The following is a 57,671-nucleotide window of genomic DNA, read 5'->3' on the forward strand; positions in this document are numbered from 1 at the left end:
CGTAGTAGATGAAGCGGCCCTTCAAGTCCACCGGCAGCGGCTCGCCCTTGGCGATCATGTCGACCATGCGCTTGTGAGCCGCATCGCGGCCGGTCAGCAGCTTGCCGTTGAGCAGCAGGGTGTCGCCGGGCTGCCAGGACTGCACGTCTTCCGGGGTCACGCTATCCAGGTCGACGCGCTTGACGTCGTCGCCCATCTCGCGAGTGATCTCCGGCCAGTCCTCCAGCTTGGGCGCCGGCAGTGCAGCGGGGCCGCTGCCGTCCAGGGTGAAGTGGGCATGGCGGGTGGCCGCACAGTTGGGGATGATCGCCACCGGCTTGTTGGCGGCATGGGTCGGATAGTCCTTGACCTTGATGTCGAGTACCGTGGTCAACCCACCCAACCCCTGAGCGCCGATGCCGCTCTTGTTGACCTTGTCGTAGAGCTCCAGGCGCAGCTCCTCGGCTCGATTGGACGGCCCGCGAGCCTGAAGCTCCTGGATGTCGATGGGATCGAGAAGCGACTCCTTGGCCAGCTCCATGGCCTTCTCGGCGGTACCGCCGATGCCGATGCCCAACATCCCGGGCGGACACCAGCCGGCACCCATCTTGGGCAGCTGTTCCATGACCCAGTCGACCACGCTGTCGGAGGGGTTGAGCATGGCGAACTTGGACTTCGCCTCGCTGCCGCCCCCCTTGGCGGCGACGTGCACTTCGACGCTGTCACCGGGCACCAGCTTGTGGTGAATCACCGCCGGGGTGTTGTCCCGGGTGTTCTGCCGCTTGCCGTCCGGGTCGGCCAGCACCGAGGCCCGCAACACATTGTCGGGCAGCTTGTAGGCACGCCTGACCCCTTCGTTGATCATGTCGTCGAGGCTCATGTCCCCTTCGAAGCGTACGTTCATGCCGACGTGAACGAAGACGGTGACGATACCGGTGTCCTGGCAGATCGGCCGATGGCCGGTGGCGCACATGCGCGAGTTGATCAGGATCTGGGCGATGGCGTCCCTGGCCGCCGGGTTCTCTTCACGGTCATAGGCCGCCGCCATGGCGTCGATGAAATCCTTGGGATGGTAGTAGGAGATGTATTGCAGGGCATCGGCGACGCTGTCGATCAGGTCGCCCTGGCGGATCACGGTCATGGGCAAGGAACTCCTTGGCGTTGTCGGCATGCCCGCTCTCGAAGCGGCATCGTGGCCAGCGCGGCGGGCTCGAACGGGTGCGGATTATACCTTACCCGCGCCTTACCAGCAGCGCCCTTCCACCAATGAAGGGAAGCACGACTTAGGGTGATGAAAGATAACGGTATAAAAAAGGCCCGACCCGACAGGCCGATGCAGGGTATCGTGCGACGGATCCTGGGGCATTCGGGAACGCTCAGACGGCCCCCAGGGTGAGCTGGCGCTCCTTGAGCTCATGCAGTCGATCACGCAGTCGTGCTGCCTCTTCGAACTCCAGGTTCTGGGCGGCCTCGTGCATGGCGTCCTCGATCCGGGTGAGCTCGCGGACGAGCTCCGTCGGCGAGAGATCGCTGGGGTCATACACTGCCGCCCCCTCGGCCACTTTTCGCTCGCTCTTGCGCCCCTTGCCCTTGCGCCCCGGTGCCTGGCCGGCTTCCATGATGTCGGCCACCGAACGCGTCACGGTGGTCGGCGTGATGCCATGCTCCTCGTTGTGGGCCATCTGCTTGGTCCGGCGCCGTTCGGTCTCGTCCATGGCGCGGCGCATGGAATCGGTGGTGCGGTCGCCGTAGAGAATCGCCTTGCCATGAGCGTTGCGCGCAGCGCGGCCGATGGTCTGGATCAGCGAGCGCTCGTTGCGCAGGAAACCCTCCTTGTCGGCATCCAGGATCGCCACCAGCGAGACCTCGGGAATGTCGAGCCCCTCGCGCAGCAGGTTGATGCCCACCAGAACGTCGAACTGACCGAGACGCAGGTCGCGAATGATCTCGACCCGCTCGACGGTGTCGATGTCGGAGTGCAGATAGCGCACCCGCACGTCATGTTCGTCGAGATACTCGGTGAGATCCTCGGCCATGCGCTTGGTGAGTGTGGTCACCAGCACTCGCTCGCCCACTTCGGCACGCAGACGAATCTCGGAAAGCAGGTCATCGACCTGAGTCGACGCCGGCCGCACCTCCAGCGCCGGGTCGAGCAGGCCGGTGGGGCGCACCACCTGCTCAACCCGCTGCCCTTCGTGCTCTGCCTCGTAAGGGCCAGGGGTGGCCGAAACGAAGATCGTCTGCGGGCAGATGCGCTCCCACTCCTCGAAGGTCATGGGGCGATTGTCCAACGCCGAGGGCAAGCGGAAACCGTACTCGACGAGCGTTTCCTTGCGCGAGCGGTCGCCCTTGTACATACCGCCCACCTGGGGAACGCTGACGTGGGATTCGTCGATGAACAGCAGCGCATCGTCGGGCAGGTAGTCGAAGAAGGTGGGCGGCGGCTCGCCAGGATTGCGCCCCGAGAGGTAGCGCGAGTAATTCTCGATGCCGTTGCAGTAGCCCAGTTCCAGCATCATTTCGATGTCGTAGAGGGTGCGCTGCTCCAGACGCTGCGCCTCCACCAGCCGCTCGTGCTTTCTGAGCCATTCCAGGCGCTCGGTGAGCTCCCCCTTGATCGCATCGATCGCTCCCAGAATGGTCTCTCGCGGCGTGACGTAGTGCGACTTGGGGTAGATGGTCATGCGCGGTACCTGGCCGCGCACCTCACCGGTGAGCGGGTCGAAGAGGCGAATCGAATCGATTTCGTCATCGAACAGCTCGACGCGGATCGCCTCGTCCTCGGCGTCGGCGGGAAAGATGTCGATAACATCGCCACGCACCCGATAAGTGCCGCGCTTGAAGTCCATGTCGTTGCGCGTGTACTGCAGTTCCGCCAGGCGGCGCAGAAAGGTGCGCTGGTCGATCAGTTCGCCGCGGGTGAAATGCAGGCGCATCTTCAGATACTGGTCGGGATCGCCAAGACCGTAGATCGCCGACACGGAAACCACGATCAGCGCATCGCGGCGCTCGAGCAGCGCCTTGGTCGCGGAGAGGCGCATCTGCTCGATGTGGTCGTTGATCGAAGCATCCTTCTCGATGAAGGTGTCCGACGAAGGCACGTACGCCTCGGGCTGGTAATAGTCGTAATAGGAGACGAAGTACTCTATGGCGTTGTCGGGAAAGAAGGCCTTGAACTCGCCATAAAGCTGTGCGGCCAACGTCTTGTTGGGGGCCATGACGATGGTCGGGCGCTGCAACCGCTCCACCACGTTGGCCATGGTGAACGTCTTGCCGGAGCCGGTGACGCCGAGCAGAGTCTGGTGAGCCAGCCCCGCCTCGAGACCCATCACCAGCCCATCGATGGCCGCGGGCTGGTCTCCGGCCGGCTGAAATTTCGACTCGAGGCGAAAGGACTTGCTCATGGTGTTTCAGGCCTCGGCGGCAGTGCGAGTGGTAACCTCGACGGTGGCGCTGGTCATCAGTTGGTGGATCGGGCACTTGTGGCTGATCTCTTCCAGCCGATCCCGCTGCTCCGGGTCATCGATGCCGTGGAACGACATCACCACTTCGAGTCGATAGAGTCCCTTGCGTTCCTCGCTGTCGTCACGGTTGACTGTGACGCTGACGCCTTCCAGGGGCCATTGCTTGCGCCGGGCATACATCTGTGCGGTGATCGCCTTGCAGGCACCCAGCGACAGGTCGAAGTAATCGTGGGGATCCGGTGCCGACCCTTCCCCGCCATAGGCTTGGGGAACGTCGACGTAGAGCTCATCGAAGCCGTCGAGTTCGACGCGCTGACGAAAGATGTGGTTGCGCTCGCTGGTGACTGCAATGCTCTTTTTCATGCTGGCCTCGGCTGACTCATTCGATCTCGATCGGCAACTTCAGGGCACGCAGCGCCTGTATCAAGGTCTGGCGCGTCACTCGCCCCTCGACCTCGGCACCATGCCGTCCCACCTCGACGCTGTCGACGCCGTCGAGCATCATCAGTGTCGTGGTGATGCGGTTGACCTGGTCGGCGTTCTCCACACCCTTGAAGTGAAGCGACTGATTCGACATGGACGCACTCCGCAATGCCCTGCATAACGAAAGCGCAGTCTAGCATGGCCTTTTTCGTCACACAGCCGGTTGCATTCGTCGCCATCCGCCCGCATACCTAAAGAAATGATAACGCGTCTCGTAACTGGCATTTTCCGAGTCGATGACGGGAGCCCTCGGCATGAGTGATTGGATAGAGAATCTGAACGGGCGTCATGACGGTGAGGACCGAGTGACATTCGACCACCCCGACCCGGCCCGGCAGGCACTGGACGCCAGCGTGGTGACACCCCTCGCCCATCTGGGCGTGCTCGACGTGCACGGCGCCGATGCCGAACGGTTCCTGCAAGGCCAGGCCAGCGCCCAGCTCAGCCTGGCCGATGGCTACTATGCACCGCTCACCGGCTTCTGCACGCCCAAGGGGCGCATGCTGGCCAATGCCCAGTTGCTGCGCATCGCCGAGGGACACTATCGGCTGCTGCTGCACCATGGCCTGGTCGCTCCCCTTGCCAAGCACCTCGACAAATTCGCCGCCTTCTACAAGGCCGAACTCGAACCTCGCCACGACCTGGCGTTGATCGGCCTGATCGGCGTGGAAGCACGAGCACTGGCCGAGGTGCACTTCGATGTCGTCCCGCCGTCGCTATGGCACCAGGCCGGCAACGAACAACTGCAGGTGGTGACGCACCCTGGGCCCCGGCCTCGCATTCTGGCTTGCCTGCCCGAGGAACGGGCCATCGAGAGCATACGGCAGTTGACGCCCCACGCCACTCTGGTAGGCAACGCCGCCTGGTGTCTGCACGACATCCAGTCCGGGCTCTATTGGCTGACGCCGCACCATCAGGACGCCCTGCTGCCGCAGATGATCAACTGGGAAGCGCTGGGCGGCATCAGCTTCAAGAAGGGCTGCTATACCGGCCAGGAAGTCGTGGCGCGCGCCCACTTCCGTGGCCAGGTGAAGAAGCGGCTGTACCGCGCCCAGCTGGAGGGCGATCGCCTGCCCGAACCCGGCGCGGCGGTGAGAGATGCCAACGACAAGGCCCAGGGCGAGGTGCTGGCCGCCGAACTCGACGCCTATGGACAAGCGGAGATTCTCGCCGTGCTCAGCACCAAGGAAGAGATCGGCCCGCTCAGCGTCGACGGCCAGGCACTCAAGCTGCTGAAGCTGCCCTACCCCGTCGAGCGGTTGGATCCAGAGACCTTGGCAGAGCAGCTCTGATGGCAGCGGCTGACGCGAGAAGGTGGTTCACGTCAGCCTGAACGAACGCCGTGCCGTAGCGGTACTCTCCTCAGCCACCTGCGCTTCGCCCTGCCCGCGCAGCGCTGCGACCGCCCGGCACACCTCGGTGAGACGGGCCGGCTCGTTGCGCTCACCCCGGTGGCCGGCGAGCGGCATGTCGGGGCTGTCGGTCTCGAGCACGTAGCCATCGTCAGGCAGGCTCGCCACGGCGCGGTGCAGGCGCTTGGCTCGTGCATGGGTCAGTGCGCCGCCCAACCCCAGCACGAAACCCAGGTCGAGGAACTGGCGCGCCTGCTCGGGAGATCCTGCGAAAGCGTGGATCAACCCGCCCGCCGGCAAGTCGAGCTGGCGTAGCCGCTTGGCCACCTGGTCGTTGGCCCGCACGCAGTGGATCACCACGGGCAGCTCGCGCGCCTTGGCCAGGCGAAGCTGAGCATCGAAGATATCCCATTGGGTCTCCCAGTTGTCCGCGAAGCGCGCATCGATGCCGCACTCGCCGACTGCAACCACCTCCGCATGCTCATCCAGGGCACGTTCCAGCGCCACTAGATCCCCGTCACGGTGCTCGTCCACGAAATAGGGATGCAATCCCAAACAGACGCTGACATCGCTCCGCTCGCCCAGCGCCAGCACGTTCGCCCAGCGCTTGCACGTCGTGCCCGGCACCACGAAGTGGCCGACGCCCGCCGCCCTGGCCCGCTCGATCACTGCCTCGCGGTCGGCGTCGAAGTCAGGAAAGTCGAGATGGCAGTGGGCGTCGATGAGCATGGGCGGCTTCGGGCTTCGGGCTTCGGGCTTCGGGCTTCGGGCTTCGGGCTTCGGGCTTCGGGCTTCGGGCTTCGGGCTTCGGGCTTCGGGCTTCGGCAGTAGGATGCACCGTCGGTGACATCTTGCGACTTCCAGCTCGTCGCCCTCGGCTCACGGCTCGTGGCTCCGGGCGAATCCCGGTTGGTCAGTGTTCACGGGTCGGCTGGAAGCGGATCTCCGGCCAGCGCTCCTGGGTCATCTGCAGGTTGACCCGTGTCGGGGCGATGTAGGTCAGGTAGCCGCCGCCATCGATGGCCAGGTTGGTGCTCGCCTTGCGCTTGAACTCCTCGAGCTTCTTGACGTCGTCGCAGTAGACCCAGCGCGCGGTATGCACGTTCACGCCCTCGTAGAGGCAGTCGACCTTGTACTCCTCCTTGAGGCGGTGGGCGACCACGTCGAACTGCAGCGTACCCACGGCGCCGAGGATCAGGTCGTTGTTGTCCAGCGGCATGAACACCTGGGTGGCGCCCTCCTCGGAGAGCTGCTGCAGGCCTTTCTGCAGGGCCTTCATCTTCATCGGATCCTTGAGGCGCACGCGCTTGAAAAGCTCCGGCGCGAAGTGCGGAATGCCGGTGAAGCGCATGTTCTCGCCCTGGGTGAAGGTGTCGCCGATCTGGATGGTGCCGTGATTGTGCAGGCCGATGATATCGCCGGGCCAGGCTTCCTCCACGTGGGAGCGGTCGGAAGCCATGAAGGTCAAGGCATCGGCGATCTTGACGTCCTTGCCGATGCGCACGTGGCGCATCTTCATGTTCTTTTCGTACTTGCCCGAGCAGACGCGCAGGAAGGCGATGCGGTCGCGATGGTTGGGGTCCATGTTGGCCTGGATCTTGAACACGAAGCCGGTGAAGCGATCGTCTTCGGCCTCGACGGTACGAGCATCCGTTTCGCGGGGCTGCGGTGTCGGTGCATACTCCACGAAGCCGTCGAGCATCTCGCGCACCCCGAAGTTGCCCATGGCGGTGCCGAAATAGACCGGCGTCAGCTCACCGCGACGGTAGGCTTCCAGGTCGAATTCGTGGGAAGCCCCGCGTACCAGCTCCACCTCCATGCGCAGCTCCTCGGCCTGATCCTCACCGAGCACTTCGTCGACTTCTGGGTTGTCGAGTCCCTCGATTCGCTTGTCTTCGGGAATCCGGTTGCCCTGACCCTGGGTATAGATGTGGATCACGTCGTTGTAGAGGTGATAGACGCCCCTGAAACGACGCCCCATGCCGATGGGCCAGGTCATGGGCGCGCACTGGATGTTCAGTACCTCCTCGACCTCGTCCATCACCTCGACGGGGTCGCGCACCTCGCGGTCAAGCTTGTTGACGAAGGTGAGGATCGGCGTAGTGCGCAGACGGCAGACGTCCATCAGCTTGATGGTGCGTGCCTCGACGCCCTTGGCACCGTCGATCACCATCAGTGCCGAATCGACCGCCGTCAGGGTGCGGTAGGTATCCTCGGAGAAATCCTCGTGGCCAGGGGTATCGAGCAGGTTGACGATGCGCCCATTGTAGGGGAACTGCATCACCGAGGTGGTCACCGAGATCCCGCGCTCCTGCTCCATCTTCATCCAGTCGGAAGTGGCATGCCGGTCGTCGCGCTTACTCTTCACCGATCCGGCGAGCTGAATGGCGTTGCCGAACAGCAGCATCTTCTCGGTGATGGTGGTCTTGCCCGCGTCGGGGTGCGAGATGATCGCGAAGGTGCGTCGCAGCCCGACTTCCCGGGCCAGGGTAGAGGAGTCCGCCATGGAGTTGCGTATCGCCGTCTGTGCGGTGCCGACGAGCGCCGGCACCCTGCGTGAATGGAGGAGAAGTGGCGGCATTCTAAGCCTTCGCGAGCCGCAGTTGTAGGGCGGACTGCCTCGGCGACACCCGACGCGCACCGTCAACCCTGGAGGGGTTCGGCTTCCGGCGACGCCTCGGGGGATTCAGGATTACGCTGGGACGGGTCGTCTCGTCCCGGGTACCAGGGCACTCGGCCCTCCAGAACGCCGGTGGCTTCGATGATCTCAGCCACCGTATGTTCCTGGCGGTAGGCCATGATATGGGCGCCGCTGACCCCGGGGATCTCGCGTATCCGATGCAGCAGTTCCATGCACAGACGCTTGCCCTCTTCTTTCTGGTCGCGGGCCCCCTCGAGACGCGCGATCACCGCATCGGGAATGTGCACGCCGGGCACGTGGTCGCGAATCCAGCGCGCGCTGCGCGCCGAGGCCAGAGGCCCGATGCCCGGCAAGACGAAGACCCGTTCCGGCCCTTCGAGCAGGCCCAGGTCGCCCAGCCCGCTCATGAAATCCCTGAGCTGCGGCACGTCGAAGCAATACTGCATCTGGATGAACTGCGCGCCGGCAGCCACCTTCTTGGCCACCCGGTGGGGACGCCACGCCTGCGGCGGCACGAAGGGATTCTCGGCAGCGCCGAGGAAGATGCGCGGCGGTAGCTCGATCCGCCTCCCGCTCTGAAAACGACACTCGTCACGCATGCTGCGGGCGATCTCGAGCAGCGACATCGAATCGAGGTCGAACACCGGCTTGGCCTGGGGGTGGTCGCCGGCCTGAACGCCGTCTCCGGTCAGGCACAGCAGGTTGCAGGCCCCCATGGCCGCCGCACCCAGGATCTCGCCCTGCATGGCGATGCGGTTACGGTCGCGACACGACATCTGCAGGATGGTGGCATAACCCACCCGGGTTAGCAGCGAGCAGACCCCCACGCTGGACATGTGGCAGTGTGCGCCGGAGCCATCGGTGGCATTGATCGCATCCACGTAGCCATCGAAGATCGCCGCCCGCTTGAGCACTTCGGCCGGGTCGGCAGAGTCCGGCGGGTCGATCTCGCTGGTGATGGCGAACTTTCCGGCGCGCAGCACCCGTTCCAGCCGCCCCGGCGATACGTGCCCCGGCAGGATGGGCAGCGAGTAGCCGGGCACGGGCTCATCGTCGAACTTCATGTCTCGGCTCCGCCTTGCGACGACTGACCGGCTTCTTCGGCCCTCTCGCGCACCACTCGCAGCCAGGAGGAGCTGCCCTGCAGACGATGGTCCACCGGCTCCTGAACCACCTGGATGCGGTCGCCGTAGCGCATGCGACGACTGCCCTCCCAAGCGTCGAGCCAAACGCAGCGCATCCCGGGCACGACCTCGCAGCCGCCGTCCTGACGAACCCCGCCGCAGGGGCCATTGCGCAGGTTCTTGGGGCAGTTCATCGGGCATGACATCCCCGTCGACGAGAGCACGCACTGGCCGCACATCCGGCAATCGAACAACACGCTCTTGACGCCCTTCTCCACGGCCGCGACCGGGGCTTCCGCCCTGTCATAACCGATGCGACGCCAGACCGGATGCAGCTTGACCAACAGCGGCTCGAAGGCCTGGTAGAGTCGCTCGAAACCCCGTGCGTGGCGTACCACCCAACGTCTCACCGCATACATCGCGCCTCCTTGCCGGACGCCATTCCGTCCGGTTCGGCCTGGATTTCGCCGGGCTGCGATTGCAGCGTAGTTGGCACCCTTCACCGCCACATGAACGCCAGCGACGCCGACATATCGCAAAGCGCCATCCCCCGATTCGATGGAAGCCGCGCCGCCGTCACGTCGCGCCAGCGACGCCGTACGTCGTCCGCGGACATGTACGACCTCCGTGGGGAATTACCTTGTCCGATAGTCGGCGCATCCACGTTCCGCTATCACGAGCGGTGCATTTCCACCCCGAGCAGCGCGTCTTCCCCCATGGCCGCCCGACCGTTGCTCTTCGCCCAGTCAAGGAGCCGTGCATGTCAAAGCTGATCGATGGAGAGAAATTGGCCGCGCCCCTATGCAACGCGATCGCGGAACGGCTCGCGCCGCTGCGTCAGCGTCAGGGCATCACTCCCGGACTGGCGGTGGTTCTGGTCGGCGGCGATTCGGCCAGCGAATGCTACGTACGCAAGAAGCAAGTCCGGGCCGAAGCCATCGGCATGAACTCCTTCGTTCACCGCCTGGCCGACAGCGTGAACAACCGAGCGCTGCTGACGCTGATCGAACAGCTCAACCACGACCCGCAGGTTCACGGCATCCTGATTCAGCTTCCCCTGCCCCCGCAAATCGATACCGCGCGGGTGATCCAGGCCATCCATCCCGACAAGGACGTCGATGGCTTTCATCCGCTCAATGCGGGACTCATGGCCACCCACGGCAACGCCCTGATCCCCTGCACCCCCTTGGGCTGCCTGATGCTGCTCGAGCATCATCATGGCGATTTGAGCGGTCAACGGGCAGTGGTACTGGGCCGCTCCAATATCGTCGGCAAACCCATGGCTCACCTACTGCTGAGGCAGCACTGCACCGTCACCATTGCCCATTCACGCACGCAGGACCTGGCAGCCCTGTGCCGCCAGGCCGACATTCTGGTTGCCGCCGTGGGGCGGCCTCGCCTGGTTACCGGCGGCTGGATCAAGCCCGGCGCCACGGTGATCGATGTGGGAATCAACCGGGTCGAAAGCGACGAGCGCACGCGCCTGGTCGGCGACGTGGACTTCGCCACGGCCAGCGAAGTGGCCGGCGCCATCACGCCAGTGCCCGGCGGCGTCGGTCCGATGACCATTGCCTGCCTGATGCTCAACACCCTGCGTGCCACCTGCCGTCAGCACGGCATACCGTTACCCGACGACATCGCAACCAGTTAAAGTCAATCGTTATCATTGATATTTATCGTGTAAGCGATATCCTACGCGGCAGGTCCACACAAGCCGCTTAGGAAACCGCAGACGATCATGAAACGAACGACATCCTCCGCCTTGGTATTGCTGGCCAGTGCAGTCAGCTTGAGCAGTCATGCCGATGAGGCCGAAGACACCATGGTCGTGGTCGGCTCACGCACTCCAACCCAGATCGACCAGGTTCCCAGTGCCGCCCAGGTAGTCGAGGGCGAGCAATTGAGGGAGCAAACCAGCACCGGTGCCGACCTAAAGTCTGCCCTGGGCAAACTGGTTCCCGGCCTCGACTTCGGTCCACAGGGTCGTACCAATGCCGGACAAAACATGCGTGGCCGCAACGTCCAGGTTCTCATCGATGGTGTCTCGATGAACAACTCGCGCAGTCTGTCGCGGCAATTCGATTCCATCGACCCTTTCAACATCGAACGCGTCGAGGTGCTTTCCGGGGCCAGCAGCCTCTATGGCGGTGGCGCCACTGGCGGCATCATCAACATCATTACCAAAACGGGAGAGGCAGGCGGCCCGAACTGGGAGAGTGCGGCTGGAGTAACGACCGGTTTCAATAATAGCAACGACTTCGACCATCGAATCGCCCAGTCCGCCAGCGGGGGCAATGAGTTCGTCACAGGGCGCATTGGTGTAGCCTATGAAGATAACGGCCGACACTACGATGCCAAGGGAAACGAAATTTTCCCAGACATTGCCCAATCCGACCTTCAGGGCAACCGCTCCATCGACATCCTGGGCAACTTGACATTCCGTCTCAGCGAAGCGCAGACGCTGGACCTGAAAGCCCAGCTTTATGAATCCGGTTACGAAGACGATAGAGGGGTCTACTTTCCAAACCTCGACTCGAGTGCTCCCAACCTGGAAGATGCAGAAATCCGAAAAGGGTTCTCGGCCGACCGTGAGCCGTTAACCGATCGAAGCATGCTGAACGTGAACTATCATCATGCGAACGTCTTCGGCCAGGATCTCTACCTCCAAGCCTATCATCGCGAAGAGGAGTCGAGTTTTCACCCATTCCCATACCCTGACTCGGATGGAAGCTATTACTTCACCACATCCAAACAAAACACGACCCTCAGCGGACTCAAGATGCTGATATCATCGGAGCTCTCGAGTAGCACCAGCCTGGATTATGGCGTGGACATCGATCGCGAGGAATTCGATGCCACCCAGATGTATTTTGACGACAACGTCACGGATGCGACTGGCGGCCTCGTGCACGAAGAGAGTCGTGTCGAACCACGCTACCCAGGCTTCCAGATCGATGGCTTGTCGGCATTCGTTCAGAGTGAATGGCAGCCCACCGACAACTGGACCTTGGGGGCCGGCATCCGCCGCCAGCACATGGATGTCAAGATCGATGATTTCCAGCCGAGTGGCCAGCCGCTTGCCGAGGGCGGAAAGAGCGATTACGACGTATCTCTCTACAACGCCAGTGCGCTTTATGATTTCGAGAATGGTCACCAGGCCTGGACCAGCTACAGCGAAGGATTCGATCTTCCCGATCCCTCCAAATACTATGGACGCCCTGGACAGAGCGTCAGCGACAACCCACTCGACGGTATAAAGACCCGGCAGATGGAGATGGGGTGGCGCTATCAGGGGAACCAGTGGCAGACCCAGGCTGCCGCCTATTACTCATGGTCCAACTCAACCATCGAGTTGGACAATAACCTCAATACCGTCCAACGCGATGACAAGCGCCGCGATTACGGTCTCGAGGCCTCCGCCACACGGTTCCTGGGAGATCACTGGCAATTTGGCGGTACACTTCACGCTTTGAGGTCGGAGCAGAAAATCGACGGCGAGTGGGAGAAACGCGGCATCACCGTATCGCCCTACCCTTCGCAGCACACCGCCACGCTTCACGCGCAGTGGTCGGACATGACCCGTTCGCTGCGCCTGCAGGCCAACCGCTCCTGGGACTACGAGGACTATCAAGGTGACGAAATCGAGGGCAATACAACCCTGGATCTCATCGGCAGCCAGCGTACCGACTTCGGCAAGATCAGCCTGGGCGTCGAGAACCTGACCGATGAACAGTATTCGACGCCCTGGGGACAGCGGGCCGCTGGCTTTTACTCCCCCTACTACGGCCCCGAGTACCTCTATGACTACCAAGGACGCGGGCGCACTTACACGCTGAGCTGGTCGCTGGAATATTGAAGCAGTCACCCACCGATGCTCGCATGGCCGCCTGCAAAGGCGGCCATGCTGGTTTTCCCAACCTCACGGCGGAGCAACTCCTCCCATCAGGAGGCCATAAAAGGAGTACGTCATGACTGCCATCCGTTCTCCCCGCCCATTCACCGCCGACGACCTCTGCCAGTTCGGTCGGCGTTTCGGCATCCGCTACCGGTTTCCGAACGCCGCCGTTACCCGAAGCATGCAGCCGGAAGCCGTCGTCGCCGGCGACGTCACGGAGTTCGAACTGCGACCGGACATGCGGCTGACGGATTCCTGCCTCGAGGTGCTGCATCGCTACGAATCGGATTCCTTGCGCCCCTCGCCGCTATTCCTGGTCATGGTGCTGGAAGGACAGGTCGGCGTACGCCTTGGCGACCGGCATGCCCTACTCAACCCGGGTTCGGCGATGACGGCACGGCTGGGCGAACATACGCGGCTGCACGCCATCCAGGCACCGGGGCAACGGCTGAGAACGCTCAACCTGTCGCTGGGCCCGGTGGCGCTGAGCTCGCTGGCCAAGGAATTCCCTGCTCTGGCTTCGCTGCTGGGTGGTGAAACGCCGCTGATGCATACCTGGCAACTGCCATCCCATTTGCTCACCGCAGCCCAGTCGAACCTGGAGGTGGAACGCCAGGACCCTCGCCACTCGCTGCTGATCGAAGGCCTGAGCCTTCAGCTCCTGGCTCACGGCCTTCCCGCCGCCTCTCCGGCCGATCGGTCGCTGCGCCCTTGTGAGCGTCAGCGCCTCGAAACCGTGCGCGAAGTTCTCCACGATACCCCCGAGCACCCGCACTCCCTGGCCGAGCTTGCCAAGCTGGCCGCCATGAGCCCCAGCACACTGCGTGACAAATTCCGTCGCGCCTACGGCAGCTCCGTCTTCGGCTACCTGCAGGAGTGCCGCCTGTCCAAGGCGCGCAGTTACCTCGCCGAGGGCTATAGCGTCCAGCAAACGGCACATCTCTGCGGCTACCGTCACGCCACCAACTTCGCGACGGCGTTTCGCCAGCGCTTCGGCCATCCACCGAGTTCCCGTCTCTGAGCGGTATCGTCACTTCCCATAGCCATTTCGGCACTGCGCATACCCAACACGCCTCTCAAAAAGCAATAATTCCTATTACACATACCGCGCTAACCGAGGATGGGACTTCGCGATGCTGACACCCAGACGACTTCCGCTTGCCATCGCCCTGCTGGCCGCCAGTGCCACGACCCAGGCCCAACAGAACGATGCAGCCGAGCTGGCACCCTTGACCGTTACCGGCCAAGCCGCTACCAAGACCGAAACGCCGTTCAACGAGACGCCGCAGGCAATTTCGGTCGTCGAGAACGAGGAGTGGGAAGAGCGCGGTGCCGAGACGGTGCAGCGAGCCGCTGATTACACCACGGGTACCTTCACCAATCAGATCGGCGCTTCCAACCGTTACGATTACCTGGTCCTGAGAGGCTTTTCCGATGGTAGCGTGAGCAATACCTTTCTAGACGGCCTCAAGGTCATGGGCGATGCGGGTTCCTACAGCTCCATGACGATCGATCCCTACTTCCTGGAACGCATCGAAGTCGTCAAGGGGCCAGCTTCGGTACTTTATGGCCGCGCCTCCCCCGGGGGGCTAGTAGGGTTGTCAAGCAAGCGCCCGGCATTTCAACGCGCCGGCGAAGTCCGCCTGGGCATCGGCAACAACGCACAGCGCAGTGCAGCATTCGACCTCACGGGCCCGATCGATGACGAACGCCGCGTTGCTTTCCGGCTGACCGGGCTGGCGCGTGCCGCCGACACGCAGTTCGGGCCCGTGGAAGAGAAGCGTTATGCCTTGGCGCCACAAGTGAGCTGGGATATCAGCGACGCTACCAGTCTCACCTTGCACGCCTACCTGCAGAAGGATCCCGAAGGGGGCTACCATGCCGGTCTTCCCTATGAAGGCAGCGTCGTGGATCGCAATGGCCGACGCATCGACAATACCTTCTTCGAGGGTGAAGACGACCACGATGACTTCGAGCGCACGCAACGCATGTTCGGATACGAATTCGAACACCGCTTCAACGACTCGCTGACGGCTCGACAGCGGTTACGCTACCTGAATTCAGATGTCGACCATCAGCAAGCCTATGCGACCGGCTGGGCGAGCGAAACCGAGCTGTCACGCGGCTACCTCACCGCGCAGGAAGATCTCGAGGCCTGGGTGGTCGACAACCAACTCCAAGCCGATGTGACCACCGGCAGCATCGATCACCGACTGCTGTTGGGCGCCGACTATCAGCAACGTACCACGCTGCGGAGTGAGTCTTTTGGTGGTCTGGCCCCCATCGACGCCTTCGACCCGGAATACGGTGCTGAACCGGTCGGTGTCACCCCTTTCTACGATGCGGAACGCGACCTGGAACAAACCGGCATCTATGTTCAGGATCAGATGCAAATCGGCAATTGGCATCTTGCCTTGGGAGGGCGCTACGACTGGGTGGACATCCACAACGTGGACACCCTCCAGGGCACCGACGAGCGCCTCGACGATACCCAGTTCAGCGGCCGAGCCGGCATTCTTTACGCTTTCGACAATGGCATTTCGCCCTTCGTCAACTACACCACGTCGTTCTCACCCAACAGTGTGTCGGACGAGAACGGCAATATTCTGAAACCCACCGAGGGCGAACAAGTCGAAACGGGGCTCAAATACCAGCCCATCGGCAGCGATAGCCACTACACCCTGGCATTGTTCGACATCACTCAGGAGAACATCGCAACACGAACCAATCCATCCGATCCGTTCCGCGCCGTTGGCGAGACCGAGTCACGGGGCATCGAACTGGAAGCCCACACCCATGTCACCGACAACCTGAGCCTCAAGGCCGGCTACTCCTACACGGACGCCACTTACGAGAAGAGCGACGTTGCCGATGAAGAGGGCAACAACGTCGTCTGGGCACCAAAGCACATCGCTACGCTATGGGGCAACTACCGCTTTTCTCAGGGAGCGCTAAAGGGCTTCGATGCCGGGCTGGGCATCCGCCACCACGCCGATATTCAAGCCAACCGCAGCAACACCAAAAGCGTGCCGGACTACACGCTGGTGGATGCAACGCTGGGCTACGATCTTGGCGGCTTGGGCCTGGAGGGCGTATCGGCACGCCTCAATGCCAGTAACCTGCTGGACAAAGACTATGTGGCTTCATGCCTGAGTGAAACCTACTGCTACTTCGGCGCCGAGCGCAGCGTCCAGGCCAGCGTCAGCTACGACTTCTAGGCCACCGGCCCTAGCCCTTCACGCACCACGACGCTCGGCATGCCCAGGGGCGTCGTGGTGCCCCGAAAGGAAAGCGCCACATGGCGGTTTGGCCATTGATTCGATAAACAATATGGATTATCATTAACATCCATGACTCAAGCACAGGCGGTACCTCCTTGAGCGTGATGGCTAGCTAACGGCTTACTGTTTCAGCGGCACCCCATGGATGCCGCTTTTTTCATGCTACGACACGAATCGCATGGATAGAGCGCCGCCCCGCCCAGCACCGCATGGACAGCAACGCCAATGCAGTGCAATAATGCAAAACGACATTATTATCAACGGTTTTTCTTGGCCGCACTCATCGAGCCACCCCCTAGAGTGCCCTCAAACGCCCAGACACTGGGCCTTTCACCGTCTATGGCCTCGCCCGAGAACATGCCAGCCATCCATCACCGCTTGTCGCCTTTCATCCGCCTACCACTGGCGCTGCTGACGCTAACGTTCTGTTTATCCGCCAAGGCGACTGCGGCAAACGATATCGCCAGCATCGACTGGACCTTGGCCGAAACCCTCGTCGCACTCGACCAGCCGCCGACCGCCGTTGCCCAGGTGAGCGACTATCACGACTGGGTCGGTGAACCGCGCCTCCCCGATGACGTGACCGACCTGGGGCTGCGTTCCCAGCCCAACATGGAGCGTCTCGCCAAGCTGTCGCCACAGCGCGTTCTGATTTCACCGATGTTCAGCCATCTGGCCCCGAGACTGGAGCAGATCGCGCCGGTGGAAACCTTCTCTCTCTACCGCCCTGGCCAGGATACCTGGACGGAAATGCTCGACCTGACTCGTGCTCTGGGCGAGCTGGTGGAGCGTCCGGACGCTGCCGAGGCTCTGATCGCTTCCACCGAATCGCGCCTGGAAACGCTGAGCGAGCGGTTGCCGGATGACTCTCAACCGCTACTGATCGTCCAATTCATGGATGCACGCCACGTGCGGGTATTCGGCGAGAATGGGCTGTTCCAGGCCGTGATGGACCGATTGGGGCTGGAAAATGCCTGGCAGGAAGAAACCAATGCCTGGGGATTCAGTCTCGTCGGCCTCGAGCGGCTGGTCGAACTCGACGCGCAACTCGTGGTGGTGGAGCCCTACCCCACCGGCGTCGAGGAAAAACTCCGCCACAGCGCCTTGTGGCAGCATCAAACCAGCATGCGAGACGACGCCTTGATCACCATTCCACCCACGTGGAGCTTCGGTGCCCTACCCTCGGCACGACGCTTTGCCGAACTCATCGTTCCTGCACTGGTACGCTCCGAGCAGAGTCGCCACACCCGCCATCACACGGACTCCTGACGACCGACACGCGCCACCGCATCACGGCTGGCGACCTTGCGCTCCTCCCCTGTCAGCTCGTAAAGACGCCCCTCGCGCATTTCCAGCAGGCGGTCGGCCTGGTCGAAGTAGTGATCGTCGTGACTGATCACCACCAGCGTCTTGCCCAGTGCCCGCAGACGCGGCAGCAGTTGGCGATAGAAGATGCGCCGGAACTGTGGATCCTGGTCGGCGGCCCACTCATCGAGCAACACCAGATCGCGCTGCTCAGCGACCATCAACAACATTGCCAAACGCTTGCGCTGCCCTTGGGAAAGGCTGACGTTGGTCACGCGATCGTCGTCGAAGTCCAGCTTATGCTGCATCTCCAACTCGGTGAGCCACTCATCCACCAAGGCAGCATCCGGCGACTCTCCGGCAGGGCCGATCAATCGATCGAAGAGATGGAAATCGGTATAAATAGCCGAGAAGTGCTGGCGATACGTCGCCCAGTCCGCCCCCTGCAACGGCCTGCCATCGACCCGAATGCTTCCCGCCTGGGGATGATAGAGCCCGGTGAGTAGCCGTGCCAGCGTCGACTTGCCACTGCCGTTGCCGCCTATCAAAAACACCACCTCGCCCCGCCGCAGGGTCAGATCGAGGGGCCCTACCGAAAAACCCGGCCGCGCCTCCTCATCGGGGTAGCGATAAGATACCCCTTCCAGGGCGATCTCCTGCCAGGCGTGACGTCTCGAGTCGCTATCGAACGTTTCTCGATAATCGGCCAGCGACAGCGAGTTCAGTTTGTCGAAGGCCACACGCGCATTGATCAGCGTCGGCACGGCACCCACGGCCTGCATCAGAGGAGCCCTGAGAAATAGCAACGTGAGTGAAAAGGTGGTCGCTACCTGTGCGGATGCCCAGCCCAGACCGTTGGCCAGAAAGAACACCACGCCGATGGCACCCAACATCATGATGTTGAACCAGTTGACCGCGCTGAGGTGGTAGGTATCGCCGCGAATGAAATGATGCCGGCACTCCGCAGCATTGGCTGTGTAAACGTCGCGATACAGCCACTCGGCCCGGTGGCGATTGAGCGCCAGTTCCTTGCGCCCTTCGATGACCGACTGATAATCCGCGTAAAGACGATCCTGGACATCGCGCAGCTTGGCCATATGCTCATAAACCCGGGCAACCAAGCGCACCCCAATCAGGATAGTGACGATGACCCACAGCGCCGTTACGCCCAACATGGCGGGCGAAAGCCAGGCCAGATAAAGCGTCGCCCCCACTGTCAGCACCCCGCCCTGAACCAGTTCCGGCAAGCGTATGAAAGCGACGGTAACCGAACTCACGTCGGTGGACAGGCTTGCGAGCAGGCGCGCACTTCCGATCCGCTCGACACGCTCGATATCGGTATCCATGATGCGCTTGATCAGCTGTCCACGTAGACGGTAAACGAAGTAATGCCCCAGGGTGGTCAGGGCCAACTGCGAGGCCAGAGTCACCATCAGTAGCAACACAATCAAGCCGAGGAACAGCGGCAATATCCGCCAGGGATCGGCAAACGCATCGAGCAACCGCTGGTTGATGAAGGCGATCACGCCAACCCCAAGGCCGGCGCTCGCCAGGCTGAGCACGATCACACCGACGAAGGCCCAGCGATAATCACGCCAAACGATTCTGAACAGCTCCATGGAGCCTGCCTCCTTGCAAAAGTCGGGCGCTCAACAACGACCCTTGGCCGGGCGATTCTCAGGCTTCAGCGGGCAACCGCCACACAGCGGCTCATCGGGCATGCGATACTTCACGCAGCACAGGCGTCGGACTCGAACTGGCGTTTCGCCGCCCAGGTCGAGATAGCGCACCGGACGATAGAGGGGATTGCGGCGCCCGTCCGGCAGGGTACGCAGTTCGAGATAGTGCAGCAGTGGTTCGCCGGAACCTGCAAAGGCGGGGTGTCGCGAACAGGTACGTCCGGCATATTCCACATAGTGACCGAGATTGCTCCAGAACACCTTGGGCGAAAGCCCGGACAGCGCAGCCAGGGCCTCGATGAGTGGCGCGCAGTGCTCATCGAACAGCGCCGTGAAGCGCACCTGCGGTGCCAACGACGCTAACGGCCGCCCACCATCGCGTAGCCACAACCGCACCGTCCCCCCTTTCTCGCCCACCTCCACCCGCATATCGCCCAGAGCCACCGGCAACTCGACGCCCAGCAGCAGATTGGCCACCAGTGCAGGAATCGATACCGTGGCCAAGTGATATTTCGACCAGATGGAGACTGCCGCCTTGCGGTCGGCGCCCTCACCGAAAGAGGCCGAGAACCGGCTCAAGGCGTCATCGAGCGCTTCCCGATCGAGTAGCGTCGATCCCGACAGAGTCGGCACCTCGGGACTGCCGAAGCCCGGCGCCTTCAGATTATCCAGGGGCGGCTGACGATAGAGCGCCAGCAGCGCCTCGGCCGGATCGTTCAAACCGTCGAAACGTTCCGCCACTTGCGTCATTGGCTGTCTCCTCTCTCGCTGACGGCCTACGCGCCGCATTTGCCGTCACAGCCGGCGCAGCCCCCACATGAAATAAGCACCGCCGATCAGCGAGGCCACCAAACCGGCGGGTATCTCATAGGGGAAGATGATCTGACGCCCCACCCAGTCGGCCAGCACCATCAGCAGCATGCCCACCAGCGCCGCCCCCAGCAGATGATGGTGAGCCCGCGACAGGCCCAGCAGCCTGGCCATGTGCGGCGCCAGCAGCCCAATGAAGGAAAGCGGGCCCACCACCAGAGTGGCGCAGGCGGTCAGCAACGCCACGAGCAACAGCAACACCAGGCGTGCCCGGTTGAGGCCAACCCCCAGAGCGCGGGTGGTGGCCGCCCCCAGCGGCAGGATGTCCAGCCAGCGGGTCAGCGGTAGCGTGCACAGCGCCAGCAGTGCCGCCAGCGTGCCCACCACCACGGCGCTGGTGAGGTCGACGTAATAGGTGGAGCCCGCCAGCCAGGCGATGACCTGTTGGCCACGCGGGTCGCCCCCCGCCAGCATCACGCTGCGCACCGCATCGAACAATGCACTGACCGCCACCCCGGTGAGCAGCAAGCGCTCGGGAACGAAACCGCTATGACGATTGAGCGCCACCAGGATCAGCAAGGTGGCGAAAGCCCCAAGCGTACCAACGCCGACCAGCATGCCGCTGGTCGGCGCCGGCAGCAGGAAGATGCCCAGGATCAGCGCAATGGCACAACCACCGCTAATGCCCAACACTTCGGGACTGGCCATGGGGTTGGCGGAAAGACGCTGAAGCAAGGTGCCGGCCACCGCCAGCATCAACCCGCTGGCCGCCGCCGCCAACACCCGTGGCACTCGCCACTGCATGACGCTCCAGTCATCCGGCGAGAGCCAGTACCAGCCATCCACCCCCTGCCCCAGCAGAAGGCCCAACCCGACCGCCAGCAACAGGCCGATGGCCAGCCGCGTCGCCAAGCGGCTCGGTTCCGGGTGGCGGTTGGCCAGCACGGTAGCCGGTTGAGGCGCCCGATTGCCCTGCAGCTTCAGCCGCGGAATCAGCCACATCAGCAGTGGCGCCCCCAGGGCCCCCGTTACCGCACCAGTCGGAATCAGCGTCGGCAGCACGCCCGTAACGTTCTGCAGCAACAGGTCGGTAGTCGCCAGCAGCACCGCCCCCAGCAGCGTTCCCCAAAACAGCCGCTCGCCGAGGCGCCGCGCACCGGCGATGCGCACGATGTTGGGTGCCGCCAGGCCGATGAAGCCGATGATGCCCACCACACTGACGATGCTGGCGGTGATGAACACCGCCAGTCCCATACCGGCGAAGCGCAGATACTTGAGCGACACGCCGAGGCTCTTGGCGCTGGCGTCATCCAGCTCCAGCACCGCCAGGGGGCGCAAGAGGAACCAGGCCAAGACCGCGCCGATGACCAGCCGTGGCCACAGCGTCGCCACGCCGTCCCAGCCGTTCTGGGCCAAGGAGCCGGCGCCCCAGATCAGCAGGCCCGACAGCGACTCGTGATTGAACAGCAATAGAGCGGTGGCCAGCGCCCCCAGGTAGAGGTTGACGACCAGCCCGGCCAGCACCACCACGATGGGCGCGAGCCCACGCCGCCAGGCCAGCATGAACACCAGCCCCACCGCTAGCCCGCCGCCGGCCAGCGCGACCCATTCACGCCCGAACACCAACAATCCGGGCGCCAGCAGGGTCGATGCCATCAGGGCAAGATTGGCACCCGAGGCCACACCCAGGGTCGTGGGCGAAGCCAACGGATTGCGCAGCACCTGCTGCATCAGCACGCCGGCCAGCGCCAGCCCTCCCCCGGCCAACAGCGCCACGGCCAAGCGCGGCCACCAGGCATAGTGAAGCAGCAGTTGATCGACGTCTTCGAACGACGGCAACACCAGCGCCTTCAATCCCAGCGTCAAGCCGCCCTGCGCCTCCAGGCCGAGCCAGAACAGCAGCAGCAATGGCAGACTCAACAGCCAGCAGGCGAGCGCTGGCGAGCCTGCCCGCATTGCCTGTCCCATCATGCTCGGCTCTCCCTGGACCCATGCATCGTTGTGCTCTGCAGCGTCCTAGCGTCGGTCATGTTCCATTCCTTTTGGCGGTCGCATATCGGAAAGACCGATTCTAAATGAAAACGATTAGCGATGAAATTCACAGTCTTGGCATCCGCCTGTCTGGGGCTCGGCGGACCGAACGCCACCGGCCGACAGGCCGTCGACCAGGGACTCGGCAAAACGCATGGCCGAGGGCAGCCCGCCCGCCAACCAGAACGACGAAGGCAGGACGACGACCCTTCCCTGCTCGATGCTGGGTACGCGGCTCCAGATGACGCTGTTCTCGAGACGGTCTTCGATGCCTACCGGAAAAGCGCCTGGAATGATCACCAGCATCGCATCGGGAAATTCGAACAACGTCTTGATCTGAATCACGGCATATCCCCAGTCATTAGTAGCTTCCTGCCAGGCATTTTTCAGATCCAATTGATCCAACACCGCCTGAAACAGGCTGTTCTTTCCGTATACTCGCAAGTGCCGTTCATCCAACAGTTGAACGACCATCAGCGGCTGGACACTGTCGAGTCGGCCGGAAAGTGAAGCCAAGCGTTTTTCCGCATCATCTATCAACGTCTTCGCCTCACGCTCTTTATCCACTATGCGTCCTAGCGCTTTCGTGAAAGCGATAAGTCCATTCCAGGTGTCACCTGGCTTTCCCTGGTATGGGTAGGAATCCAGCAGAATTCCATTGGAGATGCCATGCAAACGGCGCCTGTAGGGCCGATGCCGTGGCGGTAGCAAGGCGAATTCTGGCATCAACAGGCCAAGCAACTCGAGATTCGGCAGTGTTTGTACCCCCAGATCGATGATGTGCGCATCGAGGTAGTTTTCTGCAGTCCAGCGATGAAACGCCTCGATGTTTCCCATAGCCACGGGAGAGACTTCGAGAGCCAGCAGAGTCTCGGCGATGGTCCAGTCGAAGGTGGCGACCGGGGACGGTACTACGGCCTGGCCCGGCATCGACAGGCTACCCAAGGCCAGGCAGATGACCGCCCGGATACCAACGAGCAGACGCCGGGCGCGCTGCCCAGAGGGACACGCCCGGCCAATAGGGAAAATGGCCAACATCCTTGCCTCCACGGCGAAACCGGAACGATGCTTCAACCACCACTCAGTAGCGATACTGCATGGTCAAGGTAAAATGGCGCGGCTCGCCAAAGTAGTTATGCTTGGTGCTACCGCGTACGGTCGAATAGTAGGTCTTATCGGTCAGGTTCTCACCGTTTAGGGCGAAGTCGAGGTGTTCACTGACTCGGTATCCCACCATTGCCGATAGCGTCGTATACCCGCCCTGTTCGAGACGGAAATCGGCACTATCGGCGTAAATTCCACTGGCCGTGTTAACCCCGGCCCCGACCCGCCAGCCGCGGTTGGGATCATCGCTGAACCGGTAGCGGGTCCAGAGGTTGAAATTGTGCCGAGGCGTATCCGGTGACAGCGTCAGATTTTCGGCGCTGTCGTCCTTCACGTACTCGGTACGGGTAAAGGCGTAGCCGGCGGAAACATCCCAACGTGGCAGGGGGCTACCGCTGATCTCTAACTCAACGCCTTGACTCCTGGCCACGCCGACCGGGATCGAGAAACCAGGGTTATCGGGGTCGCTATAGGCTCGGTTGCGATCTTCGATCCGGAAAACAGCAGCATGCCAGTTAAAGGCACCATCGCCATGCCCACCCTTGATCCCCAGCTCGATCTGCTCGCCCTCACGGGGCTCGAGAGGCTCGTTGTCGACGCTCACCGCTCTCTGCGGCTGAAAGATGCCGGTATAACTGGAGTAGAGATTGAGAGAATCGTTCAATCGATAGATCAACCCAAGATACGGGGTAAACTCAGTGCCACTGTCCCCGGATGACTCGCCGCCCAGAAAGTTGTCCGTCTCCCACCAGGTCACTCGCCCGCCGAGAGCGAGGGTGAAGGCATCAACCGGGCTGAAGCGGACCTGGCCGAGTGTCGCGTACTGCTCGGAGTTGAGCTGTGTCCTGCCCGGGGAAGCGAATTCGGATGGCTCGGAAGTCTCATGATCGGGATCAAACAGATTGTTCGGTAGGATATAGGGCACCCCGACGGCCCACTGGTTGCTCAGCTCGTTGCTCTGATAGGTCGCACCGAGAACGACCTCATGCAAGCGGCCGAAAAGTTCAAAGGGAGTTTGTAGCTGGGCTTCGAAGTAGTCGTCGTCTTTCTCCAAATCCCAGCGGATCTGGCGGACTGCAAAATCCCCGGTGTCTGGGTCGGCGGTCAAAACACCCTCGCTGCTCTTCTTCAAACTGGCATCACGCGCGACCCGGTTGGCCTTGATGGTGACCTCACCGCCGTTTTCGAGACGATGCTCCAGCTCGACGAAGTAGCGCTGGGCGTCACCCTTCTGGCGATCCCAGAGCGAACCGAGGAAAGTCGAGCGATCGACGTAGGCCAGTCGCCCGTCGCTGAAGGCAGGCATGCCGGAATGTGGTCGAAATTCTTCCTCCTGAAGGGTTACACCAAGAGACAATGTGGTGTCTGAAGTAATGTCGTACTCCAAAGTGCCGTAGCCGATCTGGTTATCCAAATAAACATGATCGATGAAGGAATCGCGATCGTCGTAGACACCAACCAGACGACCGCGCAACCGCCCCTCATCATCCAAGGCTCCGGTGACATCGACAACGCCGCGGTAGGCGCTTTCGGACCCTGCCGACACGACCAATGAGGCCTGGGGGCTGGCCAAGGCCCGCTTGCGTGCCAGGTTGATGGCACCGCTGGGTTCGCCGGCGCCATAGAGAATACCGGCCGGGCCTCGCAGCACCTCGATACGGTCGAAAAGTGCCGTATCGAAGAGGCCGCTGCTTTCCCAGGCACTCCCCGAATCCTGGATGGGGCTGCCATCGATCAGGAAGGAACCGATATCGTAACCACGCGCCTTCACCTCGTACTGATTCGGCCCGTAGTCCCGCACGACCACACCGGTAGTATTACGCATGGCATCGGCGAGGGTGGTGAGGTTTTGATCATCCAGGCGCTGACGAGTGATGACGCTCACCGACTGGGGAGTCTCCTTGAGCGAACGCTCAGTCAGCCCCATACTGGCCCGGCTCGACGTGTAGGAATCGGTATTTTCCGTTATGAGGTTTCGTTGACGTTCGCCTGTCACCTCGAGGGGGCTCAGTTCGATTTCTGCCGTATCCGGCACTACCTCCAACCGATAGCTGCCATCGGCACGGCGCACTGGGGCGAGGCCGGTGCCGGCCAATAGCCGTTGCAGCCCCTCCTCCACACCATAGCTGCCTTGAAGACCGGCGGTTTGCTTGCCGGCGGTCAGCGTGGCATCGAAGGCGATCTCGATGTCGGCCATGACGGCAAAACGGTTGAGGGCCGTGTCGAGCTGCCCGGCTGCGATGGAATAGCTTTGCTGGGTAGTCGCGCCCTGCCCTGCCGCGTCCTGCGCCAGCACAGTCGCTGGCAGGCCAACGGCCAGGCTACCGGCCAGCAGACTGCATTGAATGGCTCGTGCCAGAGGCGTTCGTATGAAGCGTGAATGCGCTTTCTGTGTGGACATGAAGGTTCCCGTTGAGTGATGCATTTTTCTGTGTCTGCACCCACTCTTCCGAACGAGAACGAGAATCCCTCAATCTTCAATGAGAATTTTTCCGCCCCGCTTCAGCCCTGGCCTCGAGGTTGAATGGTGACCCACAGCGGCGTGCGGTAGACCACCTGCAGGGACAGCGCATCGGCGAGGCTGGCGAGGGCTCGATCGGTATCGCGCAGCGAGAACACGCCGCTCACCCGCAGGTCGGCCACTTCGGGGGCATAGCGCACCACCCCGTGGCGGTAACGCGCCAGTATCTCCACCATTTCGGCGACCCGCAGGCTTTCGGCCACCAACCGGCCCTCGAAACGTGCCAGCCGGGCGGTATCCAGAGGTTCGGGCGGCGTCACCCCATCGGCGTTCATGGCGGCTTGCTGGCCAGCATCCAGCGTCACCCGTTCGGCATCGGCGCGCCGCTCCAACGCCACGCGCCCGTCGTAGACGGCCACCTGCGTGCTATCGGCCCGCTGGTGAACGCTGAACCGGGTACCGATCGGAAAGGAGGCCCCCTGCCGGGTCACCACGCTGAAGGGACGGCCGTCCGCGACTTTTCCAGTGGTAACCAACACTTCGCCCCTCAGGAGATGGATGCGCCGTCGGTCGGCATCGAAGCTCACATCGAGGGCGGTGTCGGTATCCAGGCGCAGCCGGGTGCCGTCGCTCAGCGTTACCTCGCGGCTCTCGCCGATGCCGGTGGCGTGCTCGGCGAACTGCCGCTGCCACTGGGGCGTACGCGAAAGCCCGAACCCGAGTCCACCCAGCAGCATGGCCAGGCCGCCCCACTGCAGCAGGCCCCGACGCGAAACCTCGCGAGAAGACGAGAAGAGCTCGCTGCGCGCGGCATGACTCGGCAGCAAGGCCAGCCGACCGTCGATGGCCTGCAGCTGCTGCCAGGCACGTTCATGCTCCGGCGATTCGCGCCGCCAGCGCAGGCAGGCTTGGCGCTGCTCTTCGCTGACATCGTCGCTCCATAGCCGGGCCATCCACAGGCTGGCCTGTTCCAGCACGACGGAGTCGAGGGACTCTCTGGCAGAATCGTCGGAAGTGCGGCTCATGACGAAGGCTCACTCATGGCACGGTGGCAGACCAGCAACGCCCTGGCGATGTACTTCTCTACCGAAGAGACCGACACATTCAGCGCTGCGGCGATCTCTCGATAGCTCATACCGTCCAGGCGGCACATCAGGAACGCCCGGCGCGGCTTGTCGGGCAGCCCATGGAGCAGCGCATCGATCTCGATCAGTGCCTCGATGGTGAGCGCCTGCTCCTCCGGTGAAGGCGCCTGGGGCTCCGGAAGCAGGCTCAAGGTTTCCAGGTAGGCTGCCTCGATGCGTCGACGACGGTAGAGGTCGATCACCAGTCCCTTGGCGATCTGCGTCAGGAAGCGGCGCGACTGCCCGGGCTCGGGCGCTTCACCCCGGCGCAGTACGCGTAGGTAGGTATCGTGGGCCAGGTCCGCCGCGGTATGGGAGCAACCCAGCCGGGCGCTCAGCCAGCGTCTCAGCCAGCCATGATGCTCGTTGTAGAGGGTATCGAAAGCCGTGCCTCGTCCCTGCGGTTGCTTGAGAGTGCCCATGACTCACCGAATCGCTTGTTGTCATTTCCGCTGGCAAGGGCAGCAGCGACCGTACAGAAGCGACAATAAATGATAACGATTAGCATCACAAGGATTCATCTTGAGTCATCTCCGTCGTGCTGACAGCACCTCCTTCAATACGCGGGACTCTATCTGGTACGGCACCGACATGTGATTGCTATTGGTTTCTACATGGACACTGCTTCGCATCCCCCATGCCGATAGCGGCTGCAAACGTTGCTGGAGCGACCGAGCATCTTGTCTCACCTGCGGAGAGTCCCGTTCCGCCAGAATAAAAGCCAGGCTCTTATAGGTGGCATCGACACCGCCCTCCTCGACGCTTTCCCGGAACGCACGCTCTGGCTCCAGAAGGTACTGGTCCTGCCACCAGAGGCTCGGGCTGACTGCGACTACATGATCGAACGTCTCCGGACGCGTGAAGAACGCGTAGACGGCAAACATGCCCCCAAAGGAATGGCCAAACAAGCCTTGCCGGTCCGAATCCACCGTGAAGCGATCGGCTACGGCAGACATGACCCGCCTCTCAAGAAAATCAAGAAATTCATCTTGACCGCCTTGTGGCGGATCCGAAGGTTGTTCTGAAACGGGAGGCGAAAAATCGTAGGACCTCCTCAAAAAGTTGAGCGGCTCTTCTCCTGGATAACCGATGCCAACGATTATCGCATTCCGGAACCGCTCCTGAGATCGCTTGGCAGAATGAAACGAGGCAAAGTACGCATTGCCATCCAACACATAGAGAACCGGGTAGCCTCCCGAGCTCGGCATGTCCCCTTCGGGACAGCTGATCATGATACGATACGTTTTGCCCCGATCATCCTTCATTTTCCATTCTACCGTTCCCGACAATGCCACCGGCTGACTGCCTTCCATGGCATAGCTACTATCCATGAACAGCCAACCGAGAAAGGCAGCAACCAACATCACGAACACTCTCATAACGGCACTCTTTTCGATGAATCCATCATAGACATTCCCTATTATTCACGAATGATTCATTACGATCAGTGAAGTTACCACCGGTAACCGATGCTTCCGATCACCGCTCTACCAGCTCCACGATAACAATAGACAGCATCGCAGACGATGTTTCGTTCGTCCGTCAAGTTCTTGACGTTCAGTCCCAACTCCACCCCTTCCAGGGAACCACTAAACTGATAGTTCGCTCCAATACCAATCTCGGTATAGCCCTCGTTTTTCTCGGTATTGACGCTATTGGCATAACTGCTTCCCACGTAGCGAACTCCACCGGAGACTCCCAAACCACGAAGTGAACCACTAACAACGGTGTAATCCATCCACAGAGAGGCCAGGTGGCGCGGGACCAGAGTGGGCGTATTGCCTTCATCACCGTCGTTGCTCTCGGTAACTTTCGCATCGTTAAAGGAATAGCTAGCAGTCGCCTCGAGACCGTCGATGACCTCTGTAGTCAGCTCAATCTCGATTCCCTTCGATGTTTCCTCCCCTTTCTGCACGCTGAATGCGGTTCCGGGCAGCGATGTCAGGGTATTGTCTTGCACCAGATTGTAGACAGAGGCGGTCAACATCGTTCGGCTGCCAGGCGGCTGATACTTGATGCCGAGCTCGACTTGCTCACCTTCCGTCGGCTCGAAGTTCTTGCCATCGGCACCAGTGCCACTCTGAGGCAGAAACGACTGAGCATAACTAATATAAGGCGCCAAGCCAGAATCAAAAAGGTAAAGCACCCCAAGCTGCCCCGTGGTCTGATGACTTTCACTCTTGCTTTTTTCCTGAGTCAGGTTATTCATGGTTTCTGACTCGACCCAGTCGCGGCGCAAACCGGCCGAGAGCCGCCACCGTCCCATGCTGATCTGGTCATTCAGGTAGACGCCAGTGCGATGAGAAGTACCGTGTTGATCGGTCAGCACGGTATCAGGGCGAGAGATATTCTGCCGATAATCGGGATTTCGCTTATCGATGGATGGTGCGGCTCCCATCGCATACTCGACATCGAAATCCAGATAGGAATAGTCGATCCCCGCCAACAGGGAATGCTCCAGCACGCCCGTATCGAACTCTGATACCAAACGAGTGTCGGTAGTAACGGAGTCCATGTTTTCATAAACCCCCCAAGCGGTTCGGTCGAGAACGCTTCCATTTCCCGTCGAACTCGCCGATGTGTACTGATTGGTCGTATCCGTCATGCCATAGCGCAGAGTATTGTGAAAACGGATGGCATCGTTGAAACGGTGCTCGAATTCGTAACCGAGCAATGCCTGCTGTTGATCCAGCTTGTCGAAATCCTCGTCGCCGGACCAGAACTCGGTGAGAACGTCACCAGCCTGGTACGGCCGCGGAGATCCGGCGGTTTCACGATCCTGATACTGTGCCAGGACCGTCAAATCGGTACGTTCATCCAGCTTCCAGCTCAGTGAAGGCGCCAGCAATGCGACATCGTTAGTCACCTGTTCGATATCGGTATCGGCATTGCGTACGACACCCACTAGGCGATAAAGCACGCTCCCGCTCTCATTCAGTGCCCCTCCGACATCGAACTGACCTTGCACATGATCATTGTTTCCATACTGCAGCTCGACCTGTTCCACTGCCTTTTCACTGGGACGCTTGCTCACTCGGTTGACCATTCCACCAGGACTGATCTGTCCGTATAGCACCGAAGAAGGCCCCTTGAGGATCTCGATACGCTCGAGAGCGAAGGGATCGCTAGCAAAATACGAGAGCCATCCACTATTTGGCTGACGCATACCATCGAGATAGTCGGCATTCGAGGTGGCGGCATAGCCGCGAATCCTGATCTGATCAAATCGCGGATCCAGTCCCGAACCGCCGACACTGACGCCTGAGGAATAAGCCACGGCCTCTTCCACGGATATCGCCTTTCGATCATTGATCTGCTCGGAAGTCACCACGCTGATGCTGCGCGGTGTCTCTAGTATCGGCGTATCGGTCTTGGTGGCAGTGGCGCTACGCGTGGCAACGTACCCCTCCACCGGCCCCCATGCCGATTCGCGTACCCGATCGGCTTCCACGTTGAGCGTCGGTAGTTCGAACTGGCTCGAGGCTACCAGGCGATAACTGCCATTGTTTCCCCGTTCAGCCGCAAGCCCCGTACCCGCCAATAGCCGCTGCAGCCCCTCATCCACGTCATAGCGCCCCTGCAGGCCTGGGCTACGGCGCCCTTCCCCGAGTTCGCCGGCACCGCTGATCAGGATGCCCGACTGGGCGGCAAACCGGTTGAGCGCCGTGCCGACAGGGCAAGCCGGAATATCGTACTGGCGCACTTGCGACTGGCTCGTCGGCTGGGCGATGGCCGCGGCCGGCCATAACGGCTGTACGATCACCCCCGCCGCTGCAAGGTGAATGGCCAGTGCCAGCATTCGCGGGCGGGCACGCCGTCGCGGTTGGGTATCGGAATGGTGAAGCATCATATGGATCGGTTCCCCTTGCTGCCGTTTTCGTGAGCTCGTACTCAGGAATCGAACCAGCCGGCAAAAAGGGAACCGGGCATGCGACATTTTTCTGTCTAGGGGGTCTCGATCGGCTCGATCCTGATCCAGCCGGGCAGCACGCGACGGGCGCGCACTGACAGCGCGCTTTCGACCATGCTCAGGGTACGTTCCAGGTCGTGCAGGGGGTAGACGCCCAGCAGGGTCAAGTCGGCAACGGCCGGGTCGACCTGAATCACCGATAGATGATGTGCGTCGAGCTGAGCGGCGAACCGGTCGAGCGGCATCGACTCCGCCAGTAAGAGTCCGTCGACCCAAGCGGCACGTGCGCCCTCTGCCGCCGTTGGCGTGCCGATGTCGCGCGCGCTGTAGGCCACCTGCTGCCCTGCCTGCACGACCACCGGCGAAGCAGCGGTCTCGTCTCTTTCATGGGGCTGGAGCGTCACCGCGCCCTCGAAGACGGCGAGCAGTTCGTCGCCGGTACGCTGCCGAACGCTGAAGCGAGTCCCCAATGGAGTCAGCCGGGCCTGCGTGGTATCGAGATGCAGGGGCCGCTCGGGATCCCTGGCGGTATCCACCAACACTTCTCCGCTCACCAGCACCAGCCGGCGCTGCGCGTCGTCATAGTCGACGTCGAGTGCCGACGCGCTGTTCAGCCAGACCTGGGTACCGTCTTCCAGCACGATGCGTGCGACTTCACCGGTGCCGGTACGATGATCGGCTCCCCAGCGCTGTGCCATCTGCGGCAGCGGCGTGATCTGCCACAGCGCCCCCGCCAGTACCGCAATCAGCGCCAGGCCGGCCAATCCGCCCAGCAGATGCCGCCGACCGCGGCGCCGCTGGCGAGCCTGACCGATGACGCCGGCGGCGGTCTGGCGCTCCGGTTCTTCCAACTGCCCGGTGAAGCGTCGGCCGACGGCTTCCATCTGCTGCCAGGCCCAGCGGTGGGTGTCGCTGGCCTCGAGCCATGCCTGCCAGCGCTCTCTCTGAGTGGGGGAGAACTCCTCAGCCTGCCACTCGGCAAACCAGTCGGCCGCCTCTGCCAGCGCTCGGCGCTTGGCCGTGTCCTCTGAACAGGCGCTGCGGACCATGTCAGAGACCCGCCTCGAATCCCGCCTCGATCAGCGCGCACTGCAGCATGGCCTGGGCCATGTACTTCTTCACCATACGTTCGGAAACGCCCAGTTCCACGGCGATCTGTCGATAGGGCTTGCCTTGCAGCTGAGACCCCAGAAAGGCAGTGGCCACCTTCTCGGGAAGCCGCTCCAGCATGCGGTCGATCTCGCACAACGTCTCGATGACGATCTGCTCGTGCTCGACGGAAGGCAGGCGAGCCTCGCCATGAACGGCCAGGGTTTCCTGCCAGGCGCGTTCGATGTCGAGCCGACGCCAGTGATCCACGCACAACCCCTTGGCCATGCGGCTGAGGTAGGCGCGCGCCCCTTCGTCACTGTCGAAGCGGCGAGGCGTGTTGAGCAGCCGCAGGAAGGCATCCTGGGCCAGGTCGGCCGCCGTATCGCCGCAACCCAGCCGACCGCGCAGCAAGCCCTGCAGCCATGGGTGGTGCTGCCGGTAGAGCTGACCGAGGGAGCTTCGGCTGCCAGTGTGATACACAATGGGCGCGTCCGTCCGGGATGCCGTCATGAGGGAGTCCGCGTCTCTCGCAGCAAATAATAATGATTCTTTTTAAAAAGCAAGCGACTGTCAACGTCTCGTTCGTTTCGCTTCGAGGCATTTGACATCTCAACGTACACCATGCACAATGAAAATCAATCTCATTGAGATTAGTCATGGTGCCCTATGAACACGGAACGCTCCCAGCTCTATTACAATTGCGTCTTCCTGCACGTCTCCTTTCAGGCGATTCAGCACTCCATGGCAGGCAAGAAGAACGACTCGCTGCCGTGTTGGCTCGACACCAACCTGATCGGGATGCTGTCGCGGGAGTTGCACAACTGCCGTGAACAGGCAGCGCCTTTCGCCGATACCCGGGATGCCCTCGACACGGCCATCTATCACTGCGGCCTACTGCTCGCCCAGTGCCCGGGCTCGCTCGATAGCCAGCTCTGTCACCATCACCTCGACGCCATCATGGCGCCTCTCAAGGAAGCCATGACGCGACTCTCGGGCAACGTCAACCGTGCTTCCGCCAGTACTGCGCCATCACCCGGCCAACGCCTGCGCAGCTGGCTGGGGTGGCAATGACGTACTGAGGGTTGCCAAAGGCTCACTCGGTAGATAAGAACAACGATTCTCGTTTACCCTATAGGCATCGACACTCCGTGCAAGGAACCCAGCATGTTCGAGGTCAAGGGCGCTACCTTTGAGGTCAACGACACCTGTCTGCTCCATCCGGTGGAACACCGCTTCCAGGAAGGCAAGATCTACGGATTGATCGGCCACAACGGCTCCGGGAAATCGACTCTGATCAAACTGCTCGCTCAGCAACAGCCAGTGAGCCAAGGGAAAATACTGCTCGACGAACGCTCGTTGAACGATTGGGGGCAGCGCGAGTTCGCTCGCCGAGTCGCTTATCTGCCGCAGCATTTGCCCAGTGCCGAGAACCTGACCGGGCGCGAGCTGATCGGCTTCGGCCGCTATCCCTGGCACGGCCTGCTGGGTCGCCATACGCCCGAAGACACGGCAGCCGTCGAACGAGCCATCCAACTCAGCCATACTCAAGACTTCGCCGACCGTCTGGTAGACACCCTCTCCGGCGGCGAACGCCAGCGTGTATGGCTGGCCATGCTGCTGGCCCAGGAGAGCCAGTTCCTGCTGCTCGACGAACCGCTGGCCGCGCTGGATATCTCCCATCAAATGGAAGTGCTGGCACTGATCCGCAAGCTGTGCGACGAGTTGAAGCTGTGCGTGATCATCGTGTTGCACGACATCAACATGGCCTCACGCTACTGCGACGAACTGCTCGCGCTTCACACTGGCCGAGTGCTGGCCCACGGTTCCCCTAAGGAAATGATGACCGACGCCACCCTGGAGGCCATCTACGGTCTGCCCATGCAGGTCATGCCCCACCCCAACGGCGAGCATCGTATCGCTGTGGCGTGCTAGGCCTTTGAACGCCAGGGATTCCACCCCACCCTTGCCGAGCCTACCGCGTCACCCAGGAGTCCACGAGTCCGGCTCTGAGCTTCTGGCGTATCCAGCGATCCCATGCCTGGCAATCAGCCCAAGCCGTGCAGAAGCAGATCCTGCGTCAATGGCGCCAAAGTCAATCGTAGCGCTTCGCGTCGTTCGACCCAACGTATCTCAGCGATCTCCGCCGCCGCCGCGACACGCTCATCGGTCACCAGTCGAAACAGGTGGGCCTCCACCTCATGATGCGGCTCATTGGCAGCGGGAGCGCGGCGAACGCCGCACTCCGTCAACTGATCGGGTTGGACCCGAAGCCCCAGTTCTTCCTCGAGTTCACGACAGAGTGCCGATTCCGCTGCTTCACTGGCCTCCATCTTGCCCCCCGGCTGCATGAAGAAACGGGTATGCCGCTTACGCACCAGAAGCCATCGCTGTCGTGGGTCGAGCACCACGGCAGCAGCGATGCGGATCAACCGTGGCGCATCGATATCGTCGGATACGATCGTTCGTCCCTTTTTCATGCTGTCAGAACGCCCAATCCTCGTCCTCGGTGGCTACCGCACGCCCGATGACGTAGGACGAACCGGAGCCCGAGAAGAAGTCGTGGTTCTCGTCGGCACTCGGCGATAGCGCGGCCATGATGGTGGGATCGACGTCCGTGACGCTGGCCGGGAACAGCGACTCGAAACCCAAGTTCATCAGCGCCTTGTTAGCGTTGTAGTGGAGAAACTTCTTGACGTCTTCGGTCAGCCCCACGTCGTCGTAGAGCGACTCAGTATACTTGACCTCGTTGTCGTAGAGCTCCAGCAGCAATTCGAAGGCGTATTCCTTGACTGCCGCCTGCCGCTCCGCCGAGGCCTCAGCCAGAGCCTGCTGGAACTTGTAGCCAATGTAGTAGCCGTGCACCGCCTCGTCGCGGATGATCAGACGAATGAGATCGGCGGTATTGGTCAGCTTGGCATGGCTCGACCAGTACATCGGCAGATAGAAGCCGGAGTAGAACAAAAACGACTCGAGGAACACGCTGGCGACCTTGCGCATCAGCGGGTCGTCGGCGCGATAGCGCTCCAGGATCAGCTCCGACTTGGCCTGCAGAGTCGGGTTCTCCTCGCTCCAGCGGAAGGCGTCGTCGACGTCACGGGTAGCGCACAGCGTGGAGAAAATCGAGCTGTAGGAGCGCGCGTGCACCGCTTCCATGAAGGCGATGTTGGCATAGACCGCCTCTTCGTGGGGCGTGCGCGCATCGGGCATCAGCGCCGGGGCACCGACACTGCTCTGGATGGTGTCGAGCAGCGTCAGGCCGGTGAAGACGCGGATGGTCAGCTGCTGCTCCTGGTGCGTGAGGGTGTTCCACGACTGGATGTCGTTGGACAGCGGCACCTTCTCCGGCAGCCAGAAGTTACTGGTCAGGCGGTTCCACACCTCCAGGTCCTTGTCGTCCTGGAGGCGGTTCCAGTTGATGGCATCGACCCGCGAGAGGCGCGGCGCCGTGCCCTGTGCTACGTGTGTCATATCTCAATCTCGTGTTGGAAGAGGCAAGGCCTCATCTCGCCGCAGGCTGGTCATGCCACTAGAGGCTGCAGGAAACGCAGCCCTCTACTTCGGTGCCTTCCAGGGCGCTTTGGCGCAGGCGTACGTAGTAGAGCGTCTTGATGCCCTTGCGCCAGGCGTAGATCTGCGCCTTGTTGATGTCGCGCGTGGTGGCGGTGTCCGGGAAGAACAGCGTCAGCGAGAGTCCCTGGTCGACGTGCTGCGAGGCCTCGGCGTAGGTATCGATGATCGCCTCCGGCCCGATTTCGTAGGCATCCCGGTAGTACTCGAGGTTGTCGTCGTCGAGAAACGGCGCCGGATAGTAGACGCGCCCCAGCTTGCCTTCCTTGCGGATCTCGATCTTGGCGGCCACCGGATGAATGCTCGACGTCGAGTGGTTGATGTAGGAGATCGAGCCGGTCGGCGGCACCGCCTGCAGGTTGCGGTTGTAGAGCCCGTGAGCCCTCACCGATGCCTTGAGCGAGCGCCAGTCGTCCTGGCTGGGAATGGCAATGCCGGATCGCTCGAACAGCGCCCGAACCTTCTCGGTACGCGGCTGCCAGGCGCGCTCGGTGTACTTGTCGAAGAAGGCACCATTGGCATAGTCGGAATCGGCGAAACCGGCGAAGCTCTCTCCGCGCTCCATGGCCAGCCGGTTGGAGGCGCGCAGGGCATGATAGGCCACGCAGTAGAAGTAGAAGTTGGTGAAGTCCAACCCCTCCTCCGATCCATAGTGGATGCGCTCGCGTGCCAGGAAGCCGTGGAGGTTCATCTGCCCCAGGCCGATGGCTCGCGAGCGCGCGTTGCCATTGGCCACGGATGGCACCGAGCGGATCTCGGTCATCTCCGCCACGGCGGTGAGGCCGCGCACCGCGATGTCGACGCTGGTGCCGATGTCGCCGGAGTCCATCACCTTGGCGATGTTCATGGAGCCCAGGTTGCAGGAAATGTCTTCACCGATTTCACGATAGCCCAGGTCGTCATCGTAGCGACTCGAGGTGTTGACCTGCAGAATCTCCGAACACAGATTGCTCATGTTGACGCGACCGGCGATCGGGTTGGCGCGATTCACGTTGTCCTCGAACATCACGTAGGGGTAGCCGGACTCGAACTGCACCTCGGCCAGGGTCTGGAAGAAGGCGCGTGCGTCGATTTTGCTCTTGCGAATGCGCCCGTCGGCCACCATCTCGTGATACTTCTCGGTCACGCTGATGTCGCCGAACGGCACGCCGTAGACGCGCTCGACGTCGTAGGGCGAAAACAGGTACATCGCCTCGTTGCGCTTGGCCAGCTCGAAGGTGATGTCGGGAATGGTCACGCCCAGCGACAGCGTCTTGATGCGGATCTTCTCGTCGGCATTCTCGCGCTTGGTGTCGAGGAAGCGCAGGATGTCCGGATGGTGCGCATTGAGATAAACGGCGCCGGCGCCCTGGCGCGCGCCCAGCTGGTTGGCGTAGGAGAAGGCGTCCTCGAGCAGTTTCATGATCGGGATGATGCCCGACGACTGATTCTCGATGTGCTTGATCGGCGCCCCTACCTCGCGGATGTTGCTGAGCAGCAGCGCTACGCCGCCTCCACGCTTGGAGAGCTGCAGCGCCGAGTTGATGGCGCGGCCGATGGACTCCATGTTGTCTTCGATGCGCAGCAGAAAGCACGACACCAGTTCGCCCCGCTGTCGCTTGCCACAGTTGAGAAAGGTCGGCGTGGCGGGCTGGAAACGCCCACTGACGATCTCGTCGACCAGAGCGCGAGCCAGCGCTTCGTTACCGCATGCCAAGGTCAGAGCCACCATGCAGACGCGGTCTTCGTAGCGCTCCAGGTAGCGCTTGCCGTCGAAGGTCTTGAGCGTGTAGCTCGTATAGTATTTGAAAGCGCCGAGAAAGCTGGGAAAACGAAACTTGTAAGCGTAGGCCTGTTCGAAAAGCGCCTTGATGAATCCGGCATCGTATGGGGCCAGTACTTCGGCCTCGTAGTAATCCTCCTCGACCAGGTAATCGAGCTTCTCTTCCAACGAGTGGAAGAATACCGTGTTCTGGTTGACGTGCTGCAGGAAGTACTGGCGCGCCGCTTCGCGATCCTTTTCCAGCTGCAGCTCGCCGCTCGGGCCATACAGATTGAGCATGGCATTGAGGGCGTGATAGTCCAGCGTACGCCCCGCACTTTTGGCCGACATCTCACGGTTCGGTTCGGCTAGGCTTGTCGTTTCCAAAACTCTGTCACTCCCTTGCGGACCCGGGCCACGTCGTCATCGGTGCCCAGCAGTTCGAATCGATACAGAAAAGGCACGCCGCACTTGTCGGCGACGATGCGCCCAGCCAGCCCGAAGGCGGCCCCGAAGTTGGTGTTGCCGGCGGCGATCACCCCACGGATCAGGGCGCGGTTCGTCTCGTCGTTGAGAAAGCGAATGACCGGCCCTGGCACCGCCCCCTTTTCGCTGCCACCGCCATAGGTCGGTACCACCAGGATGTAGGGCCGGCTGGCGCGCAGCGGCTCGGCATCGCGCTCCAGCGGAATTCGCCGAGCCGGCAACTCGAGCTTCTCCACGAAGCGCCGGGTATTGCCCGATCGGGTCGAGAAGTAGACCAATTCGCCATGCTCGGTCGGGTGTTCCAGCGGCATCGCGAGCGTCACGCCAACTCCTGGATGCGATCCGGGCGAAAGCCCGACCAGTGCTCCTCGCCAGCAACCACCACCGGCAATTGCCGGTAGCCCAGTTCCTCCACGGTACGACGTGCCGCAGGGTCGTCATCGATATCCAGGACACGGTAAACGAGCCCCTGGCGATCCAGCGCCCGGTAAGTCGCAGAACATTGCACACAGGCCGGACGGCTGTAGACATGAACTTCCATCGCTCTCTCCTCCATCACTTTCGTCCTTTTCCTGCAAGGCGGGCATGACGCACAACAGCCAATGCACACCATATATTGTGTCGTAATAGGGTAAGATACCCACATATGGTCCTGTCAAGGAGAAAACGCGAAGTCACCATGAAGATCATCGATACGCATTGGCGTACCGGCCGGGCACTGGCCGCTGTCGCACGGAACCGGCGAGCCTTGCCAGACGTTGCCAACGCCACGCTTGAAAAGTATAATGCGAATCCTTATCATTAATTGCGCATCCCACAACCAATCCCCGCGGCGTCCGGCCAAGCACCGGTGCCCATGCATCCAAGGGAATCGCATTCAATGCCCTACCGACAGAACCCGGTCGTCAAGTGCCTGCCCCTTCTGTTCTGCTCCACGCTGCCCACCCTGGCCCTCGCCCAGACCGACAACGAAGGACCGGCAGCCTCCGACGACCTCTCTCCGCTGGTGATCACCGCAACTCGCAATCGGAGCAACGAAGGCGAGACCCCGCAGAAGGTCACCGTCATCACGCGCGAGCAGATCGAGCAGCAGTTGGCGATCACCCAAGACCCCGGCCAGGTGCTCAGCAACCTGATCCCTTCCTACTCGCCCAGCCGCCAGAAGCTTTCCAATGCCGGCGAGACTTTCCGCGGGCGTAAACCGCTATTCCTGGTCGATGGCGTCCCTCAGTCCAATCCCCTGCGCGACAGCAGTCGCGACAGCTACACCATCGACCTCTCCATGGTCGAGCGCATCGAGGTGATCCATGGCGCCAGCGCCGAGCACGGCCTGGGCGCCACCGGCGGCATCATCAACTACGTGACCAAACGACCCGATGGCGCCGGCGTGCACCAGAATGCCGGCGTCAGTCTGACCAGCGACGACGACTTCGAGTCGGAAGGCTTCGGCCACAAGCTGGACTACCACCTCAGCGGCCAGACCGGCGACTGGGACTATGTGCTGGCCGCCAGCCGCCAGAAACGCGGCGTCTTCTACGACGGCAACGATGAGATCGTCGGTATCGCCTATCCCGGCGAGATCCAGAACTCCACCAGCTACGACCTGCTGGCCAAGGCAGGCTACTGGATCGACGACGATCAGAATGTCGAGATATCGGTCAACCGCTTCGACCTGGAGAGCGACGGCGACTACGTTCCCGTGCTCGGCGACCGCGACGCCGGTATTGCCACCACCGCACGCAAGGGCGACCCGGATGGCGACCCGGGATACAACGAAGTGACCACCGCCAGACTCTCCTACTCCCACGATGACTGGCTGGGCAATGAGCTGGACGCCCAGCTCTACGGCCAGCGTTTTCGCGCCCAATTTGCCACCACGCCCTATGGTTCATTCCCCTACCAGGATAGTGCCGGCAACACGCTCTACGACCAGACACGCAACGAGTCCGACAAGCTCGGTGCCAAGTTGACCCTGTCCCGAGATGGACTGCTGAACGACCGCCTGACCCTGACCACCGGTCTCGACCTGCTGCAGGACGATACCCGCCAGATGCTCGTCCACACTGGACGAACCTACGTGCCGGAAACCCGCTTCCGCAACGTGGCGACCTTTCTACAGGGCGACATCGCTGCCACCGACGCCTTGACCCTGCACGCCGGGGTCCGCCATGAGCAGGCCGAGCTGAACGTCGACGACTTCTCGACCGTGGATCGCAGCACGACCGTCGAAAACGATCTCGTCTCCGTGGACGGCGGTAGCCCCGACTTCGACGAGACCCTGTTCAACGCCGGTATCGTCTACCAGGCGACCGGCTGGGCCCAGCTCTACGCCAACTACTCGGAAGGCTTCGGCATGCCCGACGTGGGCCGGGTACTGCGCGGCATCAGCTCCCCCGGACAGGACATCGACTCCCTGCTCCAATTGCAGCCGATCGTGACCGACAACCGCGAGATCGGCGCACGCTTCGACTGGAAGCGCTATGGCCTCAAGCTGAGCTATTACGAGTCGAACTCGGACTACGGCGAGCGTCTCGCCTTCGAAAACGGCACCTGGGTCGGCAACCGCGAGAAAACCGAGATCCAGGGTTTCGAGGTCACCGGCGAAGCCCGGTTGAACGAGGCCCACCAACTGCGGCTCACCTATACCCACGCCGAGGGCGAATCGGATACCGATGGCGATGGTAGCGTCGACACCGAACTGACCGGCATGAACATCGCTCCCGACACTCTCAAACTGGCATGGAGTGCAGCCTGGGGCGAAAAGCTCTCATCTCATCTGCAATACAGCCACTATTTCGAGCGAAGCGTCGACGATCCCGAGCTCGAATTCGACGGTCATGGACTGGTCGATGCCTCCCTGACCTACCATCTGCCCTGGGGCCGGATGTCATTCGGCATCGAGAACCTGACAGACGAAGATTACTTCACCTATTACTCCCAGGCGGCACGGAACAGTGACGAGTACTACTTCAAGGGGCGCGGACGAACGCTGACCCTCGGCTACCAGCTCGATTTCTGATCACCGCTTCGGTTGGAGTCTCGCTCACCGTATGGCGGCGCTACGGCGCCGCCTTTTTCATGCCTCAGCGCCAGCGGTAGAGCAAGTAGACGAAAAACGGCGCCCCGATCCCGGCAACGAAGATCCCCGCCGGCAGGTCGCGTGGCAAGAAGGCGAGTCGCCCCAGCAGGTCGGCATAGAGCAGGATCAGAGCGCCGATCAGGGCGGTCGTCGGCACCAGGGCGGTATGGCCGCGCGCCACCAGGCGACGCGCGATGTGCGGAGCGAGCAAACCGATGAAACTCAACCCGCCGGCAAAGGCCACCGCCGCGCCGGAGAGGGCCACGGCCAGCAGCAGCAAGGAGAGCCGCGTACCCGACACGGCCGTTCCCAACCCCGTGGCCATGTCGTCCCCGAGTGCCAGAGCATCGAGTCTTCGCGCCATCCCCAACGCCAGTGGCAGCCCTAGCAGCGCCCAGGGTGCCAGCCACGCCACCTCTCGCCACTGGGCGGCATAGAGACTGCCGGTCAGCCACACGTAAGCCTGCATCGCCGTGGTATCGGCAGCGAGCACCAGCACCAGCGTGGTCGCCGCCCCCAGAGCAGCAGCGATACCAATGCCGATCAGCACCAGCCTTGCCGGCGTCACACCATGCCCAGCCAGAGCGAGAATTCCCAGCGCTACCAGCAGTGCGCCGGTCAGTGCCGCCAGTGGCAGCCAGGCCTCGCCGAGCGCCGCACCACCCAGCGCCAGGAAGCTCACCGCCGCGAGCGACGCACCGCCGGTGATGCCGATCACGTCCGGCGACGCGAGCGGATTGCGCACCAGCCCCTGCAGCAGCAGCCCGGCGACCCCCAGACAGCCGCCGACCAGAATCGCCAAGAGCACCCGCGGCAGGCGAATCTCGTGCACGATCAGCACGATGTCACTGCGTGCAGGAAACAGCAGCGCCTCCAGCACCTGGGCCAGCGGCGTGGCCCGACTGCCCAGGCTCAGCGACGCCAGGGCGCTGATGACGAGCGCCAAGACCAGCAGCAGCGTCACCGCCAGGGTTCGGCGCTCGAAACGTAGCGAAAACCGCCCATCGGCAACGCGCAGAAGCCATGTCGAACTCATGGGGTCAGACTCCGTCGGCAGGCCAGATAGAGGAAAAAGGGCGTGCCCAGCAGCGCCGTCATCACGCCTACCGGCACCTCCTGAGGAGGCATCAGAAAGCGTGCCAGGGTGTCGGCGACCAACAACAGCGTGGCCCCCAGCAGAGCGCAGCCAGGCAATAACCAGCGATGATCCCGACCGTACAGGGCACGCACCATGTGCGGCACGATCAGGCCCACGAAACCGATCATGCCGGCCATCGCCACCGCGCCTCCGGCCAGCACGATGATCACGGCTCCGGCCAGCAACTTGACCCGGCCGGTACGCTGCCCGAGGCCCTTGACCACGTCATCGTCCAACGCCAGCAGGTTGAGCTGGCGAACCAACAACGGGCAGAGCAACGCGGCAGCGACGAAGAACGGCAACAGCGGCGTCATGACCTCGAGGCCGCGCCCGGCCACCGACCCGGCCAGCCACAACAGCAGGCTCTCGAAGCGCGCCTGGTCGACGATCAACAGCCCCTGGGCCAAAGACACGAAAAGCGCGGTGACCGCCACTCCCGCCAACACCAACCGCACCGGGGAAAGACCGCCACTCCGCTCACGCCCCAACGAGGCGACCAGCAGTGCTGCCACCAGGGCACCAAGAAAGGCCACCCACACCAGCGCCAGCGGCGAACGCAGGGCGAAGATGGCACTCGCCACCACCACGAAGCACATCGCCCCGGCATTGATACCGAGCACGCTCGGCGCGGCCAGGGCGTTACGGGTCAGAGTCTGCATCAGGGCGCCCGCGACCGCCAGGCTGGCACCTACCAGGGCGGCGATGGCCGCTCTGGGAAGACGCTCGGTGCGCAGGATGAGGTGTTCCACGGACTCCGGGTCGGGCCGAAACAAGGCGTCCATCAGAGTCGTCGGCGCAATCTCGGTAGCGCCAAACACAAGGCTGGCAAACGCCGCGGCGACGGCCAATGCCACCCCCAACAGCAGGCCGACAAGCCGAGCCGAGGGCACCTTCAGCATGACTCGCCCTTCCCTTCCTTCTGGCCACCGCTCTTCGAACGGCCTGGCACCAAGCCATAGTGTGCGTAGAGCTCGTCGAGCAAGCGGTTGGCGGCCAGAATGCCGGCCCCCATGCTCCAGATCACCGGGTCGACGTCATGGACTCGATCGCGTTTCACCGCCTCGAGGTTCTGCCATAACGGGTGGGCGGTCCAGGCTCGATGCTGCTCGGCCACGGCCGGATCGTCACGCATGAAGACGAAGATGGCATCGGCGTCCATGGCTGGCAGACTCTCGCGACTGACCAGTTTGATCCCCCAGCCGGCTCCCGTTTGCCCCTCGGGCCGGCGAAAACCGAGCTGTTCGAGAACGCGCCAGGCAAAACCGTCGTAGTAGAGACGCACATGATCGCCCCGAAAGCTGACCACCGAGACCTCCTGCGGCCAGGCATCGCCCAGTGCCGCTGCGGCCCGGCAGCGGAAGTCGGCGACACGCTGGTGCCATGCATCGAGCAGCGCCCGCGCCTTCATCCGGCGACCGGTCGCCTTCCCGAGGAGTTCGAGCATGGCCTCGAATTCGTAGGCGGTATCGGCGATCACCGTGGGTGCGATGCGCGACAACAGCGGGTAGACACTCGCCTGGCGGTAACGCGCACCGACGATCAGGTCGGGAGCCAGCTCCGCGATCGCCTCCAGATCCGGCTGGGTCTCCAGGCCAAGATAGCGCACGTCTTCGGGCAGGCTATCGCGCAGGTATCGGTACATGGGGCGCTCGAGCCAGGATTCCACCACCCCCACCGGCTCCAGCCCCAGCGCCAGTGCGCTGTCCGTGGCTCCCTGATAGAGCGTCACGATGCGCTGCGGGCTGCCCACGATCCGGCTCTCGCCGAAAGCGTGCTCGACCGTCCGCCCGGACTCGGCCCGGGCCTCCCGTGGCAGACCGGAAAGCGCGAGCAAACAGGCAATGACCCAAAGGGCGACGGGGATCGAACGGCTCATGATCGCTTCCTGCAACACGCTATTGGACAGAGGGGCGCAGACGATGCCACACTCCCGCGCTCTGATACAAATGATTCTCACTTTTTGAGGTGACAGTCAGCATGACCTCCCACCGACTGCGGGGAGAGCGCCTCTGTGTCGGCTACGAGAGTCGCCGCGTTCTCGACGAAGTGGACTTCCAGGTTGCCGAGGGACGTCTGACGATCCTGCTCGGCCCCAACGGCAGCGGCAAGTCGACCCTGCTCAAGACGCTGGCACGCACGCTCGGTCCGCAGCGCGGTCAGGTACTGCTCGACGGCAAGGACCTCCACCGCACGCCCACCCGCGACGTCGCTCGCAAGCTCGGCATACTGCCGCAGAGCCCCACCGCTCCCGAGGGGCTGACGGTACGCGAACTGGTCGGCATGGGGCGCTTTCCCCACCAGCGACTGTGGCGTCAATGGTCGCGCGAAGACGAGCGAGCGGTGAACGACGCCATGTCCATCGCACGGGTCACGGAGTTCGCCTCGCGACCCGTGGACTCCCTCTCCGGCGGCCAGCGTCAGCGCTGCTGGATCGCCATGGTGCTGGCTCAGGAAACCGAACTCTTGCTGCTCGACGAACCGACCACCTTCCTCGACCTGAAAGTTCAGGTCGATCTGCTCGAACTGCTGGCACACCTGGCCCACGACCAGGGCCGCACGCTGCTGGTCGTATTACACGACCTGAACCTGGCCGCAGCCTATGCCGACGAGCTGGTGATGATGCGCGATGGACGCATCATGGATGGAGGCAGCCCCGAAGCGGTTTTCACTGCCGCCAGGCTCAAGCAGGTTTTCGACCTCGATGCCCACGTGATTCGCGACCCCCACACCCAGCGTCTGGTTTGCGTACCGGCAATCTCCCACTCGTCTGCATCGCCATTGGCAAGCACTCCCACTCCCCAGACGGCGACGGCTCTGTCTCGGACATGATTTTACGAGGCCCTTGACCTCAAAGCGCTGTAACGAGCGCTGCGCCCGGCCAGAGGCCGGGCGCGGGACTGGGCCGTTCGGATGGCAACCTACCAGCGATAGCTCAGGCTACCGATCACACTGCGGGATTCGCCGTAGTAGCACCAGAAGTCACAGCTGGCGACATACTCTTCATCGGTGACGTTGTTCACGTTGACCTGGGCGGTCCAGTGACGGTTGAAGTCATAGCTGGCCATGGCGTCACCGACCGTGTAATCGGGTATGGTGATGCCTCCATCCACTGATTCCCCGGCATGGCGAACCCCCGCGCCAACGTTCAAGCCATTCAGCGCCGTTCCCGCGAAATCGTAGTTCAGCCAGGCGGACGCCATATGGCGAGGGATCAACGCCTTACGATTGTCATCCTTGTCGCGTGCATCCGTGTAGGTGTAAGCCGCCGTCAGCTTGAGCGCGTCAGTGAGATAGCCCACCCCCTCGAGCTCGAATCCGCTGGAAGTCGTCTCGCCTTCCTGCTTTTGGTAGCCACCAGCCGTTGTTGCAAAGGAGTTCGATTCTTCGATATCGAAGAGCGCCGCCGATACATAGCCATCCCAGTCGAACGGTGCGTACTTGACACCGAACTCCCATTGTTCGCCTTCTATCTGATCGAAGCCAGCACCGGTAATATCGGTTTCCGCAATCGGGCGGAAGGATTCGGTGTAGCTGAGGTAGGGGTTCAGACCGTTGTCGCCGAGGTACATGACGCCGCCGGACCAGGTAGTCGCGGTCTGGGTTTCATCCACGGTCTTGTTATCGCGCTCGGATTCGTTGCGTACATCGGCGTTATCGTAGCGAACGGCCCCCAGCAATACCCAGCGATCGTCGATGCGAAGCTGGTCCTGTAGATAGAGCCCCAATTGTTCCTTGTCGATCTGACGACGCGTCAACTGATCGTCAGGTACCGGGGCGATATCTCCCTGAGGATCGAAGATATCGACGACATCATAGAAAAAACTGTCAAATTCCTTTCCGTCGAGGCTGAGATCCTGGTAGTCCACCCCAAGCAACAGCGTATTCTCCATACGTTCGGTATACCACTTGCCGACCATGCGGTTGTCGACGGTAAAGCTGTCGATTTCGCCATCACGCTGAAGGTGACCGCGATTCGCCGTCTGTCCGTCGCCGGTCCCCATCATCATATAAGAACTGCGCAAATCCAGATCGAGATGGCTGTAACGGAAGTCCTGCTCGAAACGCCAGGTATCATCAAACTGATGCTCGAATTCGTAACCGATGGCCGATTGGGTATGCTCGTCCTTGTCGTAGTCGGGAGCGCCATAGTTGGTCTGCGGATCCACCTTGCCGAATGGCGTATCCTGGACGGTACCGTAGGCCAGTTTGAAGGGATTGACGGGAACGCCGTCGTCCTTCTGGAAGCTGGCCAGCACGGTCAACTGGGTATCGTCGGAGATATCCCATTCGAGACTGGGCGCCAGGTAGAAACGTTCGTTATCGGTATCGTCCAGGTCGCCGTCACGTTCCTTGTACAGGCCTACCAGGCGGTAGCGTACGTCGCCCTCTTCGGTGGCGGGCCCCGAGGTATCGAAGGCGAACTGACGGTGATTGCGATTGCCAGCCTGTATCTCGATCTCGCCCTGCGGCTCGCCCGTGGGCCGTTTGCTGACGGCATTGATCAAGCCACCGGACGGCGCCTCGCCATAGAGGATAGACGACGGCCCCTTGAAGACTTCCACCCGCCCCAGACCATAGGGCTCGGGTAGCCACTGAAAATATCCCGCGCGATAGACGCGCAGACCGTCCAGATAGGTGGCCTGGTCGAAGCCCCTGACCTTGAACCAGTCGGTGTTGTTATCCGCTCCGTAGTGGCCGGAGAGGACGCCGGAGCGATAGCGGAAGGTCTCGTCGAGCTGTTGGACATTGCGCTTATCGAGCTCCTCACGCTCGACGATGGAGACCGGGCGTGGCGTCTCGACCAGCGGAGACGCCACCTTCAACGCGGTGCCGACCACCACCATGGTTTCCGTATCGGTTTCCATGGCCTCCTCCTGAGCCTGAGCGATCAGGGGAACCGAGAGCAGGATGCCCGAGATCGACACGCTGATCGCGCGACGGACGGCAACGGTAAGCGGCTGCATGGCAACAGAATGGGGTGACGGATGCATATGTCTATCTCTGGCAGGATTGAATGGAACGGGATGGGACCAGAGATATGATAAGCGTTCTCACTTATATCGACAATTGAAACTCTCTCATTTGCATGGGCAAACGGCTCTTTTTTGAGTGCGGTCAACAAGACGACAGAGCGCCATCGCCCCGATGCCACGCAACCGACGAGGACACCGAGAGACCGATGGCGCACTCCGCACCGAACGCCGGATGGTCGAGCGCAGGCAATCTCTCAGTTACTTGGCGAACACCACCGTGCGTCTGGCGTGCAGGAATACCCGCCGCTCGAGGTGGTAAGCCACGGCTCTGGCCAGGGTCAGACATTCCACGTCGCGCCCCTTGGCCACCAGGTCTTCCGGGTAGTCGGCATGGCTGACCGGCTCAACGCCCTGGGTGATGATCGGCCCCTCGTCGAGATCGTCATTGATGTAGTGAGCGGTAGCGCCGACCAGCTTGACGCCCTTCTCGTAGGCCTGATGGTAGGGCTTGGCACCCTTGAAACCCGGCAGCAGGGAGTGGTGGATGTTGATCGCTCGGCCGGCGAGCCGCTCGCACATCTCGCTGGACAGCACTTGCATGTAGCGAGCCAGGATCACCAGCTCCGCGCCGGTTTCCTCGATCACCTGCCAGACCTGGGCCTCCTGCTCGGCCTTGGTCTCGGGCGTGATCGGAAAATGGTAATAGGGCAAGCCATGCCAGTGGGCCAGTGACTGCAGATCCGGGTGGTTGGAGACCACGGCCCGGATGTCGATGGGCAACTGACCGGTGCGGTAACGATACAGCAGGTCGTTGAGGCAGTGATCGGCCTTGGAGACCATGATCACCACCGGCGTGCGCGCCTCCGGGGCGGTGAGCTCGAAGGCCATCTCGAACTCGTCCGCCCGGGGTGCGAAGGCAGCCTGGAAGGCCTGCGCATCGAAGTCGGAGTCCTGAGGCCGGAACTCGGTGCGGATGAAGAAGCGCTCGCCGTGGCGATCGTCGAAGGAGTGCTGCTCGGTGATGTAACAGCGCCTTTCCTTCAGGAATCGAGTGACCACGTCGACGGTGCCCAGGCGGCTCGGGCACTGGGCGGTGAGAATCCAGGTATCGGCACTACGGCTCATGGCGAGTCTCCTGATGAAGCAGGCCGGGAGCAAACCCCGGCCTGGAAAGCCCTCGGATCAGCGCTCGACGCCGATGCCGTACTCCTCGCCGGCATCCAGCAGCCAACGATAGGTGTAGTCGGCGAAACTACGACGGACCACCAGTTCCCAACGCTGCTCGTCGGGACGGCGCAGAATCACCGTGGCCTTGGCGAAGACGGTGGTGACGCCCTTGCCCACCGGGAAGTGGCTGGGATGCACATCGTAGATCACCGACTTCATCAGCAGCTCGCGAGCTGCCTCGCCCGTCAGCTCGACCAGAGTCTGGCCGCCGCTGACGTTGCTGATGGCGAAGTGGGCGCCGCCCAAGGACTCACGCAGGCGGTTCTCCAGCGCGAACTCCTCGCCCCCGGGCACGATGACCAACCACTCGTCCGGGGAGATCCACTGGATGGAGCGCTGGCCATCGGCGTCATGGACCAGGCCCTGGGGCTCGCCGGGCAGCGGGATGCCGAGCACCTCGCGGACCGCCTCGTCGAGGACGATGGCCCCGCCGCGCAGCACCAGGTGGCCAAGGAAGGGCCGCTCGCGCAGCACCACCCGGCTCTTGGCGGTGGGCGCCGGCGCCCCCGAGCGGCGATAGGAGTAGGCCAGCGGCGATTCCACCGGAATCTTGGCTTGGGTGCGGGTATCGAAGGTTCTGACCTTCTCGGCAGCGGTATTAGACATTCTGGCGCTCTCCCTTGGGGTCGACGAAGATCGGGCTGACGATTTCGGCCTCATGGACCTGGCCGTCGGCCATGGGCAGATAGACGGTCTCGCCCATCTTCTGCTGACCGCCCTTGACCACGGCCAGAGCGAAGCCGCTGTCCAGAGTCGGGCTGTAGTAGCTGGAAGTCACGTGCCCCACCATGGGCATGGGGATGGCATGGTGGGGGTCGAAGACGATCTGGGCCCCCTCCTCCAGCACCACCAGGGGATCCTTCGGCCGGAGGCCCACCAACTGCTTGCGGTCGCTGCGCGCGGTGTCAGGGCGTGACAGGGCACGCTTGCCGATCCAGGAGAACGGCTTGTCGTAGCCGATCGCCCACTGCATGCCCAGGTCCTCCGGGGTCACCGAGCCATCGGTATCCTGTCCGGCGATGATGAACCCCTTTTCCGCCCTCAAGACGTGCATCGTCTCCGTTCCGTAGGGCGTCAGGCCGTACTTGTCGCCATGGGCGAACAGCGTCTCCCAGACGTGCAGGGCATAGTTGGCCTGGACATTGATCTCGAAGGCCAGCTCGCCGGTGAAGGAGATGCGGAACACCCGCGCCGGCACCCCGGCGACGACGCCCTCGCGCCAATCCATGAACTTGAAGGACTCGCGATCCAGGTCCATGTCCGTTATTTCGGCCAGCAGCTTGCGCGCCTCCGGCCCGGTGATGGTCATGGTCGCCCAATGGTCGGTCACCGAGTTGAAGGTGACCTCCAGCTCCGGCCACTCGGTCTGGTGCCACAGCTCCAGCCACTCCAGCACCGTGGCCGCGCCGCCGGTGGTGGTGGTCATCAGAAAGTGGTTCTCGCCCAGGCAACTGGTGGTGCCGTCGTCGAACACCATGCCGTCGTCCTTGCACATCAGACCGTAGCGGACGCGGCCGGGGGCCAACTTGGCCCACTTGTTGGTGTAGACCCGCCCCAGGAACTCCCGGGCGTCGGGGCCCTGGATGTCGATCTTGCCGAGCGTCGAGGCGTCGAGGATGCCGACCTTCTCGCGCACCGCCCGACACTCGCGGGCCACCGCTTCCTCCATGCTCTCGCGTTCGCCGCTGACGGCGCTGGCGCGGGCTTTGGGAAAATACCAGGGGCGCTTCCACTGGCCCACGTCCTCGAACTCAGCGCCGTGCTCCACGTGCCACTGGTGCATCGCAGTGTAACGTTCGGGATCGAACAGCTCGCGGCAGTGGCGACCGACGATGGCGCCGAAGGTGACCGGGGTGTAGTTGGGGCGGAACACCGTGGTGCCCACCTCGGGGATCGTCTTGCCCAGGCAGCGCGCGGCGATGGCCATGCCGTTGATGTTGCCGAGCTTGCCCTGGTCGGTGCCGAAGCCCATGGCGGTGTAGCGCTTGACGTGCTCGATGGATTCGAAGCCCTCGCGGGTGGCGAGTTCGATGGCCGCCGCGGTCACGTCGTTCTGCAGGTCGACGAACTGCTTGGGCCCGCGCAGGGTCGGCTTCTCGTGGGGCACCTGGTAGAGCGCGCAGGCCTTGCCTTCGCGGATGGCGTCGGCCCGGGGCAGCTCGATGGTGTCGGCGCACCTGCCCAGCGCTGTCAGCGCCTCGCACGCCTTGGCCATGCCATCGGCCATGCCCTCGGCCAGGTCATGCACGCCGCGGGCGCTGCCGGCAGCGTGCACGCCCTTCACCAGGCCGGGCACGAAACCGAGAATCTCGTCGTTCCAGGTCGGCCGGGCGCCGGTGTGGGAAGCCAGATGGATCACCGGACTGTAGCCGCCGGAGCTGGCGATGGTATCGCAGGCCAGGGTCTCGGCCTGACCGGTGACCCTGAAAGCTTCGGCATCGATGGTGGCAACACGGGCGCCGCTGACGCGCTTGTCTCCCTTGGCCTCGAGCACCGCCGCGCCTTCGATGATGCGAATGCCGCGGGCACGAGCCTGCTCGACCAGCTCACCGTCCGGATTGCGGCGCGCATCGACGATGGCCACGACCTCGCGGCCGGCCTCGAGCCAATCCAGAGCGGCACGGTAGGCGTGGTCGTTGCTGGTGGAAAGCACCAGCTCGTTGCCCGGCACCACCCCGTAGCGGCGGATGTATATGGAAACCGCCCCGGCCACCAGGTTGCCCGGCACGTCGTTGCCCGCGTAGACCAGCGGTCGCTCGTGGGCACCGGTAGCCAGCAGCACCTGGCCGGCACGCACGCGGTGCATGCGCGAGCGCGAGGGGCGATGACCGTCCACGGTGGGTGCCGTCTCGCCGAGATGCTCGGTACGCCGCTCGTGCAGGGTCACGAAGTGATGATCGTGATAGCCGTTGGCGGTGGTGCGGGCCAGCAATGTGACGTTGTCGCACTCGGTGAGTTCGGCGATCACCTGCTCGGCCCACTGGGCGGCGGGCCGGTCATCGAGCAACTCGCGGGTGTCGAGCAGCGAACCGCCCAGTTCCTCCTGCTCGTCACACAGGATCACCCGGGCACCGGCTCGCGCCGCGGTGAGCGCCGCCGCCAAACCGGCCGGACCGCCGCCGATCACCAGCAGGTCGCAGTGCTGGTTGAGGTGGTCATAGCCGTCCGGATCTTGCTCCATGGGGCTGCGCCCCAGGCCCGCCCCTTTGCGGATGACCTTCTCGTAGGTCATCCACAGCGAGGCCGGAGCCATGAAGGTCTTGTAGTAGAAGCCCGGCGGCATGAACTGGCCACCCAGCTTGCCGACCAGGCTCATCAGGTCGCGCTGGACGTTGGGCCAGCCGTTGGTGCTGCATGCCTCGAGGCCATCGTAAAGCGTCTGCTGGGTCGCGCGCACGTTGGGCACCTGGGCCGCCTCGGTGGTGCCGAGCTGGACCACCGCGTTGGGCTCCTCGGCGCCGGCGGCGACGATGCCGCGCGGCCGCGAGTACTTGAAGCTGCGATTGACGATGTCGACGCCGTTGGCGAGCAGCGCCGAGGCCAGGGTATCTCCGGCATGCCCCTCATGGGCCTTGCCGTTGAAGGTGAAGCTCAGCTTGCGGGTACGGTCGATGCGACCGCCCTGGGTGAGGCGATTGAGCTGGCTCATGCGCGGACTCCATCACAAAGCGATGCCTGTTGGGCGGAGGCGTCGGCCGGCCGGCCTTCGGGGGCCTCGGCGGTGACCGACGGCCGTTCGCCCATCTTGTAGGTCTCGAGGATCTCGTAGGTCACGGTGTGGCGGGTGACGTTGAAGAACTTGCGGCAGCCCACGGCGTGCACCCACAGTTCGTGGTGGATGCCGCGGGGATTGTCGCGGAAGAACAAATAGTCGCCCCACTCTTCATCCGAGCACGCTTCGGGGTCCGCCGGGCGAGCGATGTGCGCCTGGCCCTTGGGGTGGAATTCCTCTTCCTCGCGGGTCTCGCCGCAGTAGGGGCAGTAGATATGAAGCATGGTGGTTCTCCCTTGGAGAGACTTTCACTCCGGATCCGATGAGCTTCTCCGGCGACAAGTCTGCGCGAGGGCGCTGTGAACCCATCCCTGGGCGCTACTTTTGCCATCCATGGCAAAAGACCCTCGCTTCGCCTTGCCCCCGGCGCGCATCTCGAAGCGCCTGTCCTCACGTTGTTCTCAATGGGCCACGCCGGCGGCGCCGTGCTCATCGACCAGCGCTCCGGTATGGAAACGGTCGATAGAGAACGGCGCGGCCAGCGGATGCATCTCACCCTTGGCCAGGCTGGCGGCGAATACGTGCGCCGACCCCGGCGTCGCCTTGAAGCCACCGGTGCCCCAGCCGCAGTTGAAGTAGAGCCCCTTGACCTTGGTCTTGGAGAGGATCGGGCAGGCGTCGGGACAGGTATCGACGATGCCGCCCCACTGGCGGTTCATGCGTACCCGCGAAAAGATCGGGAACATCTCGACGATGGCCTGCAAGGTGTGCTCCACGGTGGGGTAGCTGCCGCGCTGGCCATAGCCGTTGTAGCCGTCGATGCCGGCGCCGATGACCAGATCGCCCTTGTCGGTCTGGCTGATGTAGCCGTGCACGTGGTTGGACATCACCACGGTGTCGAGCACCGGCTTGAGCGGCTCGGAAACCAGCGCCTGCAGCGGGTGCGACTCCAGCGGCAGCTTGAGGCCGGCCATCTTCGCCAGCACCCCCGAGTTGCCGGCCGCCACGCAGCCGACAGTCTTGGCCTCGATGTCGCCACGATTGGTGTGCACGCCGAACACCTGGCCGTCGCGGATCTTGAAGCCGGTGACCTCGGTCTGCTGCAGGATGTCCACGCCGTGGGCATCGGCGCCGCGGGCGAAGCCCCAGGCCACGGCGTCGTGCCGGGCAACGCCGGCGCGCGGCTGCCAGGAGGCGCCGAGCACCGGATAGCGGGCGTTCTTGGAGCAGTTCATGATCGGCACCAGCGCCTGGACGCCCTGGGTATCCAGCACCTCGCTGTCGATACCGTTCAGCCGGTTGGCGTTGACCCGGCGCTGAATGTCGCGCATGTCCTGCAGAGTGTGGCCGAGGTTCAAGACGCCGCGCTGGGAGAACATGACGTTGTAGTTGAGGTCCTGAGACAGCCCCTCCCACAGCTTCATGGAGTGCTCGTAGAGGGCTGCCGCCTCGTCCCACAAATAGTTGGAGCGCACGATGGTGGTATTGCGCGCGGTGTTGCCGCCGCCCAGCCAGCCCTTCTCGATCACGGCGACATTCCTGATGCCGTGTTCCTTGGCCAGGTAGTAGGCAGTGGCCAGACCATGGCCGCCGCCGCCGACGATGATGACGTCGTACGCTTTTTTGGGCGTGGGATTGCGCCACTGGCGCTGCCAGTTCTCGTGATGGCTCAGCGCGTGCTTGACCAGCCCGAAGCCTGAATAACGTTGCATAGGGGTCTACTCCTCGAGGACCCCGCCGGTTCACCGGCGGGGAACGGGCTCACGCAGTGACGGCATCGGCCGACTCGACCGCAGCCTTGGCATAAACGGGATGGCAGGCGCACAACTCGGCCACCTTGCCGCGCACGTCGATCTCGATCTCGGCGCTCTCCCCGCCCTGGGCCAGGACGTCGAGGATGTCGCAGATCCACCCCGCCAGAGCCTCGCAGTCGGCCTGGCCGAAGCCGCGGGTGGTCACGGCCGGAGTGCCGATACGCAGCCCGGACGTCACGAAGGGGCTTTGCGGGTCGCCCGGCACGGCGTTCTTGTTGACGGTGATGTGGGCGCGGCCCAGGGCGGCGTCCGCGTCCTTGCCGGTCACGCCCTGCTTGATCAACGAGACCAGAAAGAGATGGTCGTCGGTACCGCCGGAAACCACCTCGAAGCCACGGTCGACGAAGACGCCGGCCATGGCCCGGGCGTTGTCGATGACCTGGGCCTGGTAGCGCACGAAGTCCTGGCTCATGGCCTCGCGAAAGGCCACCGCCTTGGCGGCGATGACGTGCATCAGCGGGCCGCCCTGCTGGCCGGGGAAGACCGCACCGTTGAGCTTCTTGTAGAGCGGCTCGTCGCCGCTGGCCGAGAGGATCAGGCCGCCGCGCGGACCGCGCAGGGTCTTGTGGGTGGTGGTGGTCACCACGTGGGCGTGGGGCAGCGGGCTCGGGTAGTGGCCGGCCGCGATCAGGCCCGCCACATGAGCCATGTCGACCATCAGCCAGGCGCCCACTTCGTCGGCGATGTCGCGGAAACGCCGCCAGTCGATGACCCGGGAGTACGCCGAGAAACCGGCGATGATCAGCTTGGGCCGGTGCTCGTGGGCCAGGCGCTCGACCTCGTCGTAGTCGATCTCGCCGGTCTCGGGATTCAGGCCGTACTGGACGGCGTGGTAGTACTTGCCGGAGAAGTTGGGTGCGGCGCCGTGGGTCAGGTGGCCACCGTGGGCCAGGCTCATGCCCAGCACGGTGTCGCCCGGAGAGACCAGGGCCATGAAGGCGGCGGCGTTGGCCTGGGCGCCGGAGTGGGGCTGGACGTTGGCGTAGTCGGCGCCGAACAGCGCGCAGGCCCGCTCGATGGCCAGCCGCTCGACCGCATCGATGTGCTCGCAGCCGCCATAGTAGCGTTTGCCTGGATAACCCTCGGCGTACTTGTTGGTCAGTTGGCTGCCCTGAGCCTCCATCACCTGAGGGCTGGCATAGTTCTCGGAGGCGATCAGCTCGATGTGGGCCTCCTGACGCGCCACCTCGTCGGCGATGGCGGCGGCAATCTGGGGGTCGGCTGTCGTAAGGTTGTTGGCGTTCATGACATCACCCTGGGAAGTGGCTGTTCAACGATAGGCGAAAGCGGGAGGCACGGTATTCTGAAAACGACACCGTCATCATCGAGCGAGACAGGGCAGCATGCCGGAATCGCCCCGAGCGGCTGCCCCTGCCACCCCTCTATTGATAGCGGATGCAGGGGCGCAAAGATTGAACGGATGCGACAACTTTGCGGCCATAATCACGCCAGCCGCGCCAAGCTGCTGTTTTATCGAATCGATCGTCGCCTCGGGAGCGGGGAGGAATCGTCGGAGGCGCCCGTCTCATAGCGCCATTAAGACGCCGGCCGGGCTTCGATATGCAGAAAGAAGGGATCCACCGGGACCGCACCGTCCCCCGCCGCCTTGCGCACCGCGGTGGGCGTGGTGCCGAAAGCATCACGGAAGTGCCGGGAGAAGTGGGCGGTATCGGCGAAGCCGCAACGCTCGCCGATCTCGGTGACGCTCTTGGCGGTGTAGTGAAGCAGCCACAGACCATAGCGCAGGCGCAGATCCCGGGCGAACTTCTGGGGGCCGATGCCCAGCTCGTCGCGAAACTTGCGCTCGATGTTGCGCCGCGAAGTGCCGACCCGCCGGGCCAGCTCGTCCACCGAGATCATCTGACCCAGATGCTGTTCGATGATCGCGACCGCCCGTCGCACCACCCGATCCGCGACCTTGTCGAAGACCACCGGCTGGGGCTGGGGATGCTCGCCCCGGCGCGCCTCGTCGATCAGCATGATATGCAGACTCTTCATCGCCCAGGCCTTACCCAGATGGCGCTCCACCAAGTAGGCGGCCAAATCCGCGGACGCGATGCCGCCGGCGCAGGTGATCAGGTCGCCATCGTCGATGAACAAGCGGTCCGCCACCGGCTCGACATTCGGAAAACGCCGGGTCAGGTCGCCATGGTGATACCAACTGACGCAGCAGCGCCTACCGTTCATTAGCCCGGCCCGAATCAGCGCGAAGACTCCCGTGCACACTCCCACCAGGGGCACTCCGGACCCCGCCGCCCGACAGAGGTAAGCCAGGGCCGTGTCATCCACGTCATCGCGCTCGTTCTGGACACCACCGATGACCACGATGTAGTCGAACTCCGAGGGATCCCGAAAGGCGGAACAGGGCGTGATGGCAGCCCCGCAACTCGACAGCGCGTCATGACCGACACTGGTCATGAACACCCAGTGACAGCGCAGCTGGCGCGAGCGGTCCCCTTCGTCCGCCGCCAAGCGCAGGCAGTCCACGAAGGCGGCGAAAGGCATCAGGGTGAAGCGGTGCAGGAGAACGAAGCCGACCGACAACGGCGGCACCTCGGGCGAAGCGGTCATGGCGGACAGGTCCCTGATACGGTGGAGACGAGACTCAGTAATCCACTACTACATCGCCCAATGGCTTGCTGCAACAAGAAAGAATATACCCCTCGTCGATGTCTTCGTCGGTAATGCCACCGTTGTGCTCCATCTCCACGTCACCTGACTTGAGTCCGACCCGACAGGTACCGCATATCCCCATTCCGCAAGCCTTGGGAATATGCAGACCGAGCTTCGCGGCAGCCGCATGCACCGTCTCGCCAGGCTGGATGCGTACGCTTTTCCCGGAGCCGAAAAACTCGACACTGATCAAATCGTCGTAATCGATGTCCTCGGCTTCCGCCTCGGCCTGCTCGGCCAGCTCCAGAACGTCTTCACGAACGTCCGACGGCGTGGCTACGAACGACTCTTCGTGGTAATGGCTCATGTCGAAGCCATTGCTGCGCAGGATGTTCTTGATGGCATTCATGTACGGTGTAGGACCGCAACAGAAAACCTCCCTTTCGAGGTAGTCGGGCACCATCAACTCCAGCATCGGCTGATTCAAGTAGCCACGGTAACCGGCCCAGGCCTCGCCAATGTCGTCCTTGCTTTCACAAACGATGTGCAATTTGAACTCGGGAATCCGAGAGAACATATGCACCAGCTCACGATGGTAAATGACATCGCGGGGAGCCCTGGCGCTATGGACGAATTCGACATCGACATTGGCATTGGTATCGAAGAGCCAGCGCGTCATCGACATGAGCGGGGTGATGCCGACACCGCCGGAGAGAAACAATACCTTGTCGGCAGGAAAATCGATCGAATTGAAATTGCCAACCGGCCCGTGCACCACCAACTCATCGCCGACCTTGAGGTTGTCGTGTATCCAGTTGGATACTTTGCCCCCCGGTATCCGCTTGACCGTGATCGAAAAGCTGTAGGGTATGGATGGCGAACTGGAGATGGTGTACGAGCGCATCGCCGGCTCGTTATCGATCTCCAATTCCAACGTCACGAACTGGCCCGGTTTGAAAAAGAACAGTACCGGCTGCTCTGCCATGAAGCAGAAAGTCCGTACATCCCAGGTTTCCTGGATCACCTTGACGCAACGGACCGCATGACGCCCATTGGTCCAGGTTTGGGTCGTGACCGGGTTGAAAAAATTCATTGTCATCGTCGTCTCTGCCTGGCAGTGCCGTGGCTATGCCTCCACCGGTCCGTAACGTGCGCACGGGCCAGCGCCTTTTCACGTCCGCATTCTGAGTACGCACTGAATATCTGGCTTGCCTGGTTGCGACATGCGCATGCCTTCCGCACCCATTCCCTTGCGGAGATACAGCTGCCTGGTCGCCGTTGCATCATCCGAGGTCGTGAACAGACATCTGGCAGCGTCGGACATGCACCACAATCGCCGAAAAAGACGGACGCCAGGTTGTTCCATGCGTCAATGCCAATCCTCTCACGACGACAACAACAGCAACCCATGATCGCATCGTCGTCCTCGCGGGGAGGCGGCGTTCAAAAGGATACTTGGTATGAACCTGATAGCGACTCACGAACTGGACGATCCCTTGGCCAAGGCACGCGAAGCGGCTGCCGACATGCTGCAGTCGAAGGCCAGCAACTTTTCGCTCCCCCAGCCGTTCTACACCGATGCCAGG

47 protein-coding genes (2 of these 47 only partly in view) are annotated in these 57,671 nt (G+C 62.6%); 11 read left to right on the forward strand and 36 right to left on the reverse strand.

All coding sequences use genetic code 11. The annotated features are described in order from the left end of the window. The 4 genes from GFD32_RS06825 to GFD32_RS06840 form a co-directional block, all read right to left on the reverse strand. On the reverse strand, positions 1–1,120 hold the 5' portion of the coding sequence (locus GFD32_RS06825; RefSeq protein WP_163575806.1) for a fumarate hydratase. It extends 386 nt beyond the left edge of the window; 1,120 of the gene's 1,506 nt are visible here — the first part of the coding sequence; its start codon is at positions 1,118–1,120; its stop codon lies off the left edge, out of view. 235 nt (positions 1,121–1,355) lie between these two features. Next, entirely contained in the window at positions 1,356–3,383 is a 2,028-nt protein-coding gene (uvrB, locus tag GFD32_RS06830) for an excinuclease ABC subunit UvrB (RefSeq protein ID WP_163575807.1), read from the reverse strand. Positions 3,384–3,389: 6 nt separating this feature from the next. Then, positions 3,390–3,806 (reverse strand): OsmC family protein, encoded by a 417-nt coding sequence (locus tag GFD32_RS06835; RefSeq protein WP_163575808.1) that lies wholly within the window; start codon positions 3,804–3,806, stop codon positions 3,390–3,392. A gap of 16 nt (positions 3,807–3,822) precedes the next feature. Then, complete coding sequence (locus GFD32_RS06840; protein WP_163575809.1) at positions 3,823–4,020, reverse strand: hypothetical protein; 198 nt, start codon at positions 4,018–4,020, stop codon at positions 3,823–3,825. A 160-nt stretch (positions 4,021–4,180) separates the two neighbouring features. Here GFD32_RS06840 and ygfZ point away from each other — a divergent pair, with 160 nt between their 5' ends. Then, on the forward strand, positions 4,181–5,218 hold the full coding sequence (ygfZ, locus tag GFD32_RS06845) for a CAF17-like 4Fe-4S cluster assembly/insertion protein YgfZ (RefSeq protein WP_163575810.1): 1,038 nt from the start codon (positions 4,181–4,183) through the stop codon (positions 5,216–5,218). A gap of 27 nt (positions 5,219–5,245) precedes the next feature. Here the strand turns inward: ygfZ and GFD32_RS06850 are convergent, their stop codons facing one another. The 4 genes from GFD32_RS06850 to GFD32_RS06865 all read right to left on the reverse strand — a co-directional run bounded on the left by GFD32_RS06850 (position 5,246) and on the right by GFD32_RS06865 (position 9,462). Then, positions 5,246–6,007, reverse strand: a complete 762-nt coding sequence (locus GFD32_RS06850) for a TatD family hydrolase (RefSeq protein ID WP_163575811.1) — start codon at positions 6,005–6,007, stop codon at positions 5,246–5,248. 184 nt (positions 6,008–6,191) lie between these two features. Next, positions 6,192–7,784, reverse strand: coding sequence for a peptide chain release factor 3 (gene prfC / locus GFD32_RS06855; protein WP_163575812.1), 1,593 nt, complete (start codon positions 7,782–7,784; stop codon positions 6,192–6,194). A gap of 137 nt (positions 7,785–7,921) precedes the next feature. Continuing rightward, complete coding sequence (locus tag GFD32_RS06860) at positions 7,922–8,983, reverse strand: methylenetetrahydrofolate reductase (protein WP_163575813.1); 1,062 nt, start codon at positions 8,981–8,983, stop codon at positions 7,922–7,924. After that, positions 8,980–9,462, reverse strand: coding sequence for a methylenetetrahydrofolate reductase C-terminal domain-containing protein (locus GFD32_RS06865; protein WP_163575814.1), 483 nt, complete (start codon positions 9,460–9,462; stop codon positions 8,980–8,982). Before GFD32_RS06865 ends, GFD32_RS06860 begins: the two co-directional genes overlap by 4 nt. A gap of 341 nt (positions 9,463–9,803) precedes the next feature. Between GFD32_RS06865 and folD the strand changes: the two genes are divergently transcribed. From folD to GFD32_RS06890, 5 genes are all read left to right on the forward strand, one after another. Further along, positions 9,804–10,694: a bifunctional methylenetetrahydrofolate dehydrogenase/methenyltetrahydrofolate cyclohydrolase FolD gene (folD, locus tag GFD32_RS06870; RefSeq protein WP_163575815.1), complete on the forward strand. Its 891-nt coding sequence runs from the start codon at positions 9,804–9,806 to the stop codon at positions 10,692–10,694. 87 nt (positions 10,695–10,781) lie between these two features. Beyond that, the gene (locus GFD32_RS06875) at positions 10,782–12,899 is read left to right on the forward strand and encodes a TonB-dependent receptor (protein WP_163575816.1); all 2,118 of its coding nucleotides are present in this window, start codon (positions 10,782–10,784) and stop codon (positions 12,897–12,899) included. Positions 12,900–13,011: 112 nt separating this feature from the next. Further along, on the forward strand, positions 13,012–13,959 hold the full coding sequence (locus GFD32_RS06880; protein WP_163575817.1) for a helix-turn-helix transcriptional regulator: 948 nt from the start codon (positions 13,012–13,014) through the stop codon (positions 13,957–13,959). 112 nt (positions 13,960–14,071) lie between these two features. After that, a complete protein-coding gene (locus GFD32_RS06885) occupies positions 14,072–16,156 on the forward strand; it encodes a TonB-dependent siderophore receptor (protein ID WP_163575818.1) in 2,085 nt (694 codons plus the stop codon). Between the two features lie 420 nt (positions 16,157–16,576). Beyond that, complete coding sequence (locus GFD32_RS06890) at positions 16,577–17,488, forward strand: ABC transporter substrate-binding protein (RefSeq protein WP_163575819.1); 912 nt, start codon at positions 16,577–16,579, stop codon at positions 17,486–17,488. Here the strand turns inward: GFD32_RS06890 and GFD32_RS06895 are convergent. From GFD32_RS06895 to GFD32_RS06945, 11 genes are all read right to left on the reverse strand, one after another. Next, complete coding sequence (locus tag GFD32_RS06895) at positions 17,473–19,143, reverse strand: multidrug ABC transporter permease/ATP-binding protein (RefSeq protein ID WP_163575820.1); 1,671 nt, start codon at positions 19,141–19,143, stop codon at positions 17,473–17,475. The genes GFD32_RS06890 and GFD32_RS06895 overlap by 16 nt on opposite strands. Before the next feature lie 30 nt (positions 19,144–19,173). Then, entirely contained in the window at positions 19,174–19,953 is a 780-nt protein-coding gene (gene fhuF / locus GFD32_RS06900; RefSeq protein ID WP_163575821.1) for a siderophore-iron reductase FhuF, read from the reverse strand. Positions 19,954–19,998: 45 nt separating this feature from the next. Next, complete coding sequence (gene fhuB / locus GFD32_RS06905) at positions 19,999–21,984, reverse strand: Fe(3+)-hydroxamate ABC transporter permease FhuB (RefSeq protein WP_163575822.1); 1,986 nt, start codon at positions 21,982–21,984, stop codon at positions 19,999–20,001. Between the two features lie 114 nt (positions 21,985–22,098). Then, entirely contained in the window at positions 22,099–23,082 is a 984-nt protein-coding gene (locus tag GFD32_RS06910; RefSeq protein WP_163575823.1) for an ABC transporter substrate-binding protein, read from the reverse strand. 43 nt (positions 23,083–23,125) lie between these two features. Further along, positions 23,126–25,549, reverse strand: coding sequence for a TonB-dependent siderophore receptor (locus GFD32_RS06915; RefSeq protein WP_240455562.1), 2,424 nt, complete (start codon positions 25,547–25,549; stop codon positions 23,126–23,128). A 101-nt stretch (positions 25,550–25,650) separates the two neighbouring features. Continuing rightward, a complete protein-coding gene (locus GFD32_RS06920) occupies positions 25,651–26,634 on the reverse strand; it encodes a FecR domain-containing protein (RefSeq protein WP_163575825.1) in 984 nt (327 codons plus the stop codon). Further along, positions 26,631–27,155: a sigma-70 family RNA polymerase sigma factor gene (locus GFD32_RS06925; RefSeq protein ID WP_163575826.1), complete on the reverse strand. Its 525-nt coding sequence runs from the start codon at positions 27,153–27,155 to the stop codon at positions 26,631–26,633. The genes GFD32_RS06920 and GFD32_RS06925 overlap by 4 nt, the downstream gene beginning before the upstream one ends. Positions 27,156–27,260: 105 nt before the next feature. Beyond that, a complete protein-coding gene (locus tag GFD32_RS06930) occupies positions 27,261–28,112 on the reverse strand; it encodes an alpha/beta hydrolase (protein WP_163575827.1) in 852 nt (283 codons plus the stop codon). Positions 28,113–28,186: 74 nt separating this feature from the next. Next, positions 28,187–30,583, reverse strand: coding sequence for a TonB-dependent siderophore receptor (locus GFD32_RS06935; RefSeq protein ID WP_240455563.1), 2,397 nt, complete (start codon positions 30,581–30,583; stop codon positions 28,187–28,189). A 95-nt stretch (positions 30,584–30,678) separates the two neighbouring features. Beyond that, on the reverse strand, positions 30,679–31,692 hold the full coding sequence (locus tag GFD32_RS06940; protein WP_163575828.1) for a FecR domain-containing protein: 1,014 nt from the start codon (positions 31,690–31,692) through the stop codon (positions 30,679–30,681). A gap of 1 nt (position 31,693) precedes the next feature. After that, positions 31,694–32,245: a sigma-70 family RNA polymerase sigma factor gene (locus GFD32_RS06945; RefSeq protein WP_163575829.1), complete on the reverse strand. Its 552-nt coding sequence runs from the start codon at positions 32,243–32,245 to the stop codon at positions 31,694–31,696. Positions 32,246–32,401: 156 nt separating this feature from the next. On the opposite strand from GFD32_RS06945, the gene GFD32_RS06950 reads away from it, so the two are divergent. Continuing rightward, positions 32,402–32,806, forward strand: coding sequence for a hypothetical protein (locus GFD32_RS06950; protein ID WP_163575830.1), 405 nt, complete (start codon positions 32,402–32,404; stop codon positions 32,804–32,806). Positions 32,807–32,899: 93 nt separating this feature from the next. Next, positions 32,900–33,667 (forward strand): ABC transporter ATP-binding protein, encoded by a 768-nt coding sequence (locus tag GFD32_RS06955; protein WP_163575831.1) that lies wholly within the window; start codon positions 32,900–32,902, stop codon positions 33,665–33,667. A 113-nt stretch (positions 33,668–33,780) separates the two neighbouring features. Here the strand turns inward: GFD32_RS06955 and GFD32_RS06960 are convergent, their stop codons facing one another. From GFD32_RS06960 to nrdH, 5 genes are read right to left on the reverse strand one after another with little or no spacing between them, the layout of a single operon-like run. Further along, complete coding sequence (locus GFD32_RS06960) at positions 33,781–34,212, reverse strand: NUDIX hydrolase (protein ID WP_163575832.1); 432 nt, start codon at positions 34,210–34,212, stop codon at positions 33,781–33,783. A gap of 4 nt (positions 34,213–34,216) precedes the next feature. Further along, complete coding sequence (gene nrdF, locus GFD32_RS06965; protein WP_163575833.1) at positions 34,217–35,203, reverse strand: class 1b ribonucleoside-diphosphate reductase subunit beta; 987 nt, start codon at positions 35,201–35,203, stop codon at positions 34,217–34,219. 58 nt (positions 35,204–35,261) lie between these two features. Further along, entirely contained in the window at positions 35,262–37,394 is a 2,133-nt protein-coding gene (gene nrdE / locus GFD32_RS06970) for a class 1b ribonucleoside-diphosphate reductase subunit alpha (protein WP_163575834.1), read from the reverse strand. A 17-nt stretch (positions 37,395–37,411) separates the two neighbouring features. Then, the gene (nrdI, locus tag GFD32_RS06975; protein ID WP_089684671.1) at positions 37,412–37,840 is read right to left on the reverse strand and encodes a class Ib ribonucleoside-diphosphate reductase assembly flavoprotein NrdI; all 429 of its coding nucleotides are present in this window, start codon (positions 37,838–37,840) and stop codon (positions 37,412–37,414) included. Between the two features lie 8 nt (positions 37,841–37,848). Continuing rightward, complete coding sequence (gene nrdH, locus GFD32_RS06980; RefSeq protein WP_089684221.1) at positions 37,849–38,070, reverse strand: glutaredoxin-like protein NrdH; 222 nt, start codon at positions 38,068–38,070, stop codon at positions 37,849–37,851. A gap of 339 nt (positions 38,071–38,409) precedes the next feature. Here nrdH and GFD32_RS06985 point away from each other — a divergent pair, with 339 nt between their 5' ends. Then, a complete protein-coding gene (locus GFD32_RS06985; protein ID WP_163575835.1) occupies positions 38,410–40,548 on the forward strand; it encodes a TonB-dependent receptor in 2,139 nt (712 codons plus the stop codon). A gap of 64 nt (positions 40,549–40,612) precedes the next feature. Here GFD32_RS06985 and GFD32_RS06990 read toward each other — a convergent pair whose 3' ends face one another. The 3 genes from GFD32_RS06990 to GFD32_RS07000 are packed head-to-tail and all read right to left on the reverse strand — an operon-like array spanning position 40,613 to position 43,622. After that, on the reverse strand, positions 40,613–41,644 hold the full coding sequence (locus GFD32_RS06990; RefSeq protein WP_163575836.1) for a FecCD family ABC transporter permease: 1,032 nt from the start codon (positions 41,642–41,644) through the stop codon (positions 40,613–40,615). Next, positions 41,641–42,645, reverse strand: coding sequence for a FecCD family ABC transporter permease (locus tag GFD32_RS06995; RefSeq protein ID WP_163575837.1), 1,005 nt, complete (start codon positions 42,643–42,645; stop codon positions 41,641–41,643). The genes GFD32_RS06990 and GFD32_RS06995 overlap by 4 nt, the downstream gene beginning before the upstream one ends. Next, positions 42,639–43,622, reverse strand: a complete 984-nt coding sequence (locus GFD32_RS07000; protein WP_163575838.1) for an ABC transporter substrate-binding protein — start codon at positions 43,620–43,622, stop codon at positions 42,639–42,641. The genes GFD32_RS06995 and GFD32_RS07000 overlap by 7 nt, the downstream gene beginning before the upstream one ends. A 101-nt stretch (positions 43,623–43,723) precedes the next feature. On the opposite strand from GFD32_RS07000, the gene GFD32_RS07005 reads away from it, so the two are divergent. Continuing rightward, complete coding sequence (locus GFD32_RS07005) at positions 43,724–44,575, forward strand: ABC transporter ATP-binding protein (protein ID WP_163575839.1); 852 nt, start codon at positions 43,724–43,726, stop codon at positions 44,573–44,575. Positions 44,576–44,664: 89 nt separating this feature from the next. On the opposite strand, the gene GFD32_RS07010 is transcribed toward GFD32_RS07005, so the two are convergent. The 9 genes from GFD32_RS07010 to GFD32_RS07050 form a co-directional block, all read right to left on the reverse strand. Then, positions 44,665–46,737, reverse strand: a complete 2,073-nt coding sequence (locus tag GFD32_RS07010; RefSeq protein ID WP_240455564.1) for a TonB-dependent siderophore receptor — start codon at positions 46,735–46,737, stop codon at positions 44,665–44,667. Positions 46,738–46,977: 240 nt separating this feature from the next. Then, positions 46,978–47,844: a formyltetrahydrofolate deformylase gene (gene purU / locus GFD32_RS07015; RefSeq protein ID WP_163575840.1), complete on the reverse strand. Its 867-nt coding sequence runs from the start codon at positions 47,842–47,844 to the stop codon at positions 46,978–46,980. Between the two features lie 57 nt (positions 47,845–47,901). Then, positions 47,902–48,552, reverse strand: a complete 651-nt coding sequence (locus GFD32_RS07020; protein WP_163575841.1) for a sarcosine oxidase subunit gamma — start codon at positions 48,550–48,552, stop codon at positions 47,902–47,904. Further along, positions 48,545–51,595, reverse strand: a complete 3,051-nt coding sequence (locus GFD32_RS07025) for a sarcosine oxidase subunit alpha family protein (RefSeq protein WP_163575842.1) — start codon at positions 51,593–51,595, stop codon at positions 48,545–48,547. Before GFD32_RS07025 ends, GFD32_RS07020 begins: the two co-directional genes overlap by 8 nt. After that, a complete protein-coding gene (locus GFD32_RS07030; RefSeq protein WP_163575843.1) occupies positions 51,592–51,942 on the reverse strand; it encodes a sarcosine oxidase subunit delta in 351 nt (116 codons plus the stop codon). The genes GFD32_RS07025 and GFD32_RS07030 overlap by 4 nt, the downstream gene beginning before the upstream one ends. Positions 51,943–52,119: 177 nt before the next feature. Then, positions 52,120–53,370 (reverse strand): sarcosine oxidase subunit beta family protein, encoded by a 1,251-nt coding sequence (locus tag GFD32_RS07035; RefSeq protein ID WP_163575844.1) that lies wholly within the window; start codon positions 53,368–53,370, stop codon positions 52,120–52,122. A gap of 49 nt (positions 53,371–53,419) precedes the next feature. Continuing rightward, entirely contained in the window at positions 53,420–54,718 is a 1,299-nt protein-coding gene (glyA, locus tag GFD32_RS07040) for a serine hydroxymethyltransferase (RefSeq protein ID WP_163575845.1), read from the reverse strand. Between the two features lie 290 nt (positions 54,719–55,008). Further along, positions 55,009–56,043, reverse strand: coding sequence for a GlxA family transcriptional regulator (locus tag GFD32_RS07045; RefSeq protein WP_163575846.1), 1,035 nt, complete (start codon positions 56,041–56,043; stop codon positions 55,009–55,011). Between the two features lie 34 nt (positions 56,044–56,077). Then, positions 56,078–57,184, reverse strand: a complete 1,107-nt coding sequence (locus GFD32_RS07050; RefSeq protein ID WP_163575847.1) for a hybrid-cluster NAD(P)-dependent oxidoreductase — start codon at positions 57,182–57,184, stop codon at positions 56,078–56,080. A 361-nt stretch (positions 57,185–57,545) separates the two neighbouring features. Between GFD32_RS07050 and GFD32_RS07055 the strand changes: the two genes are divergently transcribed. Then, positions 57,546–57,671, forward strand: partial view of an aromatic ring-hydroxylating oxygenase subunit alpha gene (locus GFD32_RS07055; protein ID WP_163575848.1) — the 5' portion only. The gene runs 1,161 nt beyond the window's last position; the window shows 126 of its 1,287 coding nt (coding positions 1–126); the start codon lies at positions 57,546–57,548; its stop codon lies beyond the right edge, outside the window.

The sequence above is a fragment of the Halomonas faecis genome (assembly GCF_010993975.1).
GTDB classification, from domain to species: domain Bacteria; phylum Pseudomonadota; class Gammaproteobacteria; order Pseudomonadales; family Halomonadaceae; genus Halomonas; species Halomonas faecis.

Bases quoted from the DNA above. Each gene is read 5' to 3' on its own strand.
- fhuF (WP_163575821.1), bottom strand. From the start codon at position 19,953: ATGACGCAAGTGGCGGAACGTTTCGACGGTTTGAACGATCCGGCCGAG.
- GFD32_RS06880 (WP_163575817.1), top strand. From the start codon at position 13,012: ATGACTGCCATCCGTTCTCCCCGCCCATTCACCGCCGACGACCTCTGC.
- GFD32_RS06940 (WP_163575828.1), bottom strand. From the start codon at position 31,692: ATGGTCCGCAGCGCCTGTTCAGAGGACACGGCCAAGCGCCGAGCGCTG.
- nrdE (WP_163575834.1), bottom strand. From the start codon at position 37,394: ATGTCGGCCAAAAGTGCGGGGCGTACGCTGGACTATCACGCCCTCAAT.
- ygfZ (WP_163575810.1), top strand. From the start codon at position 4,181: ATGAGTGATTGGATAGAGAATCTGAACGGGCGTCATGACGGTGAGGAC.
- nrdI (WP_089684671.1), bottom strand. From the start codon at position 37,840: ATGCCGCTGGAACACCCGACCGAGCATGGCGAATTGGTCTACTTCTCG.
- GFD32_RS06945 (WP_163575829.1), bottom strand. From the start codon at position 32,245: ATGACGGCATCCCGGACGGACGCGCCCATTGTGTATCACACTGGCAGC.
- GFD32_RS06990 (WP_163575836.1), bottom strand. From the start codon at position 41,644: ATGAGTTCGACATGGCTTCTGCGCGTTGCCGATGGGCGGTTTTCGCTA.
- GFD32_RS07045 (WP_163575846.1), bottom strand. From the start codon at position 56,043: ATGACCGCTTCGCCCGAGGTGCCGCCGTTGTCGGTCGGCTTCGTTCTC.
- folD (WP_163575815.1), top strand. From the start codon at position 9,804: ATGTCAAAGCTGATCGATGGAGAGAAATTGGCCGCGCCCCTATGCAAC.
- GFD32_RS06850 (WP_163575811.1), bottom strand. From the start codon at position 6,007: ATGCTCATCGACGCCCACTGCCATCTCGACTTTCCTGACTTCGACGCC.
- GFD32_RS06910 (WP_163575823.1), bottom strand. From the start codon at position 23,082: ATGTTGGCCATTTTCCCTATTGGCCGGGCGTGTCCCTCTGGGCAGCGC.
- GFD32_RS07005 (WP_163575839.1), top strand. From the start codon at position 43,724: ATGACCTCCCACCGACTGCGGGGAGAGCGCCTCTGTGTCGGCTACGAG.
- uvrB (WP_163575807.1), bottom strand. From the start codon at position 3,383: ATGAGCAAGTCCTTTCGCCTCGAGTCGAAATTTCAGCCGGCCGGAGAC.
- GFD32_RS07050 (WP_163575847.1), bottom strand. From the start codon at position 57,184: ATGACAATGAATTTTTTCAACCCGGTCACGACCCAAACCTGGACCAAT.
- glyA (WP_163575845.1), bottom strand. From the start codon at position 54,718: ATGAACGCCAACAACCTTACGACAGCCGACCCCCAGATTGCCGCCGCC.
- nrdH (WP_089684221.1), bottom strand. From the start codon at position 38,070: ATGGAAGTTCATGTCTACAGCCGTCCGGCCTGTGTGCAATGTTCTGCG.
- GFD32_RS07020 (WP_163575841.1), bottom strand. From the start codon at position 48,552: ATGTCTAATACCGCTGCCGAGAAGGTCAGAACCTTCGATACCCGCACC.
- nrdF (WP_163575833.1), bottom strand. From the start codon at position 35,203: ATGACACACGTAGCACAGGGCACGGCGCCGCGCCTCTCGCGGGTCGAT.
- GFD32_RS07025 (WP_163575842.1), bottom strand. From the start codon at position 51,595: ATGAGCCAGCTCAATCGCCTCACCCAGGGCGGTCGCATCGACCGTACC.
- GFD32_RS06955 (WP_163575831.1), top strand. From the start codon at position 32,900: ATGTTCGAGGTCAAGGGCGCTACCTTTGAGGTCAACGACACCTGTCTG.
- GFD32_RS06915 (WP_240455562.1), bottom strand. From the start codon at position 25,549: ATGTCCACACAGAAAGCGCATTCACGCTTCATACGAACGCCTCTGGCA.
- GFD32_RS06920 (WP_163575825.1), bottom strand. From the start codon at position 26,634: ATGAGCCGCACTTCCGACGATTCTGCCAGAGAGTCCCTCGACTCCGTC.
- GFD32_RS06985 (WP_163575835.1), top strand. From the start codon at position 38,410: ATGCCCTACCGACAGAACCCGGTCGTCAAGTGCCTGCCCCTTCTGTTC.
- GFD32_RS06930 (WP_163575827.1), bottom strand. From the start codon at position 28,112: ATGAGAGTGTTCGTGATGTTGGTTGCTGCCTTTCTCGGTTGGCTGTTC.
- GFD32_RS06960 (WP_163575832.1), bottom strand. From the start codon at position 34,212: ATGAAAAAGGGACGAACGATCGTATCCGACGATATCGATGCGCCACGG.
- GFD32_RS06995 (WP_163575837.1), bottom strand. From the start codon at position 42,645: ATGCTGAAGGTGCCCTCGGCTCGGCTTGTCGGCCTGCTGTTGGGGGTG.
- purU (WP_163575840.1), bottom strand. From the start codon at position 47,844: ATGAGCCGTAGTGCCGATACCTGGATTCTCACCGCCCAGTGCCCGAGC.
- GFD32_RS06875 (WP_163575816.1), top strand. From the start codon at position 10,782: ATGAAACGAACGACATCCTCCGCCTTGGTATTGCTGGCCAGTGCAGTC.
- fhuB (WP_163575822.1), bottom strand. From the start codon at position 21,984: ATGATGGGACAGGCAATGCGGGCAGGCTCGCCAGCGCTCGCCTGCTGG.
- GFD32_RS06860 (WP_163575813.1), bottom strand. From the start codon at position 8,983: ATGAAGTTCGACGATGAGCCCGTGCCCGGCTACTCGCTGCCCATCCTG.
- GFD32_RS06895 (WP_163575820.1), bottom strand. From the start codon at position 19,143: ATGGAGCTGTTCAGAATCGTTTGGCGTGATTATCGCTGGGCCTTCGTC.
- GFD32_RS07030 (WP_163575843.1), bottom strand. From the start codon at position 51,942: ATGCTTCATATCTACTGCCCCTACTGCGGCGAGACCCGCGAGGAAGAG.
- GFD32_RS07010 (WP_240455564.1), bottom strand. From the start codon at position 46,737: ATGCATCCGTCACCCCATTCTGTTGCCATGCAGCCGCTTACCGTTGCC.
- GFD32_RS06865 (WP_163575814.1), bottom strand. From the start codon at position 9,462: ATGTATGCGGTGAGACGTTGGGTGGTACGCCACGCACGGGGTTTCGAG.
- GFD32_RS06840 (WP_163575809.1), bottom strand. From the start codon at position 4,020: ATGTCGAATCAGTCGCTTCACTTCAAGGGTGTGGAGAACGCCGACCAG.
- GFD32_RS06935 (WP_240455563.1), bottom strand. From the start codon at position 30,583: ATGATGCTTCACCATTCCGATACCCAACCGCGACGGCGTGCCCGCCCG.
- GFD32_RS06835 (WP_163575808.1), bottom strand. From the start codon at position 3,806: ATGAAAAAGAGCATTGCAGTCACCAGCGAGCGCAACCACATCTTTCGT.
- prfC (WP_163575812.1), bottom strand. From the start codon at position 7,784: ATGGCGGACTCCTCTACCCTGGCCCGGGAAGTCGGGCTGCGACGCACC.
- GFD32_RS06925 (WP_163575826.1), bottom strand. From the start codon at position 27,155: ATGGGCACTCTCAAGCAACCGCAGGGACGAGGCACGGCTTTCGATACC.
- GFD32_RS07035 (WP_163575844.1), bottom strand. From the start codon at position 53,370: ATGCAACGTTATTCAGGCTTCGGGCTGGTCAAGCACGCGCTGAGCCAT.
- GFD32_RS06950 (WP_163575830.1), top strand. From the start codon at position 32,402: ATGAACACGGAACGCTCCCAGCTCTATTACAATTGCGTCTTCCTGCAC.
- GFD32_RS06890 (WP_163575819.1), top strand. From the start codon at position 16,577: ATGCCAGCCATCCATCACCGCTTGTCGCCTTTCATCCGCCTACCACTG.
- GFD32_RS06885 (WP_163575818.1), top strand. From the start codon at position 14,072: ATGCTGACACCCAGACGACTTCCGCTTGCCATCGCCCTGCTGGCCGCC.
- GFD32_RS07000 (WP_163575838.1), bottom strand. From the start codon at position 43,622: ATGAGCCGTTCGATCCCCGTCGCCCTTTGGGTCATTGCCTGTTTGCTC.